The 57671-nt window shown below is 49.1% G+C and carries 54 protein-coding genes and 9 pseudogenes (1 of these 63 running past the window's edge); 49 read left to right on the top strand and 14 right to left on the bottom strand.

What is annotated here, in order from left to right:
* Positions 1-2: 2 nt before the first annotated feature.
* The 8 genes and pseudogenes from IC804_RS00005 to IC804_RS00040 form a co-directional block, all read left to right on the top strand.
* A pseudogene (locus IC804_RS00005) lies at positions 3-1084 on the top strand (acetyl-CoA C-acyltransferase); the annotation flags it as partial.
* 33 nt (positions 1085-1117) lie between these two features.
* Positions 1118-1681: pseudogene (locus tag IC804_RS00010) on the top strand (TetR/AcrR family transcriptional regulator).
* Positions 1682-1741: 60 nt separating this feature from the next.
* Positions 1742-2604, top strand: a pseudogene (locus tag IC804_RS00015) (branched-chain amino acid ABC transporter permease).
* Positions 2600-3633, top strand: a pseudogene (locus IC804_RS00020) (branched-chain amino acid ABC transporter permease). The pseudogenes IC804_RS00015 and IC804_RS00020 overlap by 5 nt, the downstream one beginning before the upstream one ends.
* 2 nt (positions 3634-3635) lie before the next feature.
* Positions 3636-4391: pseudogene (locus tag IC804_RS00025) on the top strand (ABC transporter ATP-binding protein); the annotation flags it as partial.
* Positions 4392-4394: 3 nt separating this feature from the next.
* A pseudogene (locus IC804_RS00030) lies at positions 4395-5099 on the top strand (ABC transporter ATP-binding protein).
* 142 nt (positions 5100-5241) lie between these two features.
* A pseudogene (locus tag IC804_RS00035) lies at positions 5242-6448 on the top strand (ABC transporter substrate-binding protein).
* 518 nt (positions 6449-6966) lie between these two features.
* On the top strand, positions 6967-7224 hold the full coding sequence (locus IC804_RS00040; RefSeq protein ID WP_008879191.1) for a hypothetical protein: 258 nt from the start codon (positions 6967-6969) through the stop codon (positions 7222-7224).
* Between the two features lie 115 nt (positions 7225-7339).
* Here the strand turns inward: IC804_RS00040 and IC804_RS00045 are convergent, their stop codons facing one another.
* A complete protein-coding gene (locus tag IC804_RS00045) occupies positions 7340-7843 on the bottom strand; it encodes a QueT transporter family protein (protein ID WP_008879190.1) in 504 nt (167 codons plus the stop codon).
* A gap of 120 nt (positions 7844-7963) precedes the next feature.
* Between IC804_RS00045 and IC804_RS00050 the strand changes: the two genes are divergently transcribed.
* Positions 7964-8113 (top strand): hypothetical protein, encoded by a 150-nt coding sequence (locus IC804_RS00050; protein ID WP_155121001.1) that lies wholly within the window; start codon positions 7964-7966, stop codon positions 8111-8113.
* 88 nt (positions 8114-8201) lie between these two features.
* Here the strand turns inward: IC804_RS00050 and IC804_RS00055 are convergent, their stop codons facing one another.
* Positions 8202-9044, bottom strand: a complete 843-nt coding sequence (locus tag IC804_RS00055) for a COX15/CtaA family protein (RefSeq protein ID WP_223812853.1) — start codon at positions 9042-9044, stop codon at positions 8202-8204.
* 194 nt (positions 9045-9238) lie between these two features.
* Between IC804_RS00055 and IC804_RS00060 the strand changes: the two genes are divergently transcribed.
* The 11 genes and pseudogenes from IC804_RS00060 to IC804_RS00105 all read left to right on the top strand — a co-directional run bounded on the left by IC804_RS00060 (position 9239) and on the right by IC804_RS00105 (position 17125).
* Positions 9239-9778 carry a cupredoxin domain-containing protein gene (locus tag IC804_RS00060; protein ID WP_008879188.1) on the top strand — a complete coding sequence of 180 codons (540 nt, stop codon included), beginning with the start codon at positions 9239-9241 and terminating at the stop codon, positions 9776-9778.
* Positions 9778-10029 carry a hypothetical protein gene (locus tag IC804_RS00065; RefSeq protein ID WP_190300639.1) on the top strand — a complete coding sequence of 84 codons (252 nt, stop codon included), beginning with the start codon at positions 9778-9780 and terminating at the stop codon, positions 10027-10029. The genes IC804_RS00060 and IC804_RS00065 overlap by 1 nt, the downstream gene beginning before the upstream one ends.
* A gap of 31 nt (positions 10030-10060) precedes the next feature.
* Positions 10061-11173: a cbb3-type cytochrome c oxidase subunit I gene (locus tag IC804_RS00070; protein ID WP_190300640.1), complete on the top strand. Its 1113-nt coding sequence runs from the start codon at positions 10061-10063 to the stop codon at positions 11171-11173.
* A gap of 39 nt (positions 11174-11212) precedes the next feature.
* A complete protein-coding gene (locus IC804_RS00075) occupies positions 11213-11764 on the top strand; it encodes an SCO family protein (RefSeq protein ID WP_223812854.1) in 552 nt (183 codons plus the stop codon).
* A 78-nt stretch (positions 11765-11842) separates the two neighbouring features.
* Complete coding sequence (locus tag IC804_RS00080; protein ID WP_008879185.1) at positions 11843-12421, top strand: hypothetical protein; 579 nt, start codon at positions 11843-11845, stop codon at positions 12419-12421.
* Positions 12402-12614: a hypothetical protein gene (locus IC804_RS00085; protein WP_190300637.1), complete on the top strand. Its 213-nt coding sequence runs from the start codon at positions 12402-12404 to the stop codon at positions 12612-12614. Before IC804_RS00080 ends, IC804_RS00085 begins: the two co-directional genes overlap by 20 nt.
* A gap of 127 nt (positions 12615-12741) precedes the next feature.
* Positions 12742-13199: pseudogene (locus IC804_RS00090) on the top strand (DMT family transporter).
* Positions 13200-13288: 89 nt separating this feature from the next.
* Positions 13289-14179 carry a YhgE/Pip domain-containing protein gene (locus tag IC804_RS18350; RefSeq protein ID WP_223812855.1) on the top strand — a complete coding sequence of 297 codons (891 nt, stop codon included), beginning with the start codon at positions 13289-13291 and terminating at the stop codon, positions 14177-14179.
* A gap of 473 nt (positions 14180-14652) precedes the next feature.
* The gene (locus IC804_RS18355) at positions 14653-15387 is read left to right on the top strand and encodes a YhgE/Pip family protein (protein ID WP_223812963.1); all 735 of its coding nucleotides are present in this window, start codon (positions 14653-14655) and stop codon (positions 15385-15387) included.
* 407 nt (positions 15388-15794) lie between these two features.
* Positions 15795-16055, top strand: coding sequence for a hypothetical protein (locus tag IC804_RS00100; RefSeq protein WP_190300641.1), 261 nt, complete (start codon positions 15795-15797; stop codon positions 16053-16055).
* A gap of 287 nt (positions 16056-16342) precedes the next feature.
* Entirely contained in the window at positions 16343-17125 is a 783-nt protein-coding gene (locus tag IC804_RS00105; RefSeq protein ID WP_011887368.1) for an ABC transporter ATP-binding protein, read from the top strand.
* A gap of 235 nt (positions 17126-17360) precedes the next feature.
* On the opposite strand, the gene IC804_RS00110 is transcribed toward IC804_RS00105, so the two are convergent.
* Positions 17361-17573 carry a hypothetical protein gene (locus tag IC804_RS00110; protein ID WP_008879180.1) on the bottom strand — a complete coding sequence of 71 codons (213 nt, stop codon included), beginning with the start codon at positions 17571-17573 and terminating at the stop codon, positions 17361-17363.
* A gap of 460 nt (positions 17574-18033) precedes the next feature.
* Here IC804_RS00110 and IC804_RS00115 point away from each other — a divergent pair, with 460 nt between their 5' ends.
* From IC804_RS00115 to IC804_RS00130, 4 genes are all read left to right on the top strand, one after another.
* Positions 18034-18342, top strand: coding sequence for a hypothetical protein (locus IC804_RS00115; RefSeq protein ID WP_008879179.1), 309 nt, complete (start codon positions 18034-18036; stop codon positions 18340-18342).
* Between the two features lie 268 nt (positions 18343-18610).
* Positions 18611-19363: an SDR family NAD(P)-dependent oxidoreductase gene (locus tag IC804_RS00120; protein ID WP_008879178.1), complete on the top strand. Its 753-nt coding sequence runs from the start codon at positions 18611-18613 to the stop codon at positions 19361-19363.
* Between the two features lie 87 nt (positions 19364-19450).
* A complete protein-coding gene (locus IC804_RS00125; RefSeq protein WP_008879177.1) occupies positions 19451-20221 on the top strand; it encodes an SDR family NAD(P)-dependent oxidoreductase in 771 nt (256 codons plus the stop codon).
* A gap of 43 nt (positions 20222-20264) precedes the next feature.
* Positions 20265-21044 (top strand): enoyl-CoA hydratase/isomerase family protein, encoded by a 780-nt coding sequence (locus tag IC804_RS00130; RefSeq protein ID WP_008879176.1) that lies wholly within the window; start codon positions 20265-20267, stop codon positions 21042-21044.
* Between the two features lie 139 nt (positions 21045-21183).
* On the opposite strand, the gene IC804_RS00135 is transcribed toward IC804_RS00130, so the two are convergent.
* The 4 genes from IC804_RS00135 to IC804_RS00145 form a co-directional block, all read right to left on the bottom strand.
* Positions 21184-22011: a serine/threonine protein kinase gene (locus IC804_RS00135; protein WP_008879175.1), complete on the bottom strand. Its 828-nt coding sequence runs from the start codon at positions 22009-22011 to the stop codon at positions 21184-21186.
* Positions 22011-22202 (bottom strand): hypothetical protein, encoded by a 192-nt coding sequence (locus IC804_RS18360; RefSeq protein WP_029760787.1) that lies wholly within the window; start codon positions 22200-22202, stop codon positions 22011-22013. The genes IC804_RS00135 and IC804_RS18360 overlap by 1 nt, the downstream gene beginning before the upstream one ends.
* Before the next feature lie 117 nt (positions 22203-22319).
* Positions 22320-24410: a DNA topoisomerase III gene (locus IC804_RS00140; protein WP_008879173.1), complete on the bottom strand. Its 2091-nt coding sequence runs from the start codon at positions 24408-24410 to the stop codon at positions 22320-22322.
* A gap of 378 nt (positions 24411-24788) precedes the next feature.
* Positions 24789-24980 (bottom strand): hypothetical protein, encoded by a 192-nt coding sequence (locus tag IC804_RS00145; protein WP_011887370.1) that lies wholly within the window; start codon positions 24978-24980, stop codon positions 24789-24791.
* Positions 24981-25433: 453 nt separating this feature from the next.
* Between IC804_RS00145 and IC804_RS00150 the strand changes: the two genes are divergently transcribed.
* The 5 genes and pseudogenes from IC804_RS00150 (at position 25434) to IC804_RS00170 (ending at position 29482) form a co-directional block, all read left to right on the top strand.
* A complete protein-coding gene (locus IC804_RS00150; RefSeq protein WP_008879170.1) occupies positions 25434-25751 on the top strand; it encodes a metal-sensing transcriptional repressor in 318 nt (105 codons plus the stop codon).
* A 14-nt stretch (positions 25752-25765) separates the two neighbouring features.
* Entirely contained in the window at positions 25766-28162 is a 2397-nt protein-coding gene (locus IC804_RS00155) for a heavy metal translocating P-type ATPase (protein ID WP_060475833.1), read from the top strand.
* Positions 28163-28177: 15 nt separating this feature from the next.
* Positions 28178-28381, top strand: coding sequence for a copper chaperone CopZ (gene copZ / locus IC804_RS00160; protein ID WP_060475834.1), 204 nt, complete (start codon positions 28178-28180; stop codon positions 28379-28381).
* A gap of 60 nt (positions 28382-28441) precedes the next feature.
* Positions 28442-28974, top strand: a pseudogene (locus IC804_RS00165) (DUF1541 domain-containing protein).
* 298 nt (positions 28975-29272) lie between these two features.
* Positions 29273-29482, top strand: coding sequence for a hypothetical protein (locus IC804_RS00170; RefSeq protein WP_008879165.1), 210 nt, complete (start codon positions 29273-29275; stop codon positions 29480-29482).
* A 33-nt stretch (positions 29483-29515) separates the two neighbouring features.
* On the opposite strand, the gene IC804_RS00175 is transcribed toward IC804_RS00170, so the two are convergent.
* Complete coding sequence (locus IC804_RS00175) at positions 29516-30889, bottom strand: amino acid permease (protein WP_081157131.1); 1374 nt, start codon at positions 30887-30889, stop codon at positions 29516-29518.
* A 205-nt stretch (positions 30890-31094) separates the two neighbouring features.
* Here IC804_RS00175 and IC804_RS00180 point away from each other — a divergent pair, with 205 nt between their 5' ends.
* The 7 genes from IC804_RS00180 to IC804_RS00210 all read left to right on the top strand — a co-directional run bounded on the left by IC804_RS00180 (position 31095) and on the right by IC804_RS00210 (position 37491).
* Entirely contained in the window at positions 31095-31577 is a 483-nt protein-coding gene (locus IC804_RS00180) for a PH domain-containing protein (protein ID WP_008879163.1), read from the top strand.
* Positions 31567-33012 (top strand): PH domain-containing protein, encoded by a 1446-nt coding sequence (locus tag IC804_RS00185; protein WP_081157132.1) that lies wholly within the window; start codon positions 31567-31569, stop codon positions 33010-33012. The genes IC804_RS00180 and IC804_RS00185 overlap by 11 nt, the downstream gene beginning before the upstream one ends.
* Positions 33009-33635 carry a LysE/ArgO family amino acid transporter gene (locus IC804_RS00190; RefSeq protein WP_011887374.1) on the top strand — a complete coding sequence of 209 codons (627 nt, stop codon included), beginning with the start codon at positions 33009-33011 and terminating at the stop codon, positions 33633-33635. The genes IC804_RS00185 and IC804_RS00190 overlap by 4 nt, the downstream gene beginning before the upstream one ends.
* 128 nt (positions 33636-33763) lie before the next feature.
* On the top strand, positions 33764-34993 hold the full coding sequence (locus IC804_RS00195; RefSeq protein ID WP_081157133.1) for a DNA polymerase IV: 1230 nt from the start codon (positions 33764-33766) through the stop codon (positions 34991-34993).
* Positions 34990-35178 carry a hypothetical protein gene (locus IC804_RS00200; RefSeq protein ID WP_008879159.1) on the top strand — a complete coding sequence of 63 codons (189 nt, stop codon included), beginning with the start codon at positions 34990-34992 and terminating at the stop codon, positions 35176-35178. Before IC804_RS00195 ends, IC804_RS00200 begins: the two co-directional genes overlap by 4 nt.
* A gap of 335 nt (positions 35179-35513) precedes the next feature.
* A complete protein-coding gene (locus tag IC804_RS00205) occupies positions 35514-36701 on the top strand; it encodes a spore coat protein CotH (RefSeq protein ID WP_223812856.1) in 1188 nt (395 codons plus the stop codon).
* Between the two features lie 121 nt (positions 36702-36822).
* On the top strand, positions 36823-37491 hold the full coding sequence (locus IC804_RS00210; RefSeq protein ID WP_011887377.1) for a hypothetical protein: 669 nt from the start codon (positions 36823-36825) through the stop codon (positions 37489-37491).
* 107 nt (positions 37492-37598) lie between these two features.
* On the opposite strand, the gene IC804_RS00215 is transcribed toward IC804_RS00210, so the two are convergent.
* Complete coding sequence (locus IC804_RS00215) at positions 37599-38912, bottom strand: ArsB/NhaD family transporter (RefSeq protein WP_051358515.1); 1314 nt, start codon at positions 38910-38912, stop codon at positions 37599-37601.
* Positions 38913-39260: 348 nt separating this feature from the next.
* Positions 39261-39557: an S-adenosylmethionine decarboxylase family protein gene (locus tag IC804_RS18965; protein ID WP_011887379.1), complete on the bottom strand. Its 297-nt coding sequence runs from the start codon at positions 39555-39557 to the stop codon at positions 39261-39263.
* 308 nt (positions 39558-39865) lie between these two features.
* On the opposite strand from IC804_RS18965, the gene IC804_RS00225 reads away from it, so the two are divergent.
* Positions 39866-40366 carry a hypothetical protein gene (locus IC804_RS00225; RefSeq protein ID WP_029760779.1) on the top strand — a complete coding sequence of 167 codons (501 nt, stop codon included), beginning with the start codon at positions 39866-39868 and terminating at the stop codon, positions 40364-40366.
* A gap of 25 nt (positions 40367-40391) precedes the next feature.
* The gene (locus IC804_RS00230) at positions 40392-40556 is read left to right on the top strand and encodes a hypothetical protein (protein ID WP_223812857.1); all 165 of its coding nucleotides are present in this window, start codon (positions 40392-40394) and stop codon (positions 40554-40556) included.
* A gap of 145 nt (positions 40557-40701) precedes the next feature.
* On the opposite strand, the gene IC804_RS18365 is transcribed toward IC804_RS00230, so the two are convergent.
* Both IC804_RS18365 and IC804_RS18370 read right to left on the bottom strand, forming a co-directional pair.
* On the bottom strand, positions 40702-41868 hold the full coding sequence (locus IC804_RS18365; protein WP_223812858.1) for a hypothetical protein: 1167 nt from the start codon (positions 41866-41868) through the stop codon (positions 40702-40704).
* A 38-nt stretch (positions 41869-41906) separates the two neighbouring features.
* Entirely contained in the window at positions 41907-42551 is a 645-nt protein-coding gene (locus IC804_RS18370; RefSeq protein WP_223812859.1) for a hypothetical protein, read from the bottom strand.
* Positions 42552-42749: 198 nt separating this feature from the next.
* On the opposite strand from IC804_RS18370, the gene IC804_RS00240 reads away from it, so the two are divergent.
* Positions 42750-43385: a BMQ_0737 family morphogenetic spore coat protein gene (locus IC804_RS00240; protein ID WP_008879152.1), complete on the top strand. Its 636-nt coding sequence runs from the start codon at positions 42750-42752 to the stop codon at positions 43383-43385.
* Between the two features lie 104 nt (positions 43386-43489).
* Positions 43490-44068, top strand: coding sequence for a hypothetical protein (locus IC804_RS00245; protein ID WP_008879151.1), 579 nt, complete (start codon positions 43490-43492; stop codon positions 44066-44068).
* Between the two features lie 122 nt (positions 44069-44190).
* On the opposite strand, the gene IC804_RS00250 is transcribed toward IC804_RS00245, so the two are convergent.
* A complete protein-coding gene (locus IC804_RS00250; RefSeq protein WP_029760777.1) occupies positions 44191-44676 on the bottom strand; it encodes a hypothetical protein in 486 nt (161 codons plus the stop codon).
* Positions 44677-45020: 344 nt separating this feature from the next.
* Here IC804_RS00250 and uvsE point away from each other — a divergent pair, with 344 nt between their 5' ends.
* The 9 genes from uvsE (at position 45021) to IC804_RS00295 (ending at position 56469) form a co-directional block, all read left to right on the top strand.
* Complete coding sequence (gene uvsE / locus IC804_RS00255) at positions 45021-45986, top strand: UV DNA damage repair endonuclease UvsE (protein WP_060475841.1); 966 nt, start codon at positions 45021-45023, stop codon at positions 45984-45986.
* 1191 nt (positions 45987-47177) lie between these two features.
* Entirely contained in the window at positions 47178-47894 is a 717-nt protein-coding gene (locus IC804_RS00260; RefSeq protein ID WP_060475842.1) for an EAL domain-containing protein, read from the top strand.
* A 142-nt stretch (positions 47895-48036) separates the two neighbouring features.
* Positions 48037-49560 (top strand): flagellar assembly protein A, encoded by a 1524-nt coding sequence (locus tag IC804_RS00265; protein WP_081157496.1) that lies wholly within the window; start codon positions 48037-48039, stop codon positions 49558-49560.
* Complete coding sequence (locus IC804_RS00270; protein ID WP_008879145.1) at positions 49560-49796, top strand: hypothetical protein; 237 nt, start codon at positions 49560-49562, stop codon at positions 49794-49796. Before IC804_RS00265 ends, IC804_RS00270 begins: the two co-directional genes overlap by 1 nt.
* 85 nt (positions 49797-49881) lie before the next feature.
* Entirely contained in the window at positions 49882-50619 is a 738-nt protein-coding gene (locus tag IC804_RS00275) for a LytR/AlgR family response regulator transcription factor (protein WP_008879144.1), read from the top strand.
* A 66-nt stretch (positions 50620-50685) separates the two neighbouring features.
* On the top strand, positions 50686-51999 hold the full coding sequence (locus IC804_RS00280) for a diguanylate cyclase domain-containing protein (RefSeq protein ID WP_029760770.1): 1314 nt from the start codon (positions 50686-50688) through the stop codon (positions 51997-51999).
* A 1208-nt stretch (positions 52000-53207) separates the two neighbouring features.
* On the top strand, positions 53208-55415 hold the full coding sequence (katG, locus tag IC804_RS00285) for a catalase/peroxidase HPI (RefSeq protein WP_081157495.1): 2208 nt from the start codon (positions 53208-53210) through the stop codon (positions 55413-55415).
* A 396-nt stretch (positions 55416-55811) separates the two neighbouring features.
* Positions 55812-56237: an NUDIX hydrolase gene (locus tag IC804_RS00290; RefSeq protein WP_008879139.1), complete on the top strand. Its 426-nt coding sequence runs from the start codon at positions 55812-55814 to the stop codon at positions 56235-56237.
* 25 nt (positions 56238-56262) lie between these two features.
* Positions 56263-56469 (top strand): hypothetical protein, encoded by a 207-nt coding sequence (locus tag IC804_RS00295; protein ID WP_081157494.1) that lies wholly within the window; start codon positions 56263-56265, stop codon positions 56467-56469.
* Between the two features lie 203 nt (positions 56470-56672).
* Here the strand turns inward: IC804_RS00295 and IC804_RS00300 are convergent, their stop codons facing one another.
* Positions 56673-57671: the 3' portion of a hypothetical protein gene (locus IC804_RS00300; RefSeq protein ID WP_081157492.1), read on the bottom strand. The gene runs 99 nt beyond the window's last position; 999 of the gene's 1098 nt are visible here — the last part of the coding sequence; the start codon falls outside the window, past its right edge; the stop codon is at positions 56673-56675.

Here is a 57671-nt window from a genome sequence, read left to right on the forward strand (position 1 = left end):
TGCCAGCGCACGTTTACGGTGCGGAAGTCATCAAAGAAGCGATGCGGCGGGCGAACATCGGCCCGGAACTTGTCGCTGATGTCATCATGGGCAATGTCTTAAGCGGCGGTGGCAACATTGCCCGGCTGACGGCGTTGCAGACGGGGCTGTCGCTTGAGCTGACCGGGCTGACCGTCGACCGCCAATGCGGTTCAGGCATTAATGCCGTCAATTTAGCGCGCAAGCCATTTGGGCAGGCGACGGGGACGTCTATATCGCTGGAGGGGTGGAAAGCATGAGCCGCGCGCCGTATTTGATGGACCGCCCGGAAAAGCCGTACAGTTCGACGCCGCCAAGCCCGTAAATCGCAGTTGTCGCCGAAAGAGATTGGCGACCCGCCGATGGGCATCACGGCAGAAAATTTAGTGAAAAAATACGGCATCAGTCGTGAAGAACAAGATGCCTTTGCCCTGCGCAGCCAGCAGCGCATGGCGCGTGCTATGCAAGAAGGGCGGTTTGACGAACAAATTGTGCCGATTACCGTTCCGGTGAAAAAGGGGCCGTTTGTCTTCGATACGGATGAACACCCGCGTCCGAACACGACGATGGAAGCACTCGCGAAACTGCCGCCGGCGTTTTTGGAAGGCGGAACAGTGACGGCAGGGAATAGTTCGGGACTCAATGACGCCGCTGCTGCACTCGTCGTCATGTCGCGGGAAAAAGCGGAACAGCTCGGCTTAACACCGCTTGCCGTCGCCTATGCGGTCGCCGGAGTCGACCCGAACATTATGGGCATCGGTCCGGTACCAGCGACAAGAAAGGTGCTTGAAAAGGTTGGACTGACGCTTGATGAGATGGATATCATCGAAATTAATGAAGCGTTTGCCGCTCAGGTGATCGCCTGTGACCGCGAGCTTGAGATGAATCCGGAAAAAGTAAATGTCAACGGCGGCGCCATCGCCCACGGCCATCCGCTTGGTGCGACGGGTGCAATTTGATTACGAAAGCCGTGTATGAACTAAAGCGTCGCGGTGGGACATACGCCCTCATTACGGCGTGCATCGGCGGCGGCCAAGGGATCGCGACGATCATTGAACGAGCCTGAACACATGGAGACAATGGATATGAAAGAAAACTGATGGAAGCCAGCATAGAGCTATTTGACCGCAAAGGGTTCAAAGAAACGTCTGTACAGGAAATCGTCGAAGCGGTCGGGGCAACAAAGGGGCGTTCTATTACTATTACAGAAGCAAAGAAGAACTGTTGCGCGATATATGCATCTCCTATATCGAAGATTTGCTTGACCAGCAGAGTCGCCTGCTGCAGGAACCCGAGAAGAGCTGTACAGAAAAACTGCATGCGATCGTCTATATGGTGATTCGCAACATTCGCACACGGAAGAAAAGCGCCCGCATTTTCTTTCGCGAGATGCGGCATTTGGCTGATGAACATTTGAAGGAAATCCGCGAAGCGGCGGGCGTTCCGCAAGCAGTATGAACAGCTCATCCAGGAAGGGGTCGCCCGCGGCGAATTTAAGCCGTCGCTTCATGCAGAAATGATCACGTTCGGCCTGCTTGGCATCACGAATTGGAGCTACTACTGGTTTCAACCGGACGGGAGCGTTTCCGAAGAGGAGTTAACCGACATTTATGTCGACTTAATTTTAAACGGCATTCGAGGGCAGGAACGGCCAAAACGATAGGTTCTATCGAACTGTTCAAGTTGTTCACCTGTTTTCGGTGCAAGAGATAAGGGGATCGGGGTGGAATTGTTTATCCAGCAGCTCATAAACGGGCTGACTGTTGGAAGCGTTTACAGTCTTGTCGCCTTAGGCTTAACGCTCGTCTACGGCATTTTGCATATTCCAAACTTTGCCCACGGCGCGCTTTATATGATGGGAGGGTATGTTACGCTCACCGCGATGAGCCAAGCCGGGCTGCCGTATGGGCTTGCCATTGTTGTGTCGATGGTCGTAGTCGGGCTGCTCGGTGTCTTGATGGAACGATTGGTGTTTTATCCACTCCGTGATGCGCCGCCGCTTCACGATAAGATTGCGGCGATCGGTATTTTGTTGTTTTTGGAAGCATTTGCCCAATTCGTCTGGGGGCGGACTATCAAACGATGCCGACGCCATATGGGAATGTTGTCACTGTTTTCGGCTTGACACTCACTGTTCAACGCATCCTCATCATCGCATCCACTGTTGTCATCATGATGCTGCTCTACCTCTTCCTGAAAAAGACATTCATCGGTGCTTCGATCATTGCGATGGCGCAAAACCGCGAAGGAGCGAACTTAGTCGGCATTAACACAAACAAAGTCGCCATGATGACGTTCCTTCTTTCCGGCGGTTTGGCAGCACTCGCCGCTTCGCTCGCTTCGCCGATCAACCTCGTGTTTCCCGGTATGGGTCATCTCGTCATCTTGAAAGCGTTTGTCATCATCATTCTCGGCGGCATGGGAAGCATCCCCGGCGCGATTGTCGGCGGCTATATTTTAGGGTTTAGTGAAAGCTTAGGGGCAACATACGTGTCGAACGACTATAAAGACATTATTGCTTTCGCCATTCTTGTCATCATTTTAACGGTCAAACCGAACGGACTATTTGCCAAGGAGGGACATTGATGGCCGTTTTCGAAAACGACACCTATGGCTCGCTGTTCTTGCGGTGTTGGCACTTGCCCTCCCGTTGCTTGTGGCCAACGGCTATTACTGCACATGATGACGATGTCCTTTATTTGGATGATCGCCGTTTACGGGTTGAACTTATTTGCTGGCTACACCGGGTATTTGTCGCTTGCCCACGCTGGATTTTTGCCGTTGGCGCCTATACGCTTGGCATTTTGACCGTGAAGGTCGGACTGCCGTTTTGGGGCGTTCGCGCTCTCATGTGCATTCACATCGCTGCTTGGCCTTGCCATCGGACTGGTCGCCTTGCGGACGAAAGAGCACTTTTTCGCCATTTATACACTATGTGTCGGATATATCATTTATTTAGTGATTGATAAATGGGACAGCCTAACCGGCGGAGTGCGTGGATTCATCGGCATTCCGGCGCCAAGCGACATCGGACCGCTGTCGTTTCAGACACCGGTTGCCCAATATTATTTAGTTTTGTTTTTCTTGTTCGCCGTCATATTTGTGATGTACCGGCTCGTCTATTCGCTGACTGGAAGGACGTATATCGCGATTCGCAACAGCGAGGAGCTCGCATTGACGCTTGGCATCTCAACGATGAAAAACAAGCTCGCCTCATTCGTTTTGTCGGTCTTTTCACTTCGCTTGCTGGGGCGCTGTATGCATCATTCATCCGTTTTCTTGGACCGGATATCGCGTATGTCACTGTCATGTTTGACTTTTTAACGTACTTGCTTGTCGGCGGTATCGGTACGCTGGCCGGACCGGTTGTCGGCACGCTGTTGATCACGTTTTTATCGCAGCAGTTGCAATTTTGCAAGACTATCGAATGCTCATTTTGGCCCGGTGTTGACACTTTTAATCATCTTTTATCCGCACGGCATTGCTGGCGGCTTCATCCGTTATCAAGCGAAGCGTGCAGAGGCGCGGCGCCTTGAACGGGAGGCCAACCAGACCGCTGCTGAACTAGCTGCCTCGCGCCAAGGACGAGACGGTCGGTACGTCAAGGAGGGATAAACATGTTTTTGCACGTCGAACGGTTGACGAAACGATTCGGTGGGTTGTTGGCGGTCAATGACGTCACATTTTCCGTCGAACAAGGGAAAATCAACGCCATCATCGGCCCGAACGGTGCCGGTAAATCGACGTTCTTCAATTTGATTAGCGGCTTGCACCGGCCGACATCCGGGACGATTACGTTTAAAGGACGCGACATTACCCGCCTGCCGGCGAATGAGCGGGCGAAACTCGGCATCGCCCGCACGTTTCAAACGACCCATTTGTTTGAACAGTCGACGGTGATGGACAACGTCATCATCGGCCATCGGCTTCGCACCGAATCGAATTTGTTTGACGCCATTTTGCGTACAAAACGACATCGCCGCGAGGAGCAGGCGTGTAAAGAAAAAGCGATGGAAGTGCTCGATTTCGTTGGGCTCACCGGTGTGGCGGATCGGCTCGTTGCGAATTTGTCGCAAGAACAGAAGAAGCGAGTGGCGTTTGCGCTCGCCTTGGCGACCGACCCAGAGCTTGTCTTGCTTGACGAACCGGCTGCCGGCGTCAACCCAGACGAAACAGAAGGATTGGAAGAGCTGATCGTCAAAATGGTCGAGGGCGGCCTGACGGTTTGTCTTATTGAACATAAAATGTCGATGATTATGAAAATCGCTGACCGCATTATGGTGCTGAATTACGGCGAAAAAATTGCCGAAGGGACGCCGGAAGAAGTGCAAAATAACGAGGCGGTCATTCAAGCGTATTTAGGGGGGGGAGCACCGTTGCTTGAAGTGACAAACGTGTCTGTCCGCTACGGCAGCTTCACGGCGATTCGCGATGTGACGTTTTCCGTTAGGTCGGGGAAATCGCGGTGTTGCTTGGCGCCAACGGAGCTGGGAAAAGCACGCTGTTTCGCACAATTAGCGGATTGCATAAACCAGCGCAAGGCGAAATTCGCCTTGACGGAGAGCGCATCGACTCACTGCCGCCTGATCGGATCGTTCAGCGCGGTGTCGTGCAATGCGCCGAGGGGCGCAAACTGTTTGCCCGCATGAGTGTATACGAAAATTTGCTGATGGGTGCGTACGTTCATCGAAAAGATAAAGAAGGCATCCGCCGTTCAATCGAACATGTATATGAGCTGTTTCCGATTTTGCATGAAAAGCGAAATGAGACGGCTGGATCGCTTAGCGGCGGCCAGCAGCAATGCTCGCTATCGGCCGCGCCTTAATGTCGCGTCCTGCGGTGCTCTTGCTTGACGAGCCGTCGATCGGGCTTGCCCCCTCATCGTTGAACAAATGTTTGCAACGATTAAACAAATTAACGAAGAAGGGACGACGATTTTGCTCGCTGAACAAAATGCTCATGCGGCACTATCCATTGCTCATCAAGGCTATGTATTTGAAAACGGAACGATCGTCGCATCAGGAACAGCAGAGGAACTACTCGCCAATGACGATGTCCGCAAAGCGTACATCGGAACATGACATGTCACTGCTAGGACATTTCTACAGACGTTTATGGACGAGTTTCAGTCCGTCATGAACGCCAAAAGATGCTAATCCATCAACGATGAAAGGAGGTGAGCAACGAGTACTACCTTCATTCATCTGAATATTCGGTATAAAAATGGGGGAGCAGAATGAAAAAAGAAAATGGCCGATCGCCGCTATGATGACAGCGGTCATGGCGTTGATGCTTGCGGGGTGCAACAGCTCGACGACGAACAATCATGCCGACAGCGGCAACAATGACGACGGGAAGAACGTCGTCAATATTGGTTACAGCGGCCCGTTAAGCGGACCAGCTGCCTACTACGGGGAGCGGACATTAAACGGCGTGAAAATGGCAGCGGAAGAAATCAATAAGAACGGCGGGTTTGAAGTGAATGGAAAAACTTATCAAATTAATGTTGTATCATTAGACGACAAATATTTGCCGAACGAAACAGCGGCAAATGCAAAACGGCTTGTCCAAGAACATCATACGCCAATCATCTTCACTCCGCAGCGGCGTCATGGCGATGCAAGTGTTCAACCAAACGGACAATTTCATTATCGCGGCCTATACAAGCGAGCCGAAAATTACAGAAACAGGGAACAAGATGACGATACGTATTCCGCCGCGGTATGATGGGTACATTCCAACATTTACCGACTATGTGATAAAGCGATTTGGCAAAAAGCTGGCTGCTTTGCCGACGGCGACGCAATATGGGAAAGATTGGACGGAACAACTGTTACCATATTGGGAAAAACAAGGCGGAGAAGTTGTTTACAACACATCCATTGACTTCACCAAAGACACCGATTTCTTCACGATCATCACGAACGCATTGAAAGAAAAGCCGGACGTCTTATTTATCGGTGGACCGTCGGAACCGACGGCGAAAGTGGTGAAACAGGCGCGTGAGCTCGGTTTTAAAGGCGGTTTTATTGTCATGGACCAAGCGAAGTTAGATGAAATGAAGCGGACCATCGGATCTTACGAGATGCTTGAGGGAGCGATCGGCGTCATGCCGCTTGTTGAGTCGAAAGAGGCGGGAGCCCCGCAATTTGCGGAAAACTATCGAGCGAAATACAATGCCGAACCGAGTTCGGAATCTGCCTATAACTACTTGGCTCTTTACGCCTTTGTCGAAGCGATGAAAGCAGCTGGCACGGTTGATGATCCGGTTGCTATCCGCGAACATATGAACGAAGGGTTGAAAAACATCCCGGAAGACAAGCAAGTGTATATCGTCCCGAGTGTTGGTGAGGACGGCGGATTTGAATCGAAAATTACCGTTGGAGCGGTGGAAAAAGGCAAAGTGGTGCCGATTGAACTGAAGAAATAAGCAAACCAACACACGCGGAAAACGGGATGATTTTTCCTGTGTTGCGAGGCGAGCGATGACCTGATCGCCCCATCTTTTCCAATCGATTTGGAGCAAACATAACGTGATTCCATTCATGATAGCCGGCAAACGATCATCCAAGCGCGTCCACCTTCTTGCGTGGACGCTTTTTTTACGGTTTGTTGCCGCAAAAGTGGCAAAATAATCATTCCGATATTAAGTAAAACTATGTTCTAAATAATCAACATAAAAACAACAAAATCCAAAATTATAATAGAGAAGAGGTGGAATCGATGCAAGAAACAGCCATCGGCCTTGTTGTTCCATTCTTTTTGACATCATTGGCGAGGTCGAGGTGCTGTTCTTGTCAGCTCCGTTTCCGAACCGGTGAGCGTTGCTCGGCTTTGCTATCATTGTCACCGGAATTTGTCGGCATAGCTTTGAGTGAGTAAGAAGAGTGGAACAACCGGCGCCGCTCATTCCAACCGTTCAGCACTTCGGTTAGATAGGGGAGAGCCATGAGAATCATCGTGTATGTACTGCTCGCCTGTCAGGCGGCCGTCATCTACTATTGGATCAGCGATTGGCGCCAGCTTGTTACCCCAGTTGGCCTCTTCATATGGGGTGGCACAATCGCTGTCAGCCTTGCCGTTCTTCGTATGGGGAGATCCATATCGCCAAGATGGCGAGGCATGCTGAAAATGACGACAGCAGGAGTCAGCTTGCTTGCCGTTGTTTCCCTACTCATTGAATGGGCCACTCGTTCGATGCCATAGTCAAAATAGATGTTGAGGCCCGCAAAGTTGGTAAACACCTTCTTTGCGGGCCTATGAAGAATGCACCATTTAACAGGGCGGGCACTCTATATGCTGTGCCAAACGAGACGAGCTGCTAACGGCTTTGATGGACAGAATCGAACATCCCCGGTGCCAAACGGCGGCCAACAGCATACATGATCGGCGCGCCGATTGCCATGACGACAAACTCGCCGATGGCTGTCGTCAGCCATGTGAGCCAAAATGGGAAGCCGAGCGCCAGTTTCAGTTCGAGGGCGATGATGCCCATGGTGACAGTAAACGACAACGTATTGATCGCCATACGAGCCCAAACGTTCTCAATATAGCGCATAGAAACAATTGTGATGAGAAGCGCCAACACCGATTGGCCGACGCCAAATACAAGATCATACGCAACGATCGGTGAGAAAAATAAATTGGCGAAAAAGACGCCAAGCACGATGCCGATGGCGTATGTTTTGCGAAATACGACTAAGTGGTTTAATAGTTCTGATGCGCGAAACTGAATGTTCGTAAAGCCAAACGGCTGGATGAGCATCGTCACCGCGATATACACAGCGGCGATTAACCCGTTTGTTGCCAGCATTCGAACGTTCATGATGTTCTCTCTCCTCTTGTCAATGATGATATGATTGTAGCATGACCATCTCACAAACGGAAGGGCCGAGATAGATGGCTATTGAGGTCAACCAGCAAACAGGCAAGCTCGGCTCCGTCTGTGAGGTCGGAATCACGCCGCTGCCTCGGTTTGACGTCGTTTGGCGGACTGATGGCTCACCTTGGCTATTTTTCGGAATGGCCGGTGTGGGCAGTTGTTCTCGTTTCCCTCGTTGGCGTTGACTTCGCCTTTTGTTCGGTTGATATTTGATGTCTAACGGGCGGGCGTTCGGGGGTGTTCCCCCATCCGTCTAGGGACAGACGATCTTCTTGTTAACACAGACATATGTAAGTAGATGTTAAGGTCGATCAACAGCAAGGCGAGCCATGTGCCGACGGCCAAATGGATGATCGCCCAGGAAAGACGAATTTCTGTCGCAACGGTGATCACTCCGATCACTACTTGCAGCAGTCCGACTGCTGCAGCCAAAAAGTCGTCGCTCTAGCGGGCGCCCCCAGCGGCGCTTGTGCGCAACAAAAGCCGTCCAAATGGTATACAACACCGTCGCAGCAGCGGCGGTTCGATGGGCGGTTTGCCACATTTGGGCTTCATTGGACGGCCATAGTTGTTCTCCGCATGTCAGCCATCCGCATGACAGACCGTAATGTTGATGTTTCACATAGGCGCCAAGCAGCAACGTAGCTGCCAACAAAACGAAAAGAAGATGGATATGCCGTTTCGCCTCTATTCCAATAGATGTCCGCTTGACTGGTTGGTGCAGGTGTGGAGAATGATGAGCGCGCCGCCAAATCCAAAGGAGACAGCCTAAAAAGAGAAACGCGATGAAGAAATGAGTCGTGACGACGATAGGCGGGAGGTCAAACCAAACGACGAAAGCCCCTAGTATAATTTGGATGGCAAGCAAAACCGCAGCGGCCGCTGAAACAAAACGATCCGTTCCACTTCGGGAAGAGCGCCATAAGCGAAGGCAAAGCATCACCGTCAACAGCGCGAGCAAAGCGCCGATCAATCGATGGGCGTACTCGATCAGCGTCGCTCCTTTTAACACCGGGATGAGCACCCCGTTGCAAAGCGGCCAGTCGGGGCCACACCCCATTCCTGAATTCGAGGACGCTACATACCCGCCAAATACAATGAGAAAGTACGTCGTACATAGGGTCCAAAAAGCCAACGATTTCATCTCCATTCCCCCTAACACCATTTCTCCCATTATAGCAAGTCCGCTGTCACATAACTGTGTACTCTATCACATCAGACAAAAAATCCAAATTGTGAGAAAAATTGTCTGTTTTGTGATGAAGTTAACTGTGAGAAAACGCTACCATGCCCTATAGTGAAACTATCTTGACGAGGGAAAAGGGGGAATGGATAGCCATGTACCAACAAGCAGCGTGGGTCATCTCCGTTGTTTTCATCTTGTTTGTCATTTTCGTTTTTTTATACGTCGTCGCTCATTCCGGCCAGCGCTCCGAATATGAGCCAATTCAGAAAAAAGGCTATCGGATCCGGAATGTATGGTTTTTGGTCGTCATTGCGGCCATGGGTCTAGCGACGTTTTATACGCTGCGCGATTTGCCGTTTGAAAGGCCAGCGCATGCTGCCGATCCGACCGTTGTTCAAGTGGAAGCGCGGCAATTTGGTTTTGTATTAAGCCGAAATGAATTTCGTGTCGGTGAGCCGATCGCCTTTCAAGTGACGAGCGTAGATGTCAATCACGGAGTCGGCATTTATGATGAAAACATGGAACTGTTGGCCCAGACGCAAGCCATGCCGAAGTATACCAATACGATGTATTACACGTTTGAGAAGCCGGGGACGTATCAAGTACTTTGTTTAGAATATTGTGGCATCGGCCACCATGTGATGACGGCGACCATTACCGTCGTGCCGTCCCAAGAAGGGGAGGGGAAATAATGGAAGCGAACGTTCGGAAGATGACCGCCTTGTACATGTTCGTCAGCGGTATTGCGATTTTGCTTATGATGGTGCTTGGGCTGTTGATGTTGTTGGCACAAGGAAAGATGATTCCGCTTGGACAAGATACATTTTATGAAATGATGACCGCGCATGGCACGTTTATGGTTGGAGCGGCTGCGTTTGCTGCGTCGGCGGTTATGTGGTACTTTTGCGCCAGTACGTCCGTTTATCGTTTCCGATTTTTGTGACCCATTTCGTGTTGTTTTTAACGGGGCGGTGATGACAGCCATCAGTATTTTTGTCTTCCGTTTCGCTGGAGCATGGACGTTTTGTACCCGTTGCCGGCGATGTCAGCCGGCATGTGGGGAAAACAGGAGCGAGCCTGTACTTGATTGGCATGTTGCTGATTGGTGTCAGCTTTTGCTTCTTTATCTTGATACGTCGCGAGCCATTATTCGCGAATACGGAAGCCTTGGTCACGGCCTTGGATGGCCGCAAATTCTCGGAAAAGTGAAAGGTTACGGTCCGCCGCCTACGGTAGTGGCAAGCACGATGGTTTCGATTGTCAATCTCGTTTCTTTAACGGTCGGGGCGAGCGTCCTAGTCATGAGCTTAATCAATTTGTTTCAACCATCGATTGAAATGGATCCGTTGCTGGCGAAAAACTTGATTTACGCCTTCGGACATATTTTCGCCAACTCGGTCATTTACATGGGAGTAATCGCTGTATATGAAATTTTGCCAAAATATACAAATCGTCCATGGAAATCATACAAAATTTTCCTTATTGCGTGGAACATGTCGACGTTGTTTACGATTATCGTTTATCCGCACCATTTATTGATGGACTTTGTCATGCCGAAATGGATGTTGATTATCGGACAAGTATTTTCCTATTTGAATGGCTTGCCGGTTTTGGTCGTGACCGCCTTTGGCGCGTTAATGATCGTCTATCGTTCCGGCATTGAATGGGATAGGGCGTCAAGCTTCATCTTCCTTTCAATGTTCGGTTGGGTTGCGGGCGTTATACCGGCGATTGCGGATGCGACCATCGTCATCAACCATGTGATGCACAACACGAAATGGGTGCCAGGACATTTCCATATGTATATGGGAGTCGGCGCGGTTTCTATGTTATTCGGTTTTATGTATTATTTCATTCGCGGAAATGAGCGAAAAATCGGCTATGCGGATATGGTCAGCTTCTGGGTGTATACGGTTTTCTTCCTCAGTTTATGCGGCACGTTCTTGCTTTCCGGTAAAGTGAGTGCACCGCGGCGGTGGGCTGTGCATTTTCCGGAATGGGTCCCGTATGACCGCATGGGAGCAGTGTTTGCCGTTGTCATTATCGCCGCGGTCACGGTGTTCCTTTACCGCTTTTCGTTTCCGTGATCATCGTTCAGGCAAAGCAAAATATTGAGGTGGGGCCGCGTGCGTAACACCATAGCAATTGTCCTCACCCTTGTTTTTGGGTTTGGACTTCTATGGCACGGGACGGACGGGTTTCGCGCGTTTACGAGCGAAACCGCCCGTCGTCTTGCTATCTTGCAAGAGCCAAAACTGCTTCCGGCCGTTCAGTTGGAGGATCAAAACGGTCATACGTTTTCTTGGCAAGATCAGCGCGGCCAATGGGTTTTAGCCACTTTTATATATACAAGGTGCAGCGATGTGTGCCCGGTTGTTGAGATGAACTTGCGCCGCATTTATGATGCCATTCGCCAGTCTCCGCATAGTCATCGTCTTTCGTTTTTAAGTATTAGTTTCGACAGCCAAAACGATACCCCGGAGATGTTGATGCATCACGCCCATCATTATGGGGCAGATGGCGTCACTTGGCGTATGGCTCGTGTACCAAACGAGCGGGAACTTCAACGGCTATTAAACATGATGGGAGTCATTGTGATCCCCGATGGAAAAGGCGGGTATGAACATAACGCGGCGTTTTATTTGCTCGACAAAAAGGCGGCTCGTCCGCATTTTTGATTACAACAATCCGCAAGCGGTCATCGCTGAACTGAATCACCTGCTGGCCAAAGAGGCGTCCTCTAAGGTGGTGAAAAAGTGAGTGGAAAACGATATGCAGTTGGCGGGGCTTTCTTCATGGCGATACTCGTGCTGCCGCCGGTGTTGCGTTGGATGGAATCATCAATGATTGGCGTCATGCTCGGGCAAATTCCCGTGCTGGTGGTAGCCGGCTGGCTGTTTGGTTTCGCGTTGCCCCGCCGTTTCATCGAATGGCTCAACTGTTGGAACGAAAACGGCTTGCCTGGATTACTGTTGGCCATCAGCGTCCTCACTTTTTGGCTATTGCCGCGTTCGGTAGATGCTTCGTTGAACGAACCGTTGCTACGGCTTGCCAAATGGATGATGTTGCCGCTACTTGTAGGGATGCCGCTATCGTTAAGCTGGAAACGGCTTCACCCGATCGCCCGCGGCATCGTTCATACGAACGCGATTTCGATGCTCGTTGTCATGGGCTGGTTGTATTTATCTGTGCCAGTACGTGTGTGCAACAGCTACTTGCTCAGCCAACAAAATGCACTCGGCCGCATGATGATCGCGTTAGCCATCGTGCTCGCTGCTTTTTGGTCGCTGCGCCTGTTCGTTGCTACAACGCCAAATGAACCAACGACTCGCTAAGATAAATGAATCATTCCCTTTTGTTGGTGAACTCAGATTGACAGACATGCAGACGGATCTTTGTCATGAAGATTCGTCTGTTTTTTGTATCCTCTCCTTTTCGTTTGGGCGAAAAGAAGGATTTTTCATCGCCATGTCAAATACTTTTACCGATATTGGGGAAATGCGCTTGCTTCCGCTGCATGAACGCTAGATTTGGTTGGCAAGAAGGGGCATTCAAGTTAGATGATGCGGGTAAAAGAAGCGACAGTCCGTGCTTCTTTAAGCCGAGGTGGACGTTTGTCGAAGAAGGATAGCGAAAAGGGGAGGATAAAAGACAGATGAAGTGGCTATGGATGCTGATGGCTCTAGCGGCCGGGATGGCCGTCTCCATACAGGCAGGGGTGAACGGCGGCCTTGGCAGGCGGGTCGGGGTGTTGGAAGGGTCGTTCGTTTCATTTTTCATCGGAACGATCGTTTTATTTTTAGTGCAATTGTTTTTCGGAAAAGGCGAGTTGCTGGCCATGTTTTCTGTGCCGAAATGGCAGCTGCTGGGCGGCATTCTCGGCGCCTTTACGTATTTGTCATCGTGCTGATCGTTCCGAAAGTCGGCGTGGCCAATTCGTTGATTGCCGTGATCGCCGGACAGCTTGTGATGAGTTCGATGATTGACCATTTTGGTTTGTTCGGCGGACAGCGCATTCCGTTTGATCTGACGCGCCTAGCCGCCCTAGGCTTTCTATTTTTGGCGCTTTGGCTTTTTTCCGTAAATGAACATAAGTGGCCCAGTTTCGTTTAGTTTTCATGGATTCGCTCATACTAACAAAGGTCATCTATCATCGAAGAAAGGAAAGCGGATCCGTTATGAGAAAAGCTCTGTCCATATACATGAGCGATTTGAAGCAGCTGACGACCAATTGGGCCGCGGCTGTATTGGCTGCCGGACTGATCGTTCTCCCATCGCTTTATGCATGGATCAATGTGGAGGCCTCATTGGATCCTTATGATAATACGGTGAACTTGCGCGTTGGTGTCGTCAATGAAGACCGTGGAGCGGAATTAGCCGGCCATCGATTCCATGCCGGTAAAGAAATCATCAACGCACTTCGAAACAACCATCGCCTCGGTTGGCAGTTTGTCACAAAGGCCAAAGGAATGGAGGGCGTACGAAAAGGGGACTATTTTGCGACGATCGTCATCCCCGAGGATTTTTCCGCCAACTTGGCGACCATTGTCCGCGACCGGCCAAAGCGAGCTGTGATTCATTACTATGAAAACGACAAACGAAACGCCATCGTACCGAAAATTACTGAACGCGGAGTCAGCACGCTGTCGGCGCAAGTCGGGGATGAGTTTACAGCGATTGTCAACACAGTGCTGTTTTCCTTATTCCATGAAGCAGGAGTGACGCTTGAGCAACAGCTCCCGGATATTCGTCATTTTGAAACGCTATTGTTTCGACTGCAAAACGATTTGCCGACAATTGAGAGGCAGCTCGATAAAGCCAGTCGTGACGCTGCACAGGCAAGGCAGTTCATCCAACGAGCAGAACAGCTGTTGCCGAAAGCGGAACAGGTAGTCAATCAAGGGAGAGAGTGGCTGGATGGGGCGGGACGTTTTTTGCTCAAACAAAGGAAACTCCCCGGCTGTTTATGGCACCGACTGAAGCGTGGCTGCGCACTCTTGAAGAGCTCACTGTTTCGTTGGAACAGTGGGCAGCTGCCCCGCCTCGTTCTGATGATGATTTCGAACGGTGGGCAGCAACCGGCAAGGCAATAGCAACAGATGGCGAACAGCTTTTGTCCCAGTTGGACGATGCACTGCATCGGCTAGAAGGAGCTGCGGATATCGATCGCCCTGCTCATCTAAGGAATGCGCTGATTCGTTTGCGTCAGACGTTTGCGGACATGCAAGACATGGCAATGAGACCGGCTGGGCAATCATTTGAAACGATAGTTGAACATGTTCAAACGCAAGCTGCGGCTGTGGACGCTGCTGTGAAAGGCGTTCGGCAAGCATACGAACAACAGGCGTTGCCGCTCATCCAAACGAAATGGGCGGAAATGGCGCCGCTCTTTCAGCAGACGAAGCAAAGACTTGAAAACATGGCTGGAGTCATTTCTCGACTTGAACGTCTATTTACGAACGCCGACCGTGACCTTAAGGCAACCGAACAGTGGTTGACGGCGGCAAAAACGGAGTATCCGTTTCTTGCCCGCCATGTTAGCGAATTGACGGCGTTAGTCGCCAAAATGAAATCAGAAACGGACATCAATGAACTCATCCACTTATTGAAACAAGATCCGCAGGCGAAAGGTGCCTTTTTAGCCCATCCGGTCGATGTCAAAACTTATCGTCTCTTTCCGCTGCCGAACTATGGATCGGGCATGAATCCGTTTTATACGGTGCTAGCGATTTGGGTTGGAGGGTTGTTGCTTGTTTCAGTGCTAGTGATTGACCCATTTAGAGAAAACGGCAATACGGCACGAGCGATGTATATCGGCCGACTGCTCACATTTTGGACGCTCAATCTATTGCAGGCGTTTGTCGTTACGGTTGGTGCAGCCATGTTTTTGCCTCACATTTTCATTCGTGATCCGCACTGGTTTGTGATGTTCGGCCTGCTGGCCGGCATGGTATTTACGGTCATTATTTTTACTTTGGTGTCTTTGTTTGGCAATGTGGGAAAAGCGATGGCGATTATCCTGCTTGTCTTGCAAATCGCTGGAGCAGGGGGAACGTACCCTGTTGAGCTGATTCCCCCATTTTTTCGCCTGTTGAATCCTTGGTTGCCGTTTACGTACGCAATTGATTTGATGCGCGAGGCGGTTGGTGGCATCGTATGGGAAAACGTGAGGCGCGATGTGGTGCGACTCTGTTTGTTCGCGGTCGCAGCGCTTTTAGCCGGCCTGTCGTTCCAAGCTCCGCTTAGCCGATGGATGCGGGTGTTCAAAGAAAAAGTCGCTGAGAGTAAGTTGTTTCATTGAGTGCCTGCTGCCCGCGTCCATGCGGTCGAACCGGAACATACAGGCGTCTTATATCGGTTTGCCAAACAGCGGGTTCCTGCTGCCGCACTGTAAAGGCTGGTGATTGGATGAGGAATACGGATCAAAAGACAGCTTCTGCAATGGAAAGGTTCACCTTCGCTTCCTTTGAAAACCGCTGTACGGCAGGGAATGATCGTTTTCACTAGCCTGATGAGAAAAACCCCTATTTTCCTTTGGAAATGTTTGCTACAATACAAATGGGAATGAACGTCTTTATCGCCAACCGGGCAGCCCGCGGGCGGGAGCATCACTTTTCACTTCTTGACGGCTGCCTAATGGCCTGATGCATTTGATTTCGCCGCTTGTTGGAATCCAAACGTGGCGGGCGGCTAAAAGGGGAGAGAATCGTGTCAGTTTATCGACTGCTTGGCCTTGCTCTCATTTTCTTTGGCATTTCCTTGTTTGTTGAGCGCGTTTGGTGGGCCGGCGCGGTTTGCCTATTGATTGGCGGGGCCATGATCTTGATGCACCGGCCGCGGCGAAACCGTATGGCGGAAACAACAGAAGCTGAAAAGATGCTTGATGTTCGCAGCAAAGAACGTAGGGAAGAATCGATTCCACTTCGTCCAAGCGGCAAAAGGGAAGTCGCCCCGTGCGCTGAAGCCTGAATGACACTAGCAAATGTTACGAATTTAGCATTGGGATGAAAGATTGAAGCCAATGCACAATCAAGAGATGGAACGGTTAAACAAATGAGAATGAGGGATTTAAACAGAAAAAAGCGCCTTAGACCGGGCGCACAGCACGACTAGCGCCAAGTAGGGGGCCCCCTCGAACGTGTTGTGAAATTTGAGACAGCGCCCATGTAAAGGCAATTGGAAACACTTAATTTCACACAAAAATCCCGTGGCTTTATCCATTGGGAGGTTCAGACTCGATAAAGGAGAGGGGAACGATGACGTCCATTATTCGTATGAACGATGTCTCGTGGGTGCGGGGAGAGCGCACGATTTTACACGGGGTTAACTGGGAAGTGAAAGAGGGAGAACAATGGGCCATTCTTGGTTTAAACGGCTCGGGGAAAACGTCGCTTCTCAATATCGTCACTGGTTATCAATACCCGACGCGCGGTGAGGTGGAAGTTTTAGGCTATCGATTTGGGCAGGTGAGCCTGCCGGAGTTGCGCCGGCAGATCGGGTTTGTGAGCAGTTCACTGGATCAGTTTCATGAAACTTTGCAAGCCGAGGCGGTCGAAGATATCATTGTGAGCGGCAAGTTTGCCACGATCGGCTTGTATGATGCCGTCACTGATGATGATCGGAGCATGGCGGAATCGTTCATCGAATCGTTCCGCCTTGAAGCCCTCAAAGGGAAACGGTATGCGACGCTGTCGCAAGGGGAAAAGCGAAAAACATTGATCGCCCGGGCGCTGATGGCGAATCCAAAGCTGTTGATCTTGGACGAGCCGACCGTCGGCCTAGATTTATTGGCGCGCGAAGAGATGCTTTCTTTGATCGAACAAATCATCGCTCGGCCGTGCCATGTGTTATACGTCACCCATTATATTGAAGAGATTGTGGAATCGATCACCCATGTGTTGCTCTTGCAAGACGGCCGCATCGCTGCCGCCGGCCGAAAAGAGGATGTGTTGACCGATGAGCGGCTCTCAGAGGCGTTTCGCCTCCATATCCGCGTTCATTGGGAAAACGGGCGGCCTTGGGTGTCCGTGCGCCGCTAAACCGGCCGATTCCATCATGGTGGGTTCAGTGTAAACAGACCGTGCCTCCGAGGAGATCGGCCGCTATGTTTGTGCAAACCGCCAATCCCTCTTGGCCAAGGTAGCGGCCGACCGTGCGGTTGCTCATAGTACTGTCATGTCAATCAGCATAGCCCCTTCAACACAAAGAGGATGTCCGAAAGACAGCGCGACATCCTCTTTGTGACTGTGACAGAAGGCGCTATGTCCTAACGCTTCAAAACGCCCGGTCAGCAGGTGGAAAATCGATATCGTCCGCATCTGCCTCTTGGCGACCGTCAGCTGGCGTGATTTCAATGACCGGCGGCCGCCCGTTTTCAAAGCCGCGGGCGATATCGCGAATCGGACTCATTTCATCAGGAACACCTGTTCCTGGAGTGTAGCGCGGACAGCCAAACGTAGCGCCTGATTCATCCCAGCGATCCATCATGCCAATGCACCTCCATTTTTAGTATCGCTGTTTCCCGACAGGATACGAATGGCAATGTCCTCCTCTCCGCCCAGCTCTTTTCGGAGCGGCAACCGTCGTCTGAGGCATACTATAAACGACAAGGCTTATGGGCAACGTAATGGTCGACTCGGAAGACACGCGTTATAAATGATGGCGGATTTGGCGACGTCAATGCAGAATGCAAGGGCGTAGCAATGTCGCTTGTGTTCCAGCGTTTTTGGCGGAATGTGTAGAGCTTGGCTCCACAAGGTAGCCCCAATTGGATCACATTGCGCACTTCGCTGAATCTGGCAGCGCCGCAGCTGTAGTGGATGCGGTGCTACACTAGGCGAACGAACATCCGTCGACCGACTCCCTCGATTTCATGGATTGGGGTGGAACATGAGCGGACATAAACGTCAATGATCATCAAAGCAAGGGGAAGAAAGGCGGTGTAGGGATGGTATGGGTCATCAAAGCGAAGCATGAGAGTGAAGATGGGAAGACCACTGCACTCGAACTGGAAAGCGAGGATGGTTGGCTTGACGCCAACGTCCGTTGGGACGGATGCATGGAAATTCATTTGTACTCGGTTACCGAGGAAGGACGTGAATGGAGCGATACGTTCCGCACGTGCGATTTGCAAGGGTTGATTGAACAACTGCAATCGCTTGATGCGCTCTGCCAATCATTTTTCGAGTCTCAAGACAACTGGGGAGAGGACAAAGGACGCACCGATGACGGTGCGGCTGATCTCATCGATCGATGAACGGAAAGCCCATATCGCGGCTTCCCCTCTTTTTGATGGTTCTCGCTTTCTTGCTTGCGATTCAAGCGTCCTTTCCGCGAAGCGAGCGGGTGATCATCGCCTCCGTTTCTCCTTTTACTGTGCTCGGAAGCGGAGGCTTCTCAATGAGGAGGATAAAAGGATTTAAAATATTCTAAATATATTGTATAATAAAAGAAACAACATACTGACCAGTTAGTATACATTGTTTTGAAAGCGGGTGTAAAAAGAGTGGAAAGGAGGGAGAAACGTGAGGTTGAACGGAAAAGCCGCCATTGTCACCGGCGGCGCCAGCGGCATCGGCCGGGCGACGGCGGTACGGTTTGCGGCTGAGGGGGCGAAAGTCGCTGTGAGCGATATTGATGAGGTAGGTGGAGAGGAGACGGTTCGTCTCATTCGGGAACGCGGAGGCGAAGCCATTTTTGTCAAGACGGATGTGTCCGATTCCAAGGGGGTGAACGATCTTGTTCAAACAACAGTCAATGCGTTTGGGGGCCTACATATTCTTTTTAACAACGCGGGCATCGGCCATTCGGAAGTGCGGAGCACCGATTTGTCCGAAGAAGAGTGGGATCGGGTCATCGACGTCAACTTGAAAGGGGTGTTCCTTGGCATCAAATACGCAGTGCCAGCCATGAAAACATCAGGTGGTGGGGCGATTGTCAATACATCGAGCTTGCTTGGAATGAAAGGAAAAAAATATGAATCGGCTTATAACGCTTCCAAGGCCGGTGTCATTTTGTTAACGAAAAATGCAGCGCTCGAATACGGCAAGTTCAATATTCGCGTCAACGCCGTCGCCCCAGGCGTCATTGACACAAATATTATCACGCCTTGGAAACAAGATGCGCGCAAATGGCCGATCATCTCGAAAGCGAACGCCCTCGGCCGCATCGGAACACCGGAAGAAGTGGCGAACGCTGTGTTGTTTTTGGCATCCGATGAGGCGTCCTTTATCACCGGAGCGACGTTGTCGGTCGACGGCGGTGGACTGACGTTTTAGAAGTGGGAAGGCTTATGAGAGCAACGACTGTATTTGAAATAGGTCCTGTGTGATCGAGGGAACAAAAGAGAAAGGGAGAGGAAAACGGTGCGTTTTTCGAATACAGTAGCAGTGGTCACGGGAGGGGGAAGCGGCATTGGCCGGGCGACGGCCATCCGCTTGGCTCAAGAAGGAGCGCACGTCGTGCTTGTTGGCCGCACCGCCGCCAAACTGGAAGAAACGGTACAAGAAATCGCGCGTCTCGAGGCGCCGGCGGCTGCAGACTGGTTTGCGGCCGATGTCACTGATCGCGAACAAGTGAAAGCGTTAGCCGAGTATGTGGAAAGCCGATACGGCGACTTGCATGTGCTTATCAATAATGCTGGCATTTCGACCCATACGAAATGGCTCGAGCTCACGGAACAAGAGTGGGATGATGTGCAACGCGTCAATATCAAAAGCGTCTTTCTCGTATCACAAACGCTCGCGCCGCTGATGATCGAAGGGGCGAAGAGGGAGCGCGTCAACCGGGCGATTGTCAATGTCGCATCGCTATCCGGACATCAGGCAGGAGCGCACATTCCGCACTACAGTGCCGCCAAAGCCGGTGTGATCAACTTGACGAAATCGCTCGCCTTGGAGCTGGCTCCATACGGCATTCGCGTCAATTCCGTTTCACCTGGCTTTGTCGAGACGCCGCTCACGGAGCAGGGCCTGCAAAACGAGCGGTTTGTTAAAGCCATTGAGCGCAACACCGCCTTAGGCCGGGTGGGGACGCCGGAAGAGATTGCAAGCGTTATTGCGTTTCTTGCCTCTTCGGAAGCATCGTACATGACCGGCTCCGATGTGTTGGTCGATGGCGGTTGGCTCATTAAATAGCAATCATGTTCATTGGAAATGAAAGAAGGAAAGGAAGAGGGACATGGAAACCATGCATTTGCTTGTGGAACAGTCCGGCTCGGTCTTATGGCTGACATTGAACCGTCCGGAGCGGCTCAATGCCTTCAGTCCGGAGATGATCGCTGGACTGACTCGTGCAATCGAACGCGCTGCGATGGACGACGCTGTTCGGGCGATCGTTCTATCCGGTGCCGGCCGGGCATTCAGCGCCGGCGGTGACGTCAAAGCAATGGGGCAGTCGAGCGCCTCGCAGGCGTATGAGCATATCGGCCGCCTTAATCGGCTCATTATGACGATGAAATCATGTGAAAAACCAATCATTGCTGCTGTGCATGGCGTGGCGGCTGGGGCAGGGTTCAATTTGGCACTGGCTTGCGATCTCATTTTGGCCGCCGAAGATAGTCAATTCATTTTGAGCTTTGCGAATGTCGGCCTTGTCTCCGACGGCGGTGGTTCGTATTGGTTGCCGCGGCTTGTCGGCCCTCATTTGGCCAAGCAATTTTTCTTCACCGCCGAGCCGATTTCGGCCCACCGTCTGTATGAACTCGGTGTGTTAAGCAAGATCGTTCCGGCCGAAGAGTTGCGCGAGGCGGTGGAAGCGCTCGCTGCCAAACTGGCCGCTAGACCGACAAAAGCGATCGGCAAACAAAAACGGCTGATCGAGCACGCTTTGACGGCGACGCTCGAAGAAATTCTCGAAGAAGAGCGGCTCATCCAAGGATTGATGGTCGAAACGGACGACCATCGCGAAGGGGTGGCGGCGTTTAAAGAGAAGCGAAAGCCGGTGTTTCAGGGAAAATAATCAGCAGTGAGAAACATGGTAACCGGTCTTATTCATATGGGATCTCGACATCTTGATGCCTAAGTGTGAAGCTTCTTGAAATGACATCAGCCCCTCCGTCGTGACGCAATGGGCGAGAGGGGCTTTTGTTCCGTTGATTTTAGAGCACCCTAGTTTGTGCTAGGTCGTTTTCGGCCAATAACTGTTTGACATCGGCGATCAATTCGTCAACGTGGTCATACGGCGCGTCTAGCTGCAGCATTTTCCGCAACATCGCTCGGGCTTTCGGGGATAAGTCGAGCTCTTCTTCCCAGCTTTTTTCGTCCTCACTTGTCGGTTCGTAAGCGGAATATAAGAGGAATAACGTGAAATGACCGAGCGCATAAAAGTCGCTTCGCGGGTGTGGTTCGCGCCGCAGCCGCTTTTCAAGCGGATCGTCATCGCGCAAATCTACTCGTTCACCCATGCGGCACGCCAACCCGAAGTCGATAATGGCTACCGTCCCATGGCGCCAAATGATGTTGGGGATGCGTAAATCGCGGTGGACGATGCCCGAAGCGTGAATATACCGCACGACGTCAAGCACATCGAGCAACAATCGAAACGCCGCTTGTTCCGTGTACGTGATCCCGAGCCCGAAAATTTGATCTTCTACCGTCTGCCCGTCGATATAGTCCATGACAAGATGCGGCTGTCCGCCTTCGATAAACGTATCGTATCGTGCCGGAATTTGTGGATGACGTAAACGCGATAGCACGTCCGCTTCACGTTGAAGCAGACGGCGGCCGTCTTCCCCTTTTGTCCGCCGCGCCTGTTTAATGACGACAAGGCGTCCGGTGTCGCGATCACGTCCTTTGTAGGCGATGCCGTAGCTCCCCATTCCGAGTTCTTCGATGATTTCATAGCGGCCAAAAAGCACCTTCCCGCTCCGGTGCGGGCGGTCAATCCAGCGGGCGATGAACGGATGGCGGTCAATGAATCGCTTCATCAGCTGCCAAAAAAGCTCGAGAAAAAGCTGCCGCTATGATGTTTCTTTTTGTAATGGTAATGGCCGTACTGGGACGGGTGCTTATAAGAATAAGATTTCGGCATATGGTAATCGCTGCTGCTGTAATGTTTCTTATAGTACCAGGAGTGATGGTTCTGCCCCAAAAGCCCCTTTAACAACTTCTTGAACATCATGATCGCTCCTTTGCGGTAGATTTACTTATATATACGGAGTGAAGAGAAAGAAGGTTTCAGATTCAGCGATACAAAGAAACCGCCAGAGTCATAGCTTCTGGCGGTTGACAGTGATTATTCCTTTTTTTCAAGTGCCTGTTTGAGCAGCTCTCCTAAGCTTGTGCCAAACGATTCATTGGACGGGCTGTATTTTTTGAGCAACGCCCGCTCCGTTCCTTTCGCGGATGTGCGTTTCGTTTCTTCCGCTTTTTCTACAATGTTGCATGGGCGGCACTGGAAATAGAGCCCGGCCTTTCCTTCATGCATTTCCATGCGTCGGTGGCATTGCGGGCAACGGCGATTCGACAACTTCGGATCACGTCTTCGGCGGTAGCGGCATTCCAAGTTGGAACAGACGAGCATCCGTCCGTCTTTCGTTTTCCGCTCTTTTAAGAGTGAACCGCATTCCGGACAGGTGAGATTCGTGAGGTTTGGCGCTTTGTACGTCTGTTCACTCTGCTTGATTTCAGTGACGAGCTGCTCCGTTTGTCGGCGGATGTTAGCCAAAAATTGTTTTGGATTTCCTTTTCCACGAGCGATCGCCTCGAGCTCACGCTCCCAGCGGGCGGTCAACTCCGGCGATTTCAGTTCCTCGTTGACCAGTTCGATCAACTGTTTTCCCTTTTTCGTCGGATAAAAGCGTCCGTCTTTCCGCTCGACCACTTCCGTTTCGACGAGCCGCTCGATGATGTCCGCTCTTGTTGCCGGTGTGCCGAGTCCATATCTCTCCATTTGTGCAAGCAAATCGGCTTCTGAGTAACGGGACGGCGGTTCGGTGAACGATTGTTCCATCTCAAGTTGTACCGATGCGAGCGTCTGGCCTTCCGATAGATGTAACAACGTTGGTTTCGCTTCTGTTTCTTCTTTGCCAAGAACGGCTTTAAACCCTGCGTTCACGACCGCCGTCTCCCGGGCGACAAACGTTTCGTCGCCGATCTCGAAGACGACGGTTGCCGTTTCGTATTCATACGGTGGGTAAAACAGTGCCAAAAAGCGGCGGGCAATCATGTCATACAGCTTGCGTTCATCCACCGACAGCTTCGCGAGGTCCAATCGTTCATCGGTCGGAATGATGGCGTGGTGATCGGTCACTTTGTCATCTTGGAACACCCGGTTGGCTGCCTTGACGTTCTTTTTGGTGAGCAGGGAGGAGATCACGTCTTCATAGCCTGGCTTCATCGCCAAAAGCCGATCGGTCATCGTCGCTTTCATATCGCTTGGCAAATAGCGTGAATCCGTGCGCGGGTACGTAACGAGCTTGTGCTGTTCATATAGCCGCTGCAATACCGAGAGCGTTTTTTTCGCCGAAAAGCCAAACCGCTTGTTCGCCTCCCGCTGCAACTCGGTTAAATCATACGGCAACGGGACCGGTTCACTTTTCCGCTTCCGCTTGACCGATGTAACACGCGCCGGCTGGCCTTTGAGGCGAGTCATCAGCTCATTGGCTTCGTCTTTGTCAAACAGCCGTTTCCCACCGTGCCGTTCCCATACCGCAGTGACAGAACCGATGCGGGCGTGAATCGTCCAATACGGAACGGGAACGAACGATTGAATCTCCCGTTCGCGTTCGATGATCATCGCGAGCGTCGGCGTTTGCACACGCCCGGCTGAGAGCGGATCGTTGTATTTCGTCGTCAAGGCGCGGGTCACGTTCAACCCGATCAGCCAGTCCGCTTCGGCGCGGCAGATGGCTGATTCATACAGCCGGTCAAACTGCGTCCCGGGTTTTAACTGGCGAAAACCGTCGCGAATGGCTTGATCGGTTTGCGATGAAATCCATAAACGCCAAATCGGCTTCTTCCAGTCGATTTTTTGCAAAATCCAACGCGCGACCAGCTCCCCCTCGCGGCCGGCGTCGGTCGCAATAATGCAATCTTTCACATCGCGGCGTTTGGCTAAACGTTCAATGGCGCGAAACTGGTGGCTCGTTTGCCGGATCACTTTCAAGCCCATTTTTTTCGGAATGATCGGCAAGTCCTCGAGCCGCCACGTTTCATATTTCCGGTCATAGTCTTCGGGCATTTTGAGTTCAACCAAATGCCCAAGCGCCCATGTGACGATGTAGCGCGGCCCTTCCAAGTATGATTTATGTGTTTTTTTGCAGCCGAGCACGCGGGCGATGTCACGGGCGACGCTCGGCTTTTCCGCTAAAACGAGCGATTTCATAAAAAAACTCCTTTCTGTCGTCTCCCACTAGGTGCGGTCTGTTTATTAGTATAATGGAAGAAAGAAAAAGACGCACCCGCTAGGCTTGACCCTGAGCGAAAAGGAACAACGGTGGCGGCATGAAGATCTACTTAGGAAGAGCGATGATGCACAGCATCGTTCATTGAGTGCATTGCGTGGAGAATCCGAATGAATGCGGTTTTCCTCTTCGCTTGACCACTCACAACCGGCTCCATCGTATGCTCACCAGACTTCTAGAAGAACGGTGATAGAATAAAGAGAAGCATGTTGAATGAAAAAACGTCGTCAAACCAGCCTTTCCTCATATTCAAAGACGGGGACCGGACGGATATCACGGTTTTTTCCCATTCTTTTCGACTATATCCATACTTTCTGCACATTTTCAAGATAAAATAGCAAAATTGGAACAATCATACGGATTTGATCGATAAGGAGAGAAACACGTTCAAAAATCCCGTCTGTGCCTTTTCCGTGGCGAATGTTACATGTCATGATGCGCAGTTTCATCGGTGATCTTCCCTTCCTTTCACGCTCCATTTTGATCATCATGGACGTATCTTAGTCAGAAGGAAGAAGATAAAAAGTTGTCACTCCTTCTGGATACGCTCTCCATCATTTTCGTTTATGATGAGGAAGAGGGGCATACCTATGAAAAAAGTGGCGGGAGGCTTGTTGGCTATCGTGTTGGCGCTAAGGACAGGAACGGATTGTCTTGGCCAACACAAACGGTCTGCTCATGTTTGACTAAATGCCCCTCATATGAAAAGCATGCATCCGAACTTGTCGGAGCGACAGTTGCTAGATATGTATAACGTCTACCACAAAAGAAGCGACTTGCATCGCAAGGTAGCGGATCCATGAAAGAAAGGATAGAGGAAACGCCGTCTCCATCATCCGACGCTTATCGAAGTGTTTTTTTGTTACGAAAAGAAGATAACGTGTTGTAACTATATACCCCCTTCGGGTATAATGTATATAGACTAAAAAGAAGAGGTGAATAAGATGACTCACCCGTCACAAGAAGAACATGTGCTTCATGGAACGATGATCCCGCGTACGAAAGAGGAAATCGAAAACATTATGAAACGGCTAAAACGCATCGAAGGACAAGTGCGCGGGGTGCAGAAAATGGTGGAAGACAATCGCTATTGTATTGATATTTTAGTCCAAATTTCCGCCATCCAAGCGGCGCTGCGCCAAGTGGGGATGCAACTGCTTGAACGCCATGCGAATCATTGCGTAGCAAAAGCGATCCGTGAAGGAAGCGGCGAACAATCGCTCCGCGAGTTGATGGATGTGATCAAACAGTTTGCAAAATAAGGGAGGGTTGACCGATGGGAGAGCCAAAAACGGTGACGCTCCGCATCACCGGCATGACGTGCGCCGCCTGCTCGAACCGGATCGAAAAAGTGTTGAACAAACTAGACGGGGTCAAGGCGAACGTCAACTTGGCGATGGAAAGGGCGACGATTCAATATGATCCTGAAAAACAGCGCCTTAAGGATATTGAAACGAAAATTGAGCAATTAGGTTATGGCGTGGCGAAGGAAAAAGTGACGCTCGATATTGCCGGCATGACGTGTGCGGCGTGCGCGACGCGGATTGAAAAAGGGTTAAAACGAATGGACGGCATTACCGCGGCGACGGTCAACTTAGCGACGAACAGCGCTGTCGTTGAATACGAAGAAGGTGTGTTGTCCATCGAGGATATCCTAAAGAAAATCGAGCGGCTTGGCTACAAAGGACGCCTCCGTGAGGAGCGGTCGGGCGTTCGCAATGAAGACGAATGGAAACAAAAGCGGCGCCGACTCGTTTTGTCAACGGTGTTCTCACTGCCGCTGTTGTATACGATGATCGCCCATTTGCCATTCGATCTCGGTCTGCCGATGCCGCATGGGCTGATGAATCCGTGGGTGCAGCTTCTGCTGGCCACTCCGGTGCAGTTTTACATCGGCGGCCCGTTTTATCTCGGTGCGTACCGGGCGTTGCGCAACAAGAGCGCGAACATGGACGTTCTTGTCGCTCTCGGCACGTCAGCGGCCTATGTTTACAGCTTGTATGAGGCGCTCAAAACGTTGGCTGTCCCAGGCTATGCGCCAAGATTGTATTTTGAGACAAGCGCAGTGTTGATTACGCTTGTTTTGGTTGGCAAATATGTTGAGGCGCTCGCCAAAGGGCGGACGACGGAAGCGATTTCGAAACTGTTGAGCCTGCAGGCGAAAGAGGCGACGGTCATCCGCAACGGAAGCGAACAAAAGGTGCCGCTCGAACAAGTTGTTGTTGGCGATACGATCATCGTTCGGCCGGGGGAAAAAATTCCGGTGGACGGAACGGTCATTGCCGGAGCCTCGTCGGTCGACGAGTCGATGATTACGGGTGAATCGATTCCGGTCGATAAAAAAGAAGGCGATTCCGTCATTGGTGCGACGATCAACCAAAACGGCGTTTTGACCATCCGAGCCGAAAAAGTCGGGAAAGATACAGCGCTCGCCCACATCGTCCGCATCGTCGAGGAAGCGCAAGGGTCAAAAGCGCCGATTCAGCGGATGGCCGATGTCATCTCCGGCATTTTTGTCCCGATTGTTGTCGCCATCGCGACCGTTTCGTTTCTCGTTTGGTACTTGATCGTGGCGCCAGGCGATGTCACCGCCGCCCTTGAAGCGGCCATCGCCGTGTTGGTTATCGCCTGCCCGTGCGCGCTCGGCTTGGCGACACCGACATCGATTATGGTCGGCACCGGCAAAGGGGCGGAGTACGGCATTCTCTTTAAAGGAGGTGAGTACTTAGAGAGAACGCAGCAAATCGAAGCGGTGTTGCTTGATAAGACAGGAACGGTGACAAAAGGCAAACCGGAAGTGACCGATGTGATCACGCTCCGGGAAGACATGCTTGCCTACGCCGTTTCGGCCGAGAGCGCTTCGGAACATCCGTTGGCGCAAGCGATCGTTGCGTATGGAAAAGAAAAAGGAATTGCGCCAAAGCCGCTCCGCCGTTTCTCGGCCATGGCCGGGCATGGCATTGAAGCGGTGGTGGATGACCAATCCGTGTTGGTCGGCACGCGCAAGCTCATGACCGACCGTTCGATTGATGTAGCGAGCGCAGAGGAACGAATGGCGGCGTTGGAAGCACAAGGAAAAACGGCGATGCTTGTCGCCATTAACGGAGAGCTGGCCGGTTTAATCGCCGTCGCCGATACGGTGAAAGAGAGCTCGAAACGAGCCATTCAGACGTTAACGCAAATGGGGATTGATGTGTACATGGTGACCGGCGACAACCGCCGCACCGCGGAAGCGATCGCCAGCCAAGTTGGCATTCGTCATGTGTATGCGGAGGTGCTGCCGGAAGAAAAAGCGAACATCGTCGCCAAGCTGCAGCAACAAGGAAAGCGGGTGGCGATGGTCGGCGACGGCATTAATGACGCTCCGGCCTTGGCGAAAGCCGATATCGGCATGGCGATCGGCACCGGCACCGATGTGGCCATTGAAACGGCTGACGTGACGCTTGTCGGCGGTGATTTGGCTCATATTCCGCAGGCGATCGAGTTGAGCCGGAAAACGATGAGAAACATCCGCCAAAACTTGTTTTGGGCGTTGGTTTACAACACGATCGGCATTCCGGTCGCTGCCGCCGGCTTATTAGAACCATGGATCGCCGGTGCGGCGATGGCGTTTAGCTCCGTATCGGTCGTTGCGAATGCGCTTCGTCTGAAACGGGTGAAACTATCACAATAACGGGAGGAAAAAACGATGACGCTCACTTTACACGTGCAAGGAATGACATGCGGCCATTGCAAAGCCGCCGTCACGAACACCTTACAACAGCTCGATGGCGTCCGCCGGGTCGACGTCCATTTGGAACAAGGGACGGTCGACGTCGAGTACGATGAGGCGAAAGTGACCGTGGATCAGTTGAAAGCCGCGATTGAAGATCAAGGATATGATGTCGTCTAACGATTGGGCATTCCCTCTCCTTTGAGGGAATGCTTTTTTTATTTCGCCGCGGCATAGGGGCTGATCACGGCTTGCACCGGTACTGGAAATGATGAAGCGGCGCCAAAAGAAAACGCCAGCCAAGAAGAAAACCCCCATGATGCCGATCACGGGGAAATGAACCACTCCGGTTTAGGCGATGTCCCGGCCGGATTGGAAGAAGCCCAACAACCCACCTACCTGGTCGGAAGCAAAATCATCATTCACGCTGACCATATGCCGGAGATGAGCGGGGCGGAAGCGACTGTTTCTGACGCGTTTGACACGACTGTCTATACAGTGACACACCCCGACGACCGGCGGAAACTCGGTGAAAAACCATAGATGGGTCATTCATGAGGAAATCGAAAGCGCTGGGGAAGAGTCGTTTCAGCCAGGGGATGAAAGTCGTCTTGAACGCTGACCATATGGAAGGGATGAAAAGCGCGAAAGCCATCATCGATTCAGCCCAACAAACGATAGTGTATATGGTTGATTACATCGATACAGAAACTGGCGAACAAGTACCAAACCACAAATGGGTGACGGAAGATGAACGGTCGCCCGTGAAATAGTGAATAAGCGACGTTTGCGTCACGTGCACAGCAAGAGTGTCTCCAAAGCGGTGAGAACCCCTTCTTCTATAGATCCCATACTGAACAACGTCACCATGGTACATTTCGTGATTCAGTACGGGGATGATCTTTAGAGATCTTCTCGTTTCTCTTTTATGGAAATAAAGGTATAATGAAACCGATATGGAATGAAGAGTATGATAGATTACAAAAGGTGTGAGCGAGAAAACCTATCCCTTTTATGAAGATGAAAGCAAGCATTTTCCTATATGGAATGATTGAGGGGAGAGAGAAAACAATGAAATGGTTTTGGCTGGGGGTTCTGCTGTTTTGCTTATGCTGGTTCGTATATGGAGTCGGAGTCAGTTTGTATCGTTTATGGGTCGAGCAACGAGTGGACGGGCAAGCACTGATTTTGGCGCTCGGCATGGCGGTCATGAGCTGGCGGGCGTGGGATGAATGGCGCGGAAACAGTTGGGGGCAACAAGAAAATAGGCGCCGTCCATAACGACAACGGCACCTTTTCTTTGTGCATTCTTGTTTATGCGGATTGTTCATCAATGTTCTGTTCCGGCAGCCGGCGCTGTTTTTCTTTGATGAATCCATACATTGCGAGAATCGCCAAAATCATCAGGCAAAGAACGGAGCCGATTCGATGCTCGCGCTGGAATAAAAAACTCACCCAAATCGCGCCGAGCGACACGACGGCGATGCTCGTCGTGTACGGAAATCCTTTGACGCGAAAGAACGGATTCGTGTCGTAATTCGGCCGCAGTTTGAGTTGGGCCGCTCCGATCATCATCCAGACGATCAGCACCGTAAACCCAGGGATCGTCATCAACTCGCCGATGATCCGCCCTGGCGCCAAGTACGCACCGACGACTCCTGCGGCAATGCAGAGAGCGACCATTCCCATGCCGTAAAGCGGCACCCCGTGTCGTGTCGTCCGTAACAAGCGGCGGCTTGCTTCTCCTTGTTCGGCCATTGAAAAGAGCAAGCGAGAAGTGGCGTACACCCCGGTGTTGGCTGCTGATAAGACGGCAATAAGCAGGATCGCGTTCATCACATGGGCGGCACCCGAAATGCCCGTTGCCTCGAGCACTTGGACGAACGGGCTGTTTTCCGCCGATACGGCGTTCCACGGCATGATGCCGCAAATGATGGCGATCGGCAGTACGTAAAAGCCGATGACCCGCCATATCGTGGTTTTGATGACCCGCGGCAGCACCCGGTCGGCGTCTTTCATCTCTGTCACCGCCACACCGATCAGCTCGGCTCCACCGTATGAAAACACAACCACAAGCAAGGCGCTGATCATGCCCCCAACCCCATGCGGAAACCAAGTATCGTAGGTCGCATAACGGGCCCATGGGTCTCCGTTCGCCCCTTCGATCACACCAAACCACATGCCGGCCCCAAGCAAGATGAATACAACTAGCGCCGCCACTTTCAATCCAGCGAGCCAAAATTCCGTTTCTCCATAGTATCGAACCGGAAACAAGTTCAGCACGATAATCAATAACGCGCAGCCAAGGGCGAGCAGCCAAAGCGGCACAGATGGCATCCAATAGCGTAAAAAACTTCCTGCCGCAAGCAGCTCGACGACTGTGACCAATGTCCAGTTCGCCCAATACAGCCACCCGACGAGAAACGACCAACGAAAGCCAAACGCCCGGCGGATCAAATGTTGAACGTTTTCGCCCGGATAGGCGAGGGCCATCTCGGCTAATGCGGCCATAATAAGAAACAGCAGCGCCCCGCCGAGGAGATATGTGAGAACGACACTTGGTCCGGCGATGTGAATCGTATCGGCGCTTCCTTTGAAAATACCGGTGCCGATCATGCCGCCTAGCGCCATCAACTGTACATGGCGAGGCAACAGCCCTTTTTGCAACGATGGGCGCGAATGTTCCATACAGCAACAACCTTTCTCGTACGAAGTTCCTTCCATGATGCACTTTTTCGCTTTTATGCTTTTATGCAGTTAAGCAAAAAAGATAGTTTTAGAATATAATAGTTATGTTTTTCTGTCAATGATTCGTGAAAAACACATCGTCAGTATGGAAACGTTTTGTTATACTGGAAACAGGTTTTGAACTTGCCAAAAGGAGATTGATAGAATGCTTCGCAACAGCGGCAAACCGATTTCAGAAAAAGCCATCACCGTGTGGCGCTTGACCGGGGTGTTAGTAACGTTGGCGTCCGGGGGAGTCGTCGGCGGAATCGCATGGTTTCTGTCGCGCTTTCATGTTCCTAAATGGTGGTTAGTGGTGTTAGTTGGCATCTGGGTAGTGGAAGCGATCTTATGGGTCGGATGGTTGCCTCCCTTGCGCCAGAAACGATGGCGTTATGATATTCGCGAGGAAGAAATAGAAATTCAGCACGGTGTTTGGTCAACGACATGGACGCTAGTTCCGATGAATCGCGTTCAACATGTCGATGTGCGGCAAGGCCCTTTTCTTAAACGGTACGGGTTGGCTTCGGTTGTGATTTTCACGGCCGCCACTGTCCATGAAATCCCTGCGCTATCTGAACCGGAGGCGGAAAAGCTCTGCCGGTTGATCGCTGAGTGGGCGAAGGTGGCGGATCGGAATGATGACTAAGCGCCGTCTTCATCCCGTTGCGATGGTAACCGGAGTAGGGAGAGAGCTGAAAAACGTGCTGCTCCCGCTTTTGGTAGTTGTCGTAGCTGGCAGCGGCGGCGATTTTTCTTGGCGGGATCTCGTCGTGCCGCTTCTTGTGCTCGCCTACACGATCGTTGCCGGCATTCTTTCCTGGGTTCGCTTCACTTACGGCTGGGATGATCAAACATTGCAAGTGGAAGAAGGAGTATTCGTCCGCAAAAAACGGACAATCCCGTTCGAGCGCATTCAAGGCATTTCCATAACGGAAGGAATATGGCAACGGCTGGCGGGGGTCGTGAAAGTCCATATTGAAACGGCTGGAAACGTGCCCGGAGAAGCAGAAGTGACGCTCGCGGCCGTTTCGAGGGAAGAGGTTCGCCGCTTGCAGCGCGATATCGAGCAAGCAAAAGAGCAGGCAGAGGAGTCTAATCCATGGAACGACCAGGAGAAGCGACTACTGTCTCCTCCCTTATTTACGCTTTCCGTAAAGGAAGTGTGGCTTGCCGCTGTGACAAGCGGGGGAGCGTTTGGCGTAGTGGCGGCCGTTTGGGCCTTTCTGTCTCAGCTCGGAGATCTTATCCCGTATGAAGCGCTCTTTCGCAATGTGCAGGCGACATGGAATGGACATGGGCGGTGGTACATCGGAATCATCGGTTTGGTTGCACTGTTGGCCGCGTATGGAGTGGCGATCGTACAAAATATGATCCGCTTCGCTTCGTTTGCCGTGCGCAAGCAAGAAGATACGATTGTCATCACCCGCGGTTGGCTTGAACGCAAAACGGTATCCGTCCCCATTGGCCGCGTCCAAGGGGTGATGATCCATGAGAGCTGGCTGCGGCGTTTGTTCGGGTACGCGACCGTGTCGCTCATTCATGCTGGTGGAGCGCTTGACGGCGGCCCACCGGGTGATGTGGTTCTTTGCCCGCTTGTAAAAAAAGAGCGCGTCTCCTCGATTGTTCACGCGTGCCTGCCGGAGTATGATCTCGATGTCACGTTCCACCCATTGCCGGAGCGCGCCAAAATCCGTTATATGCTTCGGCCGCTCTATTGGTTGATGGTCCCGGTGCTATTGGCCGCCTACATCGAGCGCCCGTGGGGAGCAGGACTTTTGCTTGTGTTGCCGCTCGCCGCGTGGATTGGGGTGCGTCGCTATCGGGCAGCCGGTTGGGCGCTTTCTTCAAGGCAGCTAACACTCCGGAGCGGCTGGTTCCGCCAAACGACAACATACATGTTGAAACGCCGCCTGCAATCGATTGAGGTGTCGGCGACATGGTGGCAAAAGCGAAAACGATTAGCAACCATTTCCGCCGCCGTTATGCCACTTGGTACTTCCGCTCGCGTCGTCGATGTGGACGGGCAAGACGCAGCAGCGGTGTATCGCTGGCTGCAAGCGGAAAGAAAGGATGAAACATGATGAGTGCGTTTGTTCATGGATTCATCTTGGCGTTGGGACTGATTTTGCCGCTTGGTGTGCAAAATGTGTTCATTTTGACTCAAGGAGCGGTTCAGCGGCGTTGGGTGCACGCCTTGCCCGCGGTGCTGACGGCGTCGTTGTGTGATACGCTGCTCATTTTGCTTGCCGTTTTGGGTGTCTCCCTCGTTTGGCTTGGTTCCTCCTGGACGAAAATGGTTGTGATGGGGGTGGGCGTCCTTTTTTTGCTGTATATGGGCTGGAGCACATGGAAGAGCGAGCCTGCAACAGGCGAAAGCGAAGCATCGGAAATGTTTCCGCCTCGCAAACAAATCGCTTTCGCCGCCTCAGTATCGCTGCTGAACCCTCATGCCATTTTGGATACGATCGGTGTCATCGGCACGAACTCGCTCCGCTATACGGGATTGGAGAAAGCGTTGTTTGCTGCGGCGTGCATTCTTGTCTCGTGGGCTTGGTTTGTTGGGCTTTCCCTCGCTGGAAAGATGCTTGGTCGCTTCGATGGCAGCGGGAGGGGATTGCGAACCATGAACCGGGTTTCCGCGCTCATCATTTGGGGAGTGGCTGGATATATGCTCATGGACCTGTTTCACGATCGGCTGCCCTAAGACGGCCGAAGGGATGGCGCGCTTAGCATGAATGTAACGAACCCGTATCCTGAAGCAAGCCGAGCGGTTTCCAACGAACGGATGATCTGCTAAAATAGGAAACAACGAAAGAAAAGAAGGGAAGAAAGATGCAAACGGAGCGCGAATCGCATGGGCGGATCATTTTTCATGTAGACGCCAATTCGTTTTTCGCTAGCTGTGAGATCGCCCGTGATCCATCGCTTCAGAAAAAACCGGTCGTTGTGGCAGGAGACCCGAAAGAGCGGAAAGGAATTGTGCTGGCGGCCAGCTATGTAGCGAAACAACAGTTTGGCATCTATACGACGATGCCGCTTTGGGAAGCGAAAAAACGCTGTCCATCGCTCGTCGTGCGGCCGCCGGATTTCGTGTTATACCGCGAAGTAAGCCGTCGCTTGTTTCAATGCTTACAGCGTTTCTCGCCCGTATTAGAGCGCGCCTCCATTGATGAAGGCTATTTGGACATGACCGGGCGGACGTCAACGGTTCACCCGCTCGCTTTGGCGCACCATATCCAACAAGAACTGCTTGAGCGGTTGTCGATTCCGGTGAGTATTGGTATCGCCCCGAATAAGTTTTTGGCGAAAATGGCAAGCGACATGAAAAAGCCGCTTGGCATCACCGTGCTGCGCAAACGCGATGTCCCGCGCGTGTTATGGCCGCTTCCGGTCGAACACATGCATGGCGTTGGTGACAAAATGGCGAAAAAGCTGCATGCGCTTGACCTCCATACGATCGGTGATATTGCAAAGGCCGATCGGGAGCGTCTTCGTCAGACGTTTGGCATCTATGGTTTGCGCCTTCAAGAGAAAGCGAACGGCATCGATCCGCGTCCGGTTGATCCAGTGGCGGCGGAAAAGAGAAAATCGATCGGACACTCAACAACGTTGCCGTACGATATGGATGAGGAACAGAACTTGCTCGTTGTCTTGCGCCAGTTGGCTGAGTCTGTCAGTGCGAGGATGAACGAAAAGCGGGTTGTCTCGCGGACCGTTCAACTGACCATTCGCTACTACGATTTTCAAACCATCACTCGCAGCCAAACCGGAATGGATCCGTTATGGGATGCGGAAGACATCTTTTCCTATGCTGCACGGTTGTTCCAAAAGCATTGGGACGGTCGTCCAGTGCGGCTTCTTGGCGTTGCTGCGCTCCATGTGTTTGACCGGACCGGGGCGGTGAAGCAGCTTGATTTGTTTCACTATGAAGAGGATGCGAAAACAGAAACTCTTTGGAAAACGGTTGAACAGCTGCGGGCGAAATTCGGTGTTCGCGCCCTGCAAACGGGCGCCGAACTGCTTTCGACTGACAGGAAAAAGAGGGAGGAGGAAGAACGTTGACGATATTCATAGTTGCTGCGTCTGTCGTGATGCTTGCAGGCCTAGTCGGTACGCTCGCGCTGTCTGGACGGGGAGACGAGCAGTACACATCAGCAACAAAAGGCAATCTCACCCGCTTAGTGTTGATTTATGCCGGATTAGCCATTGTCCTAGCGGCAGGAATTGGGATATACGTAGCGTTGTAACACGTGAAGGACTATACGACTATAATTGCCGACGATTTGCCTATTTGGATGCAGCGTTACTGGTTAGAGAGGGGGGGTATGGACAATCGCTCCTATAATAACAAAGTCGCAATCGGTTCATTTCGTGCAAGGTGTTGCCTGTTTTCATCACGGAATGAACCGATTTTTTTGGCGCAGTTAAAAGGTTGGCACGGATGGCTAGCCCCAGGGCGATCCTCAACGGGCTGGCCTATTTTTTTTTTGTAGGTTGTTGACGGATGCCGATTTTCGCTGGATACGTATATATACAGTATGAATATCCCTTATGGACAACAGTATAGGAAAGGAGTATGGAAATGGTGGCGTATGACATGCATGGCGCGTCCATGCCGCTTGAGGCAAATCGCGAATTGCAATCATTAATTGGGAAAACCGTTACTGTCTACCGCGGTGGTCCCGAATCAAAAACAGGGAAACTTCTCGATGTTCAATCAGACTATCTTGTCCTTTTTGTTGAAAGCGAAGCAGCGATGATTTATTATGCGTTGCACCATGTTCAAAGCATTAGTGAAAATGTGAAAGCCAATTCCGTTTCGTCGCTTTCTTCATATAGCGACGAAACTGTTATGCCGGTAAGGGCGACGAGTTTTTATGAGCTGTTAAACAGTTTGGTCAATGAGCACATTCAAATTAACCAAGGGGGACCAGAGTCAAAACGAGGAACCTTACTAGGTGTCAACGACGATCATATTATTCTCTTCACAAAAGATGATGGGATTGTGTTTTACCTTCTCCGCCATCTGAAAAGCGTCCGTGTACAAATGAAAACCGAAGAGAACAAGGAGGTAGATGCCAAGACCCCAGCCGCGGAACTTGAAGCAAACGCAATGGAAGACGCCACAACAGAAGTCACGGGGCATAACGATATGGAAGCAGCAAGCGAAGCGCCGCATATACCAGGAGGGGAAGAGACACACGAAGACCAAGAACATGACCCGCTACCCCCGCCCGTTTATGTAAAGGCCGCAAACGTAACGGATCTATTTGAGAGACTCATCAATACATGGATAGCGATCAACCGCGGGGGGCCGGAAGCAGTAGAAGGAATCCTTGTTCCGGGAGGAAGCGGTTACTGTACGATTGTCAATCACGATGAAATTATCCGGGTGAATTATGAACACATCAAAAGTATCAGCTGTGGGCCTAAAGGAGCGTTCCAAGCAAATACCATGAATGCCGGAGACGGAAAGGAAACAGGTCAAGCTGAAGCAAAACAAGAGCCTAATCAAGCCGAGCGCGAGGCGAAAAAGGCACAGAAAAAAGAAGAAGAGGGGGTAAAAGCAAAGCAAAAAGAGCAAGGTGACAAGAAAAAAGAAGAAAAAGAGAAGGAGAAAGAGCAAGGCGATAAGAAAAAAGAAGAAGCAAAAGCGAAGAAAAAAGAGCAAGGCGACAAGGAAAAAGAAGAGAAAGAGAAAGAAAAAGAGAAGGAAAAGGAGAAGAAAAAAGAAAAAGAGAAGAAGAAAGAGAAAAAGAAAAAAGGATGATGAGGGAGGAAAACGAAAAAGAGAAAGGTGACAGGCCGAAAAAGGGGGACAATGGGCATCGGTGTAGGTAAACCTAGCATGATCGGCTCGTTCGTCCCTTAAAATCAGAGGGTGAAAGAACATGGACCTATTGAAAACATTACTCGGGAAGCAAGTCAAAGTGGAGATTTCCGGAGGAACTACAGTTCGGGGGGTTTTAATTGATCTTGGGCTCGATATTCTTGTCATCTATACCGGAAAAGAGTATTTGTACATTCCTCACCTGCATATTCACCACATTCAGCTTTACACGGATCCTGAATTCTTGATTACCCCCCCTTTTCCCGACGTTCCTTTGCAAGAGGATGCTGGAATTTCCTATCGAAAAACGTTATTGAACGCCAAAGGAAGGTTTGTGGAAGTTTACGTAATCGGAAACAAATCGATTCACGGTTACATCACCAATGTGCTGAACGATTACTTCACCTTTTATTCTCCGGTTTACAAAACGATGCTCATTTCGATGAATCATTTAAAATGGCTGACCCCTTACCAGAAAAACATCACACCGTATACATTAGGGAACGATGCGCTGCCGGTGCAGCCAACCCCTCTTCCTTTGCAGCGATCGCTTGAGGGGCAGCTCAAAAAAATGGAAGGCCACTTAGTCATTTTTGACTTAGGCGATCACCCGATGAAAATTGGTTTATTAAAGGAAGTGAAAAACAATATCATCCATCTAGTGACCGCGAGCGGGGAATCTGTTTATTGGAAAGTGATTCACTTAAAAACGGTGCACTTTCCATCATAAGATGAAGAACTCGCTTGATGTACGCTGGATAAATGGCGGCGCTAGATGCAACAAAGGAAATTTTATAAAAAAGCCCTCCTTCGTTCACCGCGTGAGGAGGGCTTTTTTTATAGAAGGTGGACCAAAGACAAAAAGAAAATCCAACTATACAGCATGGCAAGGGTAAACAACACCGTCGGTGGAATGACCAAAAGCGAGATTTTTGTATACGTGGACCAAGGAAGCGGATAACGGTATTTTTGTAAGATATGGAGCCAAAGCAACGTTGCGAGCGTCCCTGTTGGCAAAAGCAGTGAGCCGATATCGCTCCCAATGATCATTGCCAAATATGCTGCTTTTAAAATGAGTGGGTCGATACGCATTTCGGTCAATGTCAACGTTCCGATCATGAGCGCAGGGTGGTTGTTAAACACATTTGACAAAATGGACATCATGCTTCCCATGGTGAAAATGGCGTGAAATAAATTAGACACATAAGGCTGCAATTGTTGCACCAAATAATGTCCGAGGCCGGCACCGTTTAACCCGTACACAATAATATACATCCCAAAAGCAAAGATGAGAATATGCCAAGGCGCTTTCCGCAACACATCAAAAGGTTTCATCTGTAACGCGTACCACCGCCATCCGAGCAGCAAAACGGATCCCGTAACAGCTACCCATTCCACCGGGATATGCCAGTAGGAAGCGACAAATAAACTAACCCGCATGACCAACACAAAGAGAAGAATCCCCTTCATCTTTTGTTCCGATATTTTTAAATAATCATAGCCCTCGGAATGGCGGAGGGGGTGCTGATAAAACGAGAGAGGAGTGATTGGGACGGACAGCGGAGGAAGTGTTCTAGGAAGATCTTTGTAAAAAACAGCAAACAGCATTCCGACCAAAAAGAGCAATCCAAGCATGGAAGGAACAAACATCATCGTCGTTTGCAAGTACAGGCTCATATCAATAATCTTTAGCGAAATTAAGTTCACCATGTTGCTCACACCGATCGGTGCGCTTGAGGCGGTAGCGACGAGCGCACCGCTTATCAGGTACGGAAGCTGCTGATGCTTTTTGAGTTGAAAGCTTTTTAAGAGCAACAGCAAAATCGGGGTTGTGATAATGATGCTGCCGTCGTTATTGAAAAACAGTGTCATAAGAAAGCAAAGAGCATTCGTATACCAAAACAGCCGAATACCCGAACCGTTAGCTCGCTCGGCCAATATAGCGGCGATCCAATGAAAAAAGCCGATGCTCTCGAGAACAAGCGCCATGATAAAAGTGGAGATGATGGTGACCGCTGCGCCGCTCACTTTGGCGCTAATGTCGATGAGATTGGAAAAACTGACCGCTCCGCTGACAAGGATGATCGCTGCACCGATCGCGGCCGGAATGGCTTCATGCATTCCTTTCGGGTGCCAATAAATGAGCATCATCGTAAAGAAAAATGTAAACACGATGAGGAGTTCGATGATGGCCAGCCTCCTTTCTTATATTTTTTTCATTGAGGCCATATGTGTAAACTGTCTATAGTGCTCATTTGTACTGCATATATATGTGTCTGAGAGAAGACTTGTACTACGCGATTCGCTCAAATTCGACAAAATCCACATTTGTTCGTTATGAGAGGGCCCATCCATACTTTGAAAGACAGCTCAAGACTGCTGTCTGTTTTTCACTCCAAATCAAAAAACGTTGGCCGAACAAAAGGACGGCCAACGTTTTTTGATGGAAGACAGTTTATCTGTCAAGTCGTTCGCTCGGTTTCGAAAGCTCAAACGGCATCACTTCCTGGCCGATAACGAGCTGGAGACCGTTGCTGTACGCGGAACTGAATAAATGACTACCCGTTTTGCCTGAAAGCCTTTTAACGAAAAATCCGCCTGACTAAGCGGGTCATGTTCCCCGCATGTATAAAAGTCCAACGAAGCATCGTTCTCCTCCGGCCATGTATGAATTGACAGATGCGAGACGTGGCTAAAACGATCATGTCCGTCACACCTTGCGGATGAAACGGGTGAAAATACGAATAGAGCATGTTCATGCCAGTTTTGAGCGGCAGCTCTCAGCAGCTGTGCCAAATATACGTGATTGTTCCAAGGTGGACAGGTTGCACTTAAAGTTATCGAGAATCGGATGTTTCCTCTCCACCTTCAACGGATGATCATCGCCTTTCTACATTGGTTCTTCGTTTATTTCTATGGGGGGCAGAATGCATGTCCGATGGTCTAAAACGTTATGAACGGGCGGCAGATGGGGAGCACTTAAGCGTAAGAAACCGGATCTGCCGATTGCCATATTCGCGGTGTGATGATCCTCACTCTGAGGTGATCCTTTTTAGGTTAAAATGTTAAAATAGATGGAAAAACAGAACGATTATGGAGGATGTATGGCACATTATATTTGGATCATCATCAATGCGTTGTTGGTGATCGGCACTACGCTCTATATATGGCTGTTTCGCCCGAATGACTCAGCTGCGGTGCTGGCAGGAAAATGGCTGGCACAAGTGGCGGTACTGCTGTTTTTGATCAATGTCAATATGTATTTTATTTTTCTTGTTATCCGTAAAACGAGAGTTCGGAAGGTCAAAGTTACCTTAGCGCGGATATCAAGAAGTATGATGAAAGCCCATATCCCGCTCGCGGTTGCCGGAACGGGCTTGATTGTCTTTCACGGAGTGGTGATGGCATGGAAACTCGGCACCGTGATCGGTTTGGGCCATGGGAAACTGGTGACCGGTTATGTAAGCATCGCGATGTTGGCCATCACCTTGTTTGCAGGCGTCCTTCGGCGGCAAAAAGCGTCCGGTTGGAGAAGAAGGTTTCATCTCACCTCCGCCATGCTGTTTGCCTGTTTCTTTCTCCTTCATTTGTTTTGGCCCATCTAATTACGTATAAGTGGGGAGAGGAAACGTGAGGGATTTGCTTTCTTTGTTGACGGAATACCGCCATGTCAAGTGGTCGGCAACGTCTATGAAGAAGACTGAGCTAGTGATGCGCGACGGTTTGTTTGATGTGTTGAGCGATGAGGATGGGGGCGCTCGTTTGTCTATTCAGTTGATGACCTCCAGACTGTGAGATCGTACATGATTTTCCAAGCCATGATCAGTGCTTGTACCCTGCAAACCAGCGTTGAGTTGCTGCATGGCATCCATTCATGATCCTGTTTGGCGATGTTCTGAGGATAAAAGTGGAAGAGGCAGGGAATATTCCCGCCTCTTAGCTATTGTAAGATTTTCACCTTTTTCAGCAGAGAGAACAGCCGCCATTTTTGATTATTCCCTTCTTCTGTAACGAACGATTCTTCGCTCTGAACCATGGTATCATCTTCATCTTTATCCTCGCTTTCCATCGATGCAGAAGGTGGATGGACGAAAGCAGCGGGAAAGACGAGTGAAATGGCATGATGGGCTTCAGCATGCGGTCTTTGTTCATTAGCAGAAATATCTTGTGTTGATACATCATCTTCCATTTTTATAGGTGTTTCTTGATCATTTGTCAACACTGGGGGTTCTTCACTATTCTGATGGTTTTCGTTCTCGCTGTCGTTGGTTTGATGTATTGCTTCAGCCGATTCTTCGTGTGGAGTTGTTTCAGTCGTGCTATTTCGGTGTTCCGAAAGGTTTGCCTCGTCCAATGGTGGCTCAATTTCAACAGAGTAAGAAGGAAGTGTTTCGCTTTCATTCGTCGATTCGTCTCTTGCCTCTGCTTCGGGTGGCGATACATCCTCAACATGTTCAACAATAGAATCACTGTCGTAGTCGTTTCGAATGTCTCTCTCCAAGAAAGTACAAGGAACGGCGCTGCTTAGCGCCCTGTCCTCATCCTCTTCTAAAGATGATTTGTGTTGGGATGGGTGCCGATGGTGATAAGACGGATGTTCAATTCGGACGCGTTTCACTAAGTTGGGTTTTTGGGGGGATAGATGGACTGTTGAAGAGTTGAAGGTATGTGATTCCTTTGTTTTTACAGGCGAGACCACGATGGATTGTTTTGTTTCATCGATAAACTCTTGTAATTTTAAAAAGGTATTAGAGGATGAGAACCTCTTTTCTGTTTGTTTTTTCGTAGGCGATGGATTTACTGGAGCGCTTGATGATGCTTGATGTGCTTCAGAGGGGGTATCATGATTTGCCGTCAACAATTGTATGATTTGAGACAACATATTCTTCAACTCGTCCATATCGTTGTGCGGGTATTCTTGGGTTTGTTCGCTCCATGCTTTTGTCAAATCAGCAATTTGGTTGGAGAGGCGTTTAATTTCTGTTGAAAAGTGCGATGTCTTTTCGATCATCGATTCTAACTCTACTTGTTGGTTCAAAATATGTTTTTGCAGTACCAATAAATCCTTTTGTCTTTCTTGATCTATTTGTGCCAACTTTTCTTCCATCGCATGAAGTTTGGCGGCTAGGATGTGAACTTCCTCTTTTAGTTCGTCCGTTTCAGGTTGATGGGTGGCCAATGTTTTTTCAGTTCTTCAACATCCCTCAATATCCTATCCGTATGATTTTTTAAAAAACTGTAATCTTTTTCCATTGTTCCAATCCTTTCTTTCCATGATGATGTCAATGAGTCGAGTGTGGATTGAAATGAAACATATTCATTCCTTAAAGAACGGTGAACCGAAAGTTCATTCTCTAGTAATTGTTTCTCCTCTTCCAGTCTCCTCCTTTCCTTGTCCCATTCCGCTTGCTTTTGTTTAAACATATCGACTTCTTTTCTTAAAGATTGAATATGTTCATCTCTTAATTCGGCTTGTTCTTTCCAGTAAGCGTATTCTGTTTTGAATTGCTCAATCTCCTCACGCAACGATTCATTTTCTTGACTCGTCCTTTCTAATGTTTCGGACAAGTGCTTGATCTCGTCGGTTTGTCTAGACAACGCGTCTTCATAATGTTGGCATTTCGTGGTGAGTTCATCGTTTTCGGCCTTGAGTTGGTCTATTTGCTCGTGAAGATGGAGCCATTCTTCGCTAGATGCCAACGAAGCAACCAACGTTTTATATTTGTCCACTTCGGACTTCAGGTGGATGATTTTCTGCTGTAATTGGATGCTTTTATGCTCTCCGCTCACGGCTTCACCACCTTTTCAGCATTTGTCGTGAGGAAATTGACCATTCTTTAGAAATTATATGCAAAAACGGGATGGATATTTACACTATAAATCATTACATATAACGGAGAAAATGGGCGTTATAACTATCACTCCCATTATCCTATAACATACTATACAGTAGCCTGAAAAATTGAATGAAAGGAAGGTTATTGTATTATGCCCATTAATTTAGAGCAATTTGCTCAACAATTTGACCCTGAATGCATCCAAGTCTGCAAAGTATACGACTGGACAACACACGTTGTACAGCTTGCCCAAGATATCACCTTTACGTTTCCAGAAGGGGCTTTAGCCGACATTACGATCTCGCAGGTCAATTGTGCTGTCACCATGTTAGAGTGTGCCGAAGACGTTCGCCGCGATATCGAATGTACCGTAGGAAATCAACTTGTTACCTTGCAAGCCGTCACTTTAAGCAAAACGATTCAAATCGTGTTAGAGGTGACTGGAACAAATACAGATGGCGCTCAAGTTACCGTACTTAGCAACCCGGCATTGATCACGACCACCGAGGAAGTGATCCTTTGTGCTCCAGAAGGCACAACGGTATGTTGCAATGCTACACAAAACGCCTTCAATAATTGCCGCGTGGGATCGTTTACGCAAAACGGAGACAGCATTACTGCGAATGTTTCGGTAAGAATTTGCCAAAGCATTGTCGTGACATATGAAGTCATTTTGGAAGTGGCCGCAAGATTCTGCCAGCCTCGCCCGGAAATCATCTGCGAGGAAGAATGCCCTGTGGATGTCTTCCCGCCGCAATGTCCTGCTGTTTTTCCAACGATGATGTAATCACACCGTTTTGTTTGTCTCGTAAAAAAAAGAGGAGATTACTCCTCTTTTTTTCATACATATAACATGAGTAGTAAATCATCCTGCCAGGAAGGAGGAAAACGATGGTCAGTCGTCTTCCAGAAATAGAAAATAAAATCCACGCCATCGAGAAGGAGCTTTACATTGTCAAACAAGCATTAAAAGAGATAAAAAATTTGCGCCAACAGAACAAGCTTGATGGGATTCAAGCCATTTGTTATTTCACTTATTCATTATTGCTTCCGAATACAAAGGGGAATAAAGCGACGGTCGCTGCGAACTTCGTCATTCGTAATATGGGTTCTATTCCGTTGGACAATCCTTTCATCTGTTTACGGGTTACTCCGAAAGAACGCATCGCGTTATCGGCAAAATTAGGGGATGAGATTCAGTATGATCAACGGATTAATCCACTAGTGATGGAGCCGTGGAACTATATGAGCGAACAAGCGGAGCAAATGGTCGAAGAGAAAGGGGAGTTTTGGTTAAAGCCGGTTCGAGTATCACGAATTGAACCAGGGCAAACTCTCTCGTTTTCCAATTTCCAGTTCTACCTCGAGATGGGAGAAGAACGAATGACTTACAAAATGGAAGGATTTTTTTTCTGTCGCCAGTTTCAAGAAGGGGTTCGAGCATTAAATCATATTATCATTCATAGTTGACGTAATCCTTCTTACATGACAGAGCACATTTTACAATCGAGCTTCCATGTTCCACAAATTGTTAGAAACAAAAAAGCTGACTCAATGATTGTATGTCTCTTTCATTGAGTCAGCTTTTTTCGTTATGCGTTGTTTCTGACGACAAGAGCATTCAAGGCACGAGTTTCAGCTGTGATGTCGCTTAACAAGCTGCCTAGAATTGAACCGTCTGTTTCAATCACGATGCGATATACATGTGTGCCCACGCCTGGGTTATCGACCCACGTCAAGTTCGGGAACAGTGTCGTGTTGGCAGCAAGTGCTAATACAGGAAGCAGAGATTCGACGTCCAGCTCCGCAATGGGCGTAAACGCTCCTCCGTTCGTTGAACGTTCTAAGCGATACGTGATACCTGTCAAGGCTACACCAGATAGGAGCGCCAATACGGACAATTCCAGTTCAACCATCGAATCAAGTTTGACGAGATCGTTGCTGAGGGTTGTAATCGGCTCCAAACGAAGCACTTCTGTAACGGCTGTTCCTGCTACAGGGATTGTAATGGGTAGCTCGGTTGAAGACTGTGTAAAAAACAGCTGCGGGAACAATCCTCCATTGCACACACAAACCATCCATTTCTCATCCTTTCCCAATGGTTTAGATTTGGTACTACTGTATTAAATGATAATTTTTCAAAAAATGATTCGGGTGAATAACTATTTTTCGACCTATTTCTTGTAAATGGGAAGATGACTAATTAGACAAGATAACTGGGGTGACAACAATGGGTAGTGGAGAAAAGAGGATAGTGTTTGAAAATGGCCTAGCTTGTTGAATCATATTGTCGAATGTGGATGATTGCGCTGATCTATGTGCCATTGTGCTGGCTGTTACAAAACCATGTTCGTTCATAGGCATTATTCAGGCTGGGCATACTAACAGCCGCAATCGATGAACAGAACGGAGGAGAATGATGATGACGGTTGTCCGGCTTGGCTATGTCGCCATGAGCGTGCATGTTCCCCATTGCTCTCCCTCACAGACGATGACCGTAGCGCAATTTCGCGTGCTTCGCGACCGCGAGGCGGCAATTCGCAAGCTTGAACGGATTGCTCGTTCGAATATCAACAATTGCCTTCGCTTGCTCAAGCATAACAAGGCACATGAGATCCGGTTTTTTCGTCTCAGCTCACGGCTCATTCCGCTCGCCAATCATCCGGAATTAGAGAACTGGGATTATCTCGCCCCGATTCGCGAGGCGTTGCAAACGATCGCTCTGTTTTTGCAGGAGTATCCGATGCGTCTTGATTTTCACCCTGAGCATTTTGTTGTGCTCAATTCTCCCGATCCTGACGTGTTCCGCGCCTCATTGAACACGTTAAAGCTGCACGCGGAGCTATTGAGCGGGATGGGGATTGATCTCGAACACCGTTGCGTGCTCCATATCGGCGGCGGGTACGGTGACAAAGAGAAAGCGTTGGAGCAGCTGATTCACAATTGGGCGTACGTGCCTGTTTGGGGGCAGCGGATGATCATGTTTGAAAATGATGATACGGTGTTTACGTTGCGTGATGCACTGTATGCATGCGAAAAGCTCGGCGTGCCGCTCGTCTTTGATTTGCACCACCATCTCGCCAATCACGACGAAGAAGACTGGCGGCCGGACTGGGAACGGATCGTGGCGACATGGCACCACTCACCACTACCCATGAAAATGCATATCTCAAGTCCAAAAAGCGATAGACAGTTTCGCGCTCATCATGATTTCGTCGATGCCGAGATGTTCATCCGCTTTTTGCGGGAAGTGAAAGGCACCGTTAAGCAGCTTGACTGCATGATTGAAGCGAAACAAAAAGATGAGGCGCTGTTTCAGCTTGTGCGTGACCTCAAGCACTATAACGATCTTGAATGGATCGACGGGGCGAGTTTTTTCATTAAATGATCTTTCTTTTACCAGTGTTTATTTTCGTCCCAAGCACACTGCTCTCGTATGGCTAAATGCTTCAATGGAATGAGCAGATAAAAGCTTCTAAAGCGTAAAAGACAACCCGAATGGCCTCGCCCTCCGGTGGAGCACAGTCTGACAAACCGGGATGGTTTCATTGAGAAATCTCCTATTTCTAGGCATGACGCATAGGCAGAAGAAGTTCATCTTTTTTGTCCAAAACATGATGACAAGCAACAGAGGGACGAAAATGTGATGGACCGAAACGTATTCTCTGTCCGGATGAAATAATAAGCCGGCGGTAGAAGAAATAAGACACTGAGCGCGAAAGGAATAACTCACATCATAGTAAACGGACGTCAGTAACAAACACATCTGTGTATAAACCTACGTTATACAGATTCTTAGCAATATGACATAGTTCTCTAAGTATTCTTTTTTCGTTAAGCCTTTGAGTTGCTATTTAATGCAGAAATACATTTTTTCATCTCTTCACATTATGCTGTGTTTTTTCTAAAATATTGTATATTCAGTAAAATGGATTAGCAGCGATTCATCCCCACTTCCTTCGCTTCGCTACGTTGAAGTGGGAGTGTTCTCGCTTAATTTTGATAAAAAATGAGATGTATTGAAGATCATCTATCTAACTTACAATATACACTGAAATCGTTTTCGAATTTCTCGTTAACATTTGCCAACATCCGCAGTGAAGGCTTGCTAAAGGCGATTGATGGCCAATTGAATCTCATTCTGATCGACATCATCCTTCGGATATACTATATTGAACATGTTGCAACATCATGAACGAGCCGTATCCCGATGATGGTACTCAGTGCTAACGCTACGATGAAAAGTAGGATTTATAGACTATATAACGAACTCGCTTAACGCAAACTCATTTGTTGAAGAATTGGTAAAATTCTCCTCACAAGAGGAGGATTTTTCGACATAAAACAAACACAACAAGGAAGAAATATGTCTTAAAATGTCGAAAAAAGGATGTAATATGTCCTTTTAGATGTAGATAAGGGGTATATGCATGCTTTTGACGTGTGTGTAAAGTTAGACAAATATATGGAAAAATATTATAGTAAAAATTGCACAAATAACTCATTTTTTCACAATGACTTTTGTGCTTAGTAACTTCTTTTAATAGAAAAAAAGAATTATAAAAGGAGTAGCAAAACGGTGACTTTCATTCCTGTTCGGAGTGTAATCGACAAACAACTGTTTGAACATGTTTATCAGCCACTATGGAATTTAATGAACTGGAGCATTTTCGGGTATGAATCGTTGCTGCGGGTGAATGGGGTCAAAAATATCGAACAGTTTTTTCAAAAAGCCCGGGAGGAAGGCTGTTTGTACGAGCTTGACCTTATATCATTAGAAAGCTCCATTTCGCAATTTCCTTTCTTGGAACAGAAAAGAGGACTACTGTTTGTAAATGTGTACCCATCCACGATCTCGCGGCGAGAGTTTGCACAGTTGTTAAAAAAAATGGTTGAACGTTTTCCATATATTAAAAACCGAATTGTGTTTGAGCTCAACGAAACAACAGAAGACGACGACAGATGGAAAGACGGCGAACTGAAGGCGGCTGTACAGTGGATCAGAGAGCACGGATTTTACATTGCAGTTGATGACGTTGATAAAGGGGCCTCCACTTTACAAAAGATTATTGAACTACAGCCAGATTATATCAAATTAGACCGGTATTTCGCTCAAGGGCTAGCAGTCAACGTGGAAAAGCAAAGAATGCTCAGCTTGCTAGTAAACTATTGCAGTCCTAAAATAGTGCTCGTGTTAGAGGGCATTGAAAAGGAAGTGGATCTTGCTCAGGCCAAGCTATTAAGAGTACCAGCAGCGCAAGGATATCTTTTAGGCAGGCCGGAACGGTTGACCTAAACTACTGCGTATGGATGCACCGACATAGCTTTTTCCTCCTCCTCTTTTATTCGATTGACAAAAATAGGGAGATAGAAGTGAGCGCATGTTCTCGAGGGGGAAAAAGCGGCTTAGCTAATCACGAGTGAGGGGATCTGAATGCATGGAAGACGGCGAGGAAAAAGCCTGGGTGGAAGAGGTGAATGCTATGGTCTTTGCTCATTACCGCAGGGGAGAGAGCATTCATAACACCGGTGGACAGATGACGGAAACAACAACTGCAGCGGAAGGAGAACGGTTTAGCGGACAAACTATGGAGGGGACGACCGAGACGAAATGGGAGATTGTTGTTGATGATGATAAACTGCATGTGATTTTGCGCGTTGAACCCGGGGCCAAAAAGCGGAAGGAATTGAACGAGGACGACCTTGGCGGCCAAATGGAGTCGCAAACCGAGCCGCTGCTTGAGGTGCAGAACGCTTTAGACTGCGAGTCTATTTTACAAAAACTCCGAGCCTTGCATATCGTTCAAGGGATCGATTTTGCCGCGATCATTGAAGCTACACAGGCGACACAACCGAGTGATTTTATCGTTGCTAGAGGAGTGAAGCCGCGGGAAGGAACAAACGGTTGGGTGGAGTTGATGGTCGATACAGATCACAAACAGAAACAGTTGTCGGGTGAAGGTGAGGATGTTCATTCCTTAAAAGGAGACCGTATTCCTTCCGTTCGAGCGGGGCAAACCATAGCAGTTATCCATCCCCCTCTTCCTGGTGCCCCAGGGATCACTGTGACGAACGAGCTGATTCCGCCTAAACCGGTTCGGCCAGTTACTGTTCATATAGGAAAAGGGGTAAAGATGGCTGAAAACGGGAAAAAAATCATTGCAGTAGATAACGGAAGGTTAGTATTTCGACAAGAAGGACTGGATGTGCATATTTCTGTCGTTGACACGTTCGTCCATGACGGCGATGTCAACATGAGCTCGGGTTCTATTCGCTTTCACGGTGATGTGGATATTACCGGAAGTGTAGGAGACGGCATGGAAGTGGAAGCAGACGGACGCGTTATCATCTATCAAAATGTCCATCGGGCGATGGTCACCTCAAAACAGGCGGTGATCATTCGAAAGAATGTGATTGGAAGCACCATTTCAGCAGGAACAGATCGGGCAATGCCTTCTGAGCTTATCCGCTTGTTAGGCGAAATGGAAGAAGATATCGAAAACATGGTGATTTTGATCAAACAGTTGCTTCGTTCGCCGTCGTGGAAAACGTTTGCTTGGGCGAAAAGTGAACAACTTCTTTTCTTTAAACTAATCAAACTTTTAATGAACGATAAGTTTTCTGATTTAGAAAAGAAAGGAAAGAAATATATAGAGGCCGTAAAAAAAGAGGATGGCCAACAAATTTCATCCGTTTGGCGCGACTTGACAGAACGGCTGCAACGATGTTTTTTCTCAAGTGTTCCGAATGAATCTCATTCCTTCCCGCAACTTGTCAAGCTGCTTGATGATATAAAAGGGATAACCGGGTCCTATACATCGAAACAGAATGTGGATAACTATGTCGAGATGGCCTATGCGTTAAACAGCACCATTTATTGTCGCGGTGATATCGTTGTTTTTGGCCGAGGATGCCAAAACTGTACGATCCACTCCGATGGGTTTCTTGACATTAAAGGGTGATGCGCGGCGGCCGCGCTTACGCGAAAAAAGGCGCGTTCATTCAAGAGGCAGGATCCAATTTAGGGACCGCCACCTATATTACAGTGCCGCGCGGACAAACAGTGAAGCTTGGCATCGCGAAAGAGGGCACCATCGTTCAAATCGGTCAAACCGTCTATACTTTTCAAACAGAGCAACATCAAATCGAAGTGGCCTTGGGGGAAAACGAACAAATCATGTTCAACCCTCTCTTGTAAGTTTCTTGTTTGTACAAATATATTTGATCCAGATTGTCCAGAATAAGGGAAGGTGAGGGAAGAAGAGGGAAGGAGAGAGGATTCGTTGAATGATTTAAAAGTCGTGATCGCTGATGACGATGCAGTTTCAAGAGCGATTTTGCGGAATTTTGTTCGTTTGTTTCCGAACTACGATGTTGTAGCGGAAGCGGCTACCGGAAAGGAGCTGTTGCAGCTTACATTCGAACTGCGGCCACATATTGTCCTCGTTGATATCTACATGCCTGAACTCGATGGGATGGAGGCGGTTAAACTATGCAGACAGTTTTTGCCGTCTGTTCAAGTGATTTTTACTACTGGGGATGACCAATTTGCTGTCAAAGCGTTTGAAATATCCGCGACCGATTATATCGTGAAACCAGTCGAGCGCATACGCCTCTTTCAAGCACTGGAAAAAGCGCGTACATTCATTGAAATCGTCAACCAACCGGTTACATCAATGAAGCCGCTCAATAAAAGACTGGAGATCCGCATGAAACATTCCATTGTTTGGTTGCCAATGGAAGATATTTTGTTCGTGGAGAAAGAAAATAGAAAAACAATCATTCATACGGCTGATGAGCAATATGAGACAACCCTCCCTCTAAACGAGGTGGAAAAGAGGCTCACTCATTGTTTTTTTAAAACCCATCGTTCTTATATCGTCAATTTAAAAAAGGTAGTGAAAATTACACACGTTGGTGAAACGTACAAGGTCCACTTTTTCAGTTGTGAAAAAGTAGCCTATATTTCGAAATTGAAATTTCACGAGGTACAACGGAGAATGGTGACGATTCATCTTTAGCTAAGCGTTTCAAGTGATGGGGAAGGAAGCGCTGAACGGTATTCGCATCCTTTTGAAACCTTTCTTATGGAGGATTTGGAACAAGTGGAGACAACATTGATCGAGCAGCACTACGGGCTGTTATGGAGCATTTTTGATATGATCGACGACATGGTCTTTATTGTGCGGGCTGATGAACGAGGATTTCATTATGTATGGGCGAATCAAAAAGCGTGTCGTACCGTTGGAACGAATCATCTCGCTGGTAAGCGGTTCGAAGACGTTTTGCCTCCAACGCAGGCGGTAAAACTCGAAGCGCACTATAAACAGGCTGCACAAATGAAGACGACGTTCGTTTATGAGGATGAGATCGACACTCCTTTCGGACGAAAAAGTTACGAAACCGTCCTTACCCCGTTTGTTTTGCCAAACGACGCACATCTCTGGTTCGTTGCCGTTGTCCGCGACATAACGGAACGAAAGGTTCGGGAATGGGAGCTGCAAAAGCTCAAAGAGCGACTGGAAGCGAGCGAAGAACGGTACAGAACGTTTCTGGAGCATTTGCCCGGGGCGGTGCTTGTTTTTGACCAAGATGGAATCATTATTTATGCGAACACGGGAGCTGTACAGCTGTTCGGGGCGAAACAAAAAAGTGAAATCGTAGGTGTCCCTATACGGAACATTTGCTGTGGGGTGGATGACACCGTATGGGAAACCTGCTGGAAGGATGAACTTTCTTTTATCGAAAAAGTCCATACGTTGGATGACAGAACGATTTATGCAAGGATGGCGTTCTCCCCCATCGAATATGGTGACAAGACGGCTGTCCAAGTCGTCATGCTTGACGTAACCGAACGAGTCCATTATGAAGAACAACTAAAATATTTAGCGTTCCATGACGCATTAACCGGTTTTCCAAACCGGAGATTGTTTCTTGATGTGGTCCGTGAATCGATTGAGGAAGCCAAACAAACCAATGACCAGTTAGCCATTGTGTATATCGACATGGATCATTTTAAGGAAGTGAACGATACGTTCGGCCATGATATGGGAGATCAGCTTTTAAAGCGGTTTGCCCAAAGGGTAAAGGAGAATATTGAACCGAATGCCATCCCGTGTAGAATGGGAGGAGATGAATTTTTACTTTTGCTAAGGGGCGTAATGAATGATTGGGATATCGAGAAAAAAGTGTACAAACTGCACCAAAGCATGCAAAAGCCGTTTTTCATTAACGGTCATAAAATAGTTGTCACCACCAGCATCGGAATTGCTATTTATCCGTGGCATGGAAGCACAGCAAAAGAACTAATCCTCCATGCTGACCAAGCCCTCTATCGGGCAAAAGCCAAACGCAATCACTACCAATTCTACAGCCAAGAGGCCAAACAGGCGGCCAAATAAATTTGGAAGATGTGAAAAACATGCCCCTTTATTTTGAAAGAAGTTCCCCTATTTTCTAAACGAAGTGAAAGCAGAACATAAAAATGGTAACCGGGTCGCTCAGCTCACTGTTTGCCATAAGACGTGATGACCCAAGAAACTCTCTCCCTTCAGTGAAATAACAGAGAGGGCATATGATGCTGTTTATACAAAAGAGAGGGGGAGGCCGGCTGCCTGAGACAGTTTCCGGTTTGCTCCTCTTTAAATACCCGTGATTTCCTTAATCTCGGTCGCTTGTTTATTGTTCTTCTGGCGTACGTCTAGCAACCCTTTCACTGATTCCACATCACAAGGATTGGGAGACGCCTCAGTCAACACAGCACATGATAACCTGCTGGTAGCCTCTCTTGAATTGGCTCCCCCAATCCCCCCTTACCCTCTAAGTCTCTAACAAGTAACATCGATTTCCTGGTGAAAAGTGACCGCTACAGCTCTGGCGGCTGCTTGATGTTTCCCGCTCCCATCTCCGCGCGGATGGGGCGAAAAGTGTTCATCGTTCTCAAGCAACAAGCCCCTAGCTTCTCTATGTCGCAAAAGCCAGAAGAAATGCCCCTTCCTCAAAGCAATGGGATTTCCGTGAACATGTGTGTTCCTTGGATCGCCAATTTTCATGCCGAGGTGGAGGGGAAACCATAAAACTATGGATCTTTCCGTGAAACATCAATGGGATCGTAAACGGTGATCTTAGTGCCACTTTTGCTTTCTTCCGTTCCTCGTGTCTTTCGTCAGCGTGGCAGAGTCGATCACGTACATGTCCATTCGATTCCGATCTTTACTTGCTTCAGCTGCTCATGAACATTGAACAGCACTCCGGCATTCCATTTTTTTACGGATTGCCGTCGTGCATATTTCATCAAAAGGAATGCCGCATTCTAGATCACGACGTTTTTTATAAATGAGGTAATCATTTTTATATTGTCAAAAATAACTGAATTATAATTCGTTTTTGACATAAATTAATAATGGCATGTCTTGGGCTGTTATCGCAGCACTCATAAATCAAAAAGAAAATATATAACAAAAGATAATCTTTTTCATTTACTATTAAATTTAAATTTAGTATAATTCTAATGTACAAATCATTATCATTTGCGGCTGACGAAAAACAGTCAGAAATGGTAATGATGGCATTCCAATTTCATTTAAGCAAGGGAAAGGAGAAAAGGGGAATGGAAAATCAAAATCGCCAGAACGCATCTCAATGTCCGTTTCACGGAAGCATCACGAATCAATCTTCGAATCGGACGACGAACAAAGACTGGTGGCCGAATCAGCTGAACTTAAGCATTCTCCATCAACATGACCGGAAAACGAACCCTCATGATGAAGAGTTTGACTACGCTGCAGAATTTCAAAAACTAGATTACTGGGCACTGAAAGAAGATTTACGCAAATTGATGACCGAAAGCCAAGACTGGTGGCCAGCCGATTATGGTCATTACGGGCCGCTGTTCATCCGTATGGCTTGGCATTCGGCGGGAACGTATCGCATCGGCGACGGCCGTGGCGGCGCATCGACGGGTACGCAGCGCTTTGCCCCGTTAAACAGTTGGCCGGACAACGCCAACTTAGATAAAGCGCGACGGTTGTTATGGCCGATCAAAAAGAAATATGGTAACAAGATTTCCTGGGCGGACTTGTTCATCTTGGCGGGCAATGTCGCCATTGAATCGATGGGCGGAAAAACGATCGGGTTTGGCGGCGGTCGTGTCGATGTCTGGCATCCGGAAGAAGATATTTACTGGGGAGCGGAAAAAGACTGGCTCGCCTCTGAACGCCATTCCGACGATGGTGAGCTTGAACATCCGCTCGCCGCGTCAGTCATGGGGTTAATCTATGTCAATCCAGAAGGACCGGACGGAAAGCCGGATCCGAAAGCAGCGGCGCGTGATATTCGCGAGACGTTCCGTCGCATGGGGATGAACGATGAAGAAACGGTCGCCTTGATCGCCGGCGGTCATACATTCGGCAAGGCGCATGGCGCCGGTCCTGCCACACACGTCGGTCCTGAGCCGGAAGCCGCACCGATTGAAGCCCAAGGGTTAGGGTGGATGAGTTCTTACGGAAAAGGGAAAGGAAGCGACACGATCACAAGCGGCATTGAAGGTGCCTGGACGCCGACGCCAACTCAATGGGATATGTCGTATTTCGACATGCTGTTTGGCTATGACTGGTGGCTGACGAAGAGCCCAGCTGGGGCATGGCAATGGATGGCGGTCGATCCGAATGAAAAGGATTTGGCGCCTGATGCCGAGGATCCGTCGAAGAAAGTGCCGACGATGATGATGACGACCGACTTGGCGCTGCGGTTTGACCCAGAATACGAAAAAATCGCCCGCCGTTTCCATCAAAATCCAGAAGAATTCGCGGAGGCGTTTGCCCGGGCATGGTTCAAGCTTACCCATAGAGATATGGGACCGAAAACGAGATATCTCGGCCCGGAAGTTCCGAAAGAAGATTTCATCTGGCAAGATCCGATTCCAGAAGTCAATTACGAATTGACAGAAGCGGAAATTGAAGAAATCAAAGCCAAAATTTTGAACTCCGGGCTGACGGTCAGTGAACTTGTGAAAACAGCTTGGGCCTCGGCCAGCACGTTCCGTCACTCCGATAAGCGCGGCGGAGCCAACGGTGCCCGCATTCGTCTTGCACCGCAAAACGAGTGGGAAGTGAACGAACCGGAGCGGCTCGCGAAAGTGCTGTCCATCTATGAGGACATTCAACGCGAACTGCCGAAAAAAGTAAGCATCGCCGATTTGATTGTCCTTGGCGGCAGCGCTGCGGTGGAAAAGGCAGCCCGCGACGCTGGCTTTGATGTCAAAGTGCCATTTTCCCCCGGCCGCGGCGATGCGACACAAGAACAAACCGATGTCGAGAGCTTTGCGGTATTAGAACCGTTTGCGGACGGCTTCCGCAACTATCAAAAGCAAGAGTACAGCGTTCCACCGGAAGAACTGCTCGTTGACAAAGCGCAGCTCCTTGGGCTGACCGCCCCAGAAATGACGGTCTTAGTTGGCGGTTTGCGCGTGTTAGGCGCGAACTATCGCGATCTGCCTCATGGCGTCTTCACTGACCGCATCGGGGTGCTGACCAACGACTTCTTTGTCAACTTGTTGGATATGGACTATGAATGGGTGCCGACAGACAGCGGCATTTATGAAATCCGCAACCGGAAAACCGGCGAAGTGCGGTGGACGGCGACCCGGGTAGATCTCATTTTCGGATCCAACTCCATTCTTCGTTCCTACGCGGAATTTTACGCCCAAGACGACAACCAAGAAAAATTTGTCCGTGATTTCATCAACGCTTGGGTGAAAGTCATGAACGCCGACCGCTTTGATCTGGTGAAAAAAGCAAGGGAATCGGTCACCGCTTAATAAAGGGAAGAAAAACAAGGCAGAGGGAGAAAATTCCCTCTGCCTCGTTTTTGTAGAATACCAAACGGCTGCATAGGCAAAGAAAATCTTCACCGTAAAAACCGATTTTGCGAAGATCTAGGGGAAATATTACTAAATAGGATAAAATAGTACTAGATCAAAAGGAGATAACATAAAGCTGGGGGATGAGGAAATCAAAACGGAATCAACACTCACGAGTGAATCAGGATGTCGCGGTTTGGGCCATTCGTGTCTTGTTGCGAGAACAATAATGAAAGACAATGGAGGATGCGATGGAATTCTATGCATCGCGAGTGCCATGCTACGATTCTCTCACCATGAGACTGATGACTTTGTCTAGCTGAAAATGATCATTGATATAGGGGGCAGCGTTTCATGAACATACGCAAATGTTCTAGAGCCGTAATCATCAATGAACGGAATGAAATTCTTCTTCAGAGATTTGAATTTCGGGATGTGGTAGGAAACAAAGTGTTATGGGTGACTCCAGGGGGAGGGATTGAAGAAAACGAGACGCCGGCGGAAGCGTTAAAAAGGGAGTTATACGAAGAACTAGGCATTGTTGTCGACCTTCTCGGCGAGCCCCTATTCCAACTGGATGTATGGATCGAAGGGAAACAAGGTCCTTTTATTAGTCGTGAGATTTATTACAAAATTGTGATTCCATCGGACACTAGATTATCGTTCGAAAATATGACGAAAGAGGAAAAGGAGGCATGGCAACAGGTAAAATGGTGGAGTAAGGAAGAATTGCAGAACATCAATGATTTTGCGCCGCGTGAACTATTGAACTACATATAAAAACGATGGGGTTCTTCTCGTTGGGATGATGATGAACCTCATCCATAACTTGCAAACGGAGAAAGAACAGCGGCAGTGGCTCGAACAATATGTGCCGAAAGAACTGATCCAGTCGTTATGTCATCAGTCCGAGGCAGAGATGATGGCTATAGATCAAGAATGGGTTCACCTGATCCAAAAAACAAAGCAGTCGCCAGGCACTCCTGTGGGTCATCCAGAGGTGAAAACATGAATCGAACAGTATATGGTTGACGTTTGTTGGTTCCGATATGACGCAAACGCTTGGACAACTTGAACGTGTGGAGGAGATGGGGCGAGATGCCGAAGTGCTCAACTGGATGCCGTCTCCTTTCACAAAGAAAGAGGGACAATGGCTGTAGCAGGCCATGGAGCACTACATGATGAAAAAAGGTTAGTCGAATCAAAAAAATCGGCTCATCGCGGATTCGCGGAGCCGATTTCTTTATTCATGTGAAGCCACCGCTTGGTGTTTTCCAACAAATTGTCATAAAAGCCATGGATGTCATCGACCGTAACATATAGCTTTCGCACCGTTTTTTTTCGGCCGAACAGTTCTGTCACTTCCACCGGCTGCTTCAAGCGGATTTCTAGTTTTGGTTCTTCTTCAAAAAAACTAGGCAACGTCACTGAATAAGCATCAGTTTCTTTTTTTCGTTTTTGTTTCGCGGTCACTTCCCTTGTGATCTGCTCAATGTTGGTGTATTCCACTTCGACAAAACTGCGGATGCCCAATTGGATATGGAGTTTATCAGGCGCCAACACGACCGGGGATAGGGTAATCGCTCGATAATCGGCAATAAGAAGGAGCAGGAAGTACACATCAAAAAACGTGACCACCCAAGCAGCGATTTCACTCCATCTCATCACTAAAATATGAACAGCAATAATTTCAATCAGCATCGCATGCACGAGCATTAAAAAGAAACAAAAATATTCCGTTTTCTCATGATAGGAATAGGTGGGATATGGCAATGACAATTGGCGTGTTTTTTTGCGATATGTTAAGTAATACAAAGCAGCGGCCTCTGTTGTGAGGAGGCGCAGCAAAAAGACCGGACGCTTGAACACGGCTTCAATGGTATGCACATAGGTGCTTAAAAAATAAAAATGGTTCGTTTTTTCAGCGCGAAAGGTGCGAATGAGTGCTCCGAGGTTTCGAACGATATACCAAGCGATCCACAATTCGATTAGAATGATCCCACCTTCCATTACGAAAAAAACATATTTGATCACCTTGTATTGCTCACGAAGCGGAGCGGGAATGATCCAATACGAGATACCGAGCCCAGATGCAACCACGCTCACGCACACTTTCCATGAATACTTCACCCGCCCAATGGTCATTCGGTAAACAACGGCTAAATAGAGTGGAAAAACGGTGACAAGCAACAATAGCACAGACGAATTTTCGAA

The sequence above is a fragment of the Geobacillus sp. 47C-IIb genome, assembly GCF_014679705.1.
Classification (GTDB): domain Bacteria; phylum Bacillota; class Bacilli; order Bacillales; family Anoxybacillaceae; genus Geobacillus; species Geobacillus thermodenitrificans.

Coding starts and splice junctions, on each gene's coding strand:
- copZ (WP_060475834.1), top strand. CDS start 28,178: ATGACGCTCACTTTACACGTGCAAGGAATGACATGCGGCCATTGCAAA.
- IC804_RS00290 (WP_008879139.1), top strand. CDS start 55,812: ATGAACATACGCAAATGTTCTAGAGCCGTAATCATCAATGAACGGAAT.
- IC804_RS18355 (WP_223812963.1), top strand. CDS start 14,653: ATGAAATCAGAAACGGACATCAATGAACTCATCCACTTATTGAAACAA.
- IC804_RS00170 (WP_008879165.1), top strand. CDS start 29,273: ATGAAATGGTTTTGGCTGGGGGTTCTGCTGTTTTGCTTATGCTGGTTC.
- IC804_RS00245 (WP_008879151.1), top strand. CDS start 43,490: ATGGTCAGTCGTCTTCCAGAAATAGAAAATAAAATCCACGCCATCGAG.
- IC804_RS00085 (WP_190300637.1), top strand. CDS start 12,402: ATGAACCAACGACTCGCTAAGATAAATGAATCATTCCCTTTTGTTGGT.
- IC804_RS00145 (WP_011887370.1), bottom strand. CDS start 24,980: ATGATGATCAAAATGGAGCGTGAAAGGAAGGGAAGATCACCGATGAAA.
- IC804_RS00045 (WP_008879190.1), bottom strand. CDS start 7,843: ATGAACGTTCGAATGCTGGCAACAAACGGGTTAATCGCCGCTGTGTAT.
- IC804_RS00180 (WP_008879163.1), top strand. CDS start 31,095: ATGCTTCGCAACAGCGGCAAACCGATTTCAGAAAAAGCCATCACCGTG.
- IC804_RS00190 (WP_011887374.1), top strand. CDS start 33,009: ATGATGAGTGCGTTTGTTCATGGATTCATCTTGGCGTTGGGACTGATT.
- IC804_RS00060 (WP_008879188.1), top strand. CDS start 9,239: ATGTACCAACAAGCAGCGTGGGTCATCTCCGTTGTTTTCATCTTGTTT.
- IC804_RS00280 (WP_029760770.1), top strand. CDS start 50,686: ATGGAGGATTTGGAACAAGTGGAGACAACATTGATCGAGCAGCACTAC.
- IC804_RS00295 (WP_081157494.1), top strand. CDS start 56,263: ATGATGATGAACCTCATCCATAACTTGCAAACGGAGAAAGAACAGCGG.
- IC804_RS00155 (WP_060475833.1), top strand. CDS start 25,766: ATGGGAGAGCCAAAAACGGTGACGCTCCGCATCACCGGCATGACGTGC.
- IC804_RS00055 (WP_223812853.1), bottom strand. CDS start 9,044: ATGAAATCGTTGGCTTTTTGGACCCTATGTACGACGTACTTTCTCATT.
- IC804_RS00115 (WP_008879179.1), top strand. CDS start 18,034: ATGGTATGGGTCATCAAAGCGAAGCATGAGAGTGAAGATGGGAAGACC.
- IC804_RS00195 (WP_081157133.1), top strand. CDS start 33,764: ATGCAAACGGAGCGCGAATCGCATGGGCGGATCATTTTTCATGTAGAC.
- katG (WP_081157495.1), top strand. CDS start 53,208: ATGGAAAATCAAAATCGCCAGAACGCATCTCAATGTCCGTTTCACGGA.
- IC804_RS18360 (WP_029760787.1), bottom strand. CDS start 22,202: ATGTTCAAGAAGTTGTTAAAGGGGCTTTTGGGGCAGAACCATCACTCC.
- IC804_RS00240 (WP_008879152.1), top strand. CDS start 42,750: ATGCCCATTAATTTAGAGCAATTTGCTCAACAATTTGACCCTGAATGC.
- IC804_RS00105 (WP_011887368.1), top strand. CDS start 16,343: ATGACGTCCATTATTCGTATGAACGATGTCTCGTGGGTGCGGGGAGAG.
- IC804_RS00250 (WP_029760777.1), bottom strand. CDS start 44,676: ATGGTTTGTGTGTGCAATGGAGGATTGTTCCCGCAGCTGTTTTTTACA.
- IC804_RS00110 (WP_008879180.1), bottom strand. CDS start 17,573: ATGATGGATCGCTGGGATGAATCAGGCGCTACGTTTGGCTGTCCGCGC.
- IC804_RS00265 (WP_081157496.1), top strand. CDS start 48,037: ATGGAAGACGGCGAGGAAAAAGCCTGGGTGGAAGAGGTGAATGCTATG.
- IC804_RS00225 (WP_029760779.1), top strand. CDS start 39,866: ATGGCACATTATATTTGGATCATCATCAATGCGTTGTTGGTGATCGGC.
- IC804_RS18365 (WP_223812858.1), bottom strand. CDS start 41,868: ATGGAAGAAAAGTTGGCACAAATAGATCAAGAAAGACAAAAGGATTTA.
- IC804_RS00040 (WP_008879191.1), top strand. CDS start 6,967: ATGAGAATCATCGTGTATGTACTGCTCGCCTGTCAGGCGGCCGTCATC.
- IC804_RS00140 (WP_008879173.1), bottom strand. CDS start 24,410: ATGAAATCGCTCGTTTTAGCGGAAAAGCCGAGCGTCGCCCGTGACATC.
- uvsE (WP_060475841.1), top strand. CDS start 45,021: ATGACGGTTGTCCGGCTTGGCTATGTCGCCATGAGCGTGCATGTTCCC.
- IC804_RS00130 (WP_008879176.1), top strand. CDS start 20,265: ATGGAAACCATGCATTTGCTTGTGGAACAGTCCGGCTCGGTCTTATGG.
- IC804_RS00210 (WP_011887377.1), top strand. CDS start 36,823: ATGGACCTATTGAAAACATTACTCGGGAAGCAAGTCAAAGTGGAGATT.
- IC804_RS00270 (WP_008879145.1), top strand. CDS start 49,560: ATGCGCGGCGGCCGCGCTTACGCGAAAAAAGGCGCGTTCATTCAAGAG.
- IC804_RS00150 (WP_008879170.1), top strand. CDS start 25,434: ATGACTCACCCGTCACAAGAAGAACATGTGCTTCATGGAACGATGATC.
- IC804_RS00175 (WP_081157131.1), bottom strand. CDS start 30,889: ATGGAACATTCGCGCCCATCGTTGCAAAAAGGGCTGTTGCCTCGCCAT.
- IC804_RS00065 (WP_190300639.1), top strand. CDS start 9,778: ATGGAAGCGAACGTTCGGAAGATGACCGCCTTGTACATGTTCGTCAGC.
- IC804_RS18350 (WP_223812855.1), top strand. CDS start 13,289: ATGAGCGATTTGAAGCAGCTGACGACCAATTGGGCCGCGGCTGTATTG.
- IC804_RS00205 (WP_223812856.1), top strand. CDS start 35,514: ATGGTGGCGTATGACATGCATGGCGCGTCCATGCCGCTTGAGGCAAAT.
- IC804_RS00185 (WP_081157132.1), top strand. CDS start 31,567: ATGATGACTAAGCGCCGTCTTCATCCCGTTGCGATGGTAACCGGAGTA.
- IC804_RS00070 (WP_190300640.1), top strand. CDS start 10,061: ATGACAGCCATCAGTATTTTTGTCTTCCGTTTCGCTGGAGCATGGACG.
- IC804_RS00215 (WP_051358515.1), bottom strand. CDS start 38,912: ATGATGCTCATTTATTGGCACCCGAAAGGAATGCATGAAGCCATTCCG.
- IC804_RS00135 (WP_008879175.1), bottom strand. CDS start 22,011: ATGAAGCGATTCATTGACCGCCATCCGTTCATCGCCCGCTGGATTGAC.